The organism is Candidatus Paralachnospira sp. LCP21S3_A2 (assembly GCF_052118925.1).
Taxonomy (GTDB): domain Bacteria; phylum Bacillota; class Clostridia; order Lachnospirales; family Lachnospiraceae; genus Lientehia.
The window spans coordinates 1-57535 of sequence record NZ_JBQKGG010000012.1; the positions used below are offsets into that span (position 1 = coordinate 1).

General features: G+C 51.6%; 56 protein-coding genes and 1 riboswitch (1 of these 57 cut by a window edge). Of the genes, 7 read left to right on the top strand and 49 right to left on the bottom strand.

Going from position 1 to position 57535, the window contains the following annotated elements; all coding sequences use genetic code 11:
* The 11 genes from ACTQ3K_RS09200 to ACTQ3K_RS09250 all read right to left on the bottom strand — a co-directional run.
* The coding region (locus ACTQ3K_RS09200) for a BMC domain-containing protein (RefSeq protein WP_302695205.1) at positions 1–96 on the bottom strand (96 nt) is incomplete at its 3' end.
* Positions 97–184: 88 nt separating this feature from the next.
* Complete coding sequence (locus ACTQ3K_RS09205; protein ID WP_441567278.1) at positions 185–1663, bottom strand: acetaldehyde dehydrogenase (acetylating); 1479 nt, start codon at positions 1661–1663, stop codon at positions 185–187.
* A gap of 118 nt (positions 1664–1781) precedes the next feature.
* The gene (gene eutL / locus ACTQ3K_RS09210; protein WP_441567280.1) at positions 1782–2432 is read right to left on the bottom strand and encodes an ethanolamine utilization microcompartment protein EutL; all 651 of its coding nucleotides are present in this window, start codon (positions 2430–2432) and stop codon (positions 1782–1784) included.
* 27 nt (positions 2433–2459) lie between these two features.
* Positions 2460–3392 (bottom strand): ethanolamine ammonia-lyase subunit EutC, encoded by a 933-nt coding sequence (gene eutC / locus ACTQ3K_RS09215; protein WP_441567282.1) that lies wholly within the window; start codon positions 3390–3392, stop codon positions 2460–2462.
* Positions 3393–3405: 13 nt separating this feature from the next.
* Entirely contained in the window at positions 3406–4773 is a 1368-nt protein-coding gene (locus ACTQ3K_RS09220) for an ethanolamine ammonia-lyase subunit EutB (protein ID WP_441567283.1), read from the bottom strand.
* Between the two features lie 110 nt (positions 4774–4883).
* Entirely contained in the window at positions 4884–6314 is a 1431-nt protein-coding gene (eutA, locus tag ACTQ3K_RS09225) for an ethanolamine ammonia-lyase reactivating factor EutA (RefSeq protein WP_441567285.1), read from the bottom strand.
* Positions 6315–6348: 34 nt separating this feature from the next.
* Positions 6349–6804 carry a EutP/PduV family microcompartment system protein gene (locus ACTQ3K_RS09230; RefSeq protein ID WP_441567287.1) on the bottom strand — a complete coding sequence of 152 codons (456 nt, stop codon included), beginning with the start codon at positions 6802–6804 and terminating at the stop codon, positions 6349–6351.
* Positions 6805–6818: 14 nt separating this feature from the next.
* On the bottom strand, positions 6819–7166 hold the full coding sequence (gene eutS / locus ACTQ3K_RS09235; protein ID WP_441567289.1) for an ethanolamine utilization microcompartment protein EutS: 348 nt from the start codon (positions 7164–7166) through the stop codon (positions 6819–6821).
* 22 nt (positions 7167–7188) lie between these two features.
* The gene (locus ACTQ3K_RS09240; protein ID WP_441567291.1) at positions 7189–8331 is read right to left on the bottom strand and encodes a 1-propanol dehydrogenase PduQ; all 1143 of its coding nucleotides are present in this window, start codon (positions 8329–8331) and stop codon (positions 7189–7191) included.
* A 275-nt stretch (positions 8332–8606) separates the two neighbouring features.
* Positions 8607–10454, bottom strand: coding sequence for a glycosyl hydrolase family 18 protein (locus tag ACTQ3K_RS09245; RefSeq protein WP_441567293.1), 1848 nt, complete (start codon positions 10452–10454; stop codon positions 8607–8609).
* A 187-nt stretch (positions 10455–10641) separates the two neighbouring features.
* Positions 10642–10908, bottom strand: a complete 267-nt coding sequence (locus tag ACTQ3K_RS09250) for a hypothetical protein (RefSeq protein WP_441567295.1) — start codon at positions 10906–10908, stop codon at positions 10642–10644.
* A 380-nt stretch (positions 10909–11288) separates the two neighbouring features.
* Here ACTQ3K_RS09250 and ACTQ3K_RS09255 point away from each other — a divergent pair, with 380 nt between their 5' ends.
* Positions 11289–11975 carry an adaptor protein MecA gene (locus tag ACTQ3K_RS09255; protein WP_441567297.1) on the top strand — a complete coding sequence of 229 codons (687 nt, stop codon included), beginning with the start codon at positions 11289–11291 and terminating at the stop codon, positions 11973–11975.
* Between the two features lie 238 nt (positions 11976–12213).
* Here the strand turns inward: ACTQ3K_RS09255 and ACTQ3K_RS09260 are convergent, their stop codons facing one another.
* The 4 genes from ACTQ3K_RS09260 to ACTQ3K_RS09275 all read right to left on the bottom strand — a co-directional run bounded on the left by ACTQ3K_RS09260 (position 12214) and on the right by ACTQ3K_RS09275 (position 16509).
* Complete coding sequence (locus tag ACTQ3K_RS09260; protein ID WP_441567299.1) at positions 12214–13266, bottom strand: PD-(D/E)XK nuclease family transposase; 1053 nt, start codon at positions 13264–13266, stop codon at positions 12214–12216.
* Positions 13267–13464: 198 nt separating this feature from the next.
* Positions 13465–15042 (bottom strand): hypothetical protein, encoded by a 1578-nt coding sequence (locus ACTQ3K_RS09265; RefSeq protein ID WP_441567301.1) that lies wholly within the window; start codon positions 15040–15042, stop codon positions 13465–13467.
* A 188-nt stretch (positions 15043–15230) separates the two neighbouring features.
* The gene (trpS, locus tag ACTQ3K_RS09270; RefSeq protein ID WP_441567303.1) at positions 15231–16298 is read right to left on the bottom strand and encodes a tryptophan--tRNA ligase; all 1068 of its coding nucleotides are present in this window, start codon (positions 16296–16298) and stop codon (positions 15231–15233) included.
* A gap of 1 nt (position 16299) precedes the next feature.
* Positions 16300–16509, bottom strand: coding sequence for a DUF1858 domain-containing protein (locus ACTQ3K_RS09275; RefSeq protein WP_441567304.1), 210 nt, complete (start codon positions 16507–16509; stop codon positions 16300–16302).
* A gap of 314 nt (positions 16510–16823) precedes the next feature.
* Between ACTQ3K_RS09275 and ACTQ3K_RS09280 the strand changes: the two genes are divergently transcribed.
* Together ACTQ3K_RS09280 and ACTQ3K_RS09285 are read left to right on the top strand one after the other, a co-directional pair.
* Positions 16824–16994 (top strand): DUF362 domain-containing protein, encoded by a 171-nt coding sequence (locus ACTQ3K_RS09280; RefSeq protein ID WP_441567306.1) that lies wholly within the window; start codon positions 16824–16826, stop codon positions 16992–16994.
* Positions 16995–17146: 152 nt separating this feature from the next.
* Entirely contained in the window at positions 17147–18133 is a 987-nt protein-coding gene (locus ACTQ3K_RS09285; protein WP_441567308.1) for a 2-hydroxyacid dehydrogenase, read from the top strand.
* A gap of 203 nt (positions 18134–18336) precedes the next feature.
* Here ACTQ3K_RS09285 and ACTQ3K_RS09290 read toward each other — a convergent pair whose 3' ends face one another.
* The 15 genes from ACTQ3K_RS09290 to ACTQ3K_RS09360 form a co-directional block, all read right to left on the bottom strand.
* Positions 18337–19050 (bottom strand): helix-turn-helix domain-containing protein, encoded by a 714-nt coding sequence (locus ACTQ3K_RS09290; protein ID WP_441567310.1) that lies wholly within the window; start codon positions 19048–19050, stop codon positions 18337–18339.
* A gap of 59 nt (positions 19051–19109) precedes the next feature.
* Positions 19110–19754 carry a flavin reductase family protein gene (locus ACTQ3K_RS09295; protein ID WP_441567312.1) on the bottom strand — a complete coding sequence of 215 codons (645 nt, stop codon included), beginning with the start codon at positions 19752–19754 and terminating at the stop codon, positions 19110–19112.
* Between the two features lie 3 nt (positions 19755–19757).
* On the bottom strand, positions 19758–21089 hold the full coding sequence (gene dnaB / locus ACTQ3K_RS09300) for a replicative DNA helicase (RefSeq protein WP_441567314.1): 1332 nt from the start codon (positions 21087–21089) through the stop codon (positions 19758–19760).
* Between the two features lie 10 nt (positions 21090–21099).
* Entirely contained in the window at positions 21100–21549 is a 450-nt protein-coding gene (gene rplI, locus ACTQ3K_RS09305) for a 50S ribosomal protein L9 (RefSeq protein ID WP_441567315.1), read from the bottom strand.
* A 1-nt stretch (position 21550) separates the two neighbouring features.
* Positions 21551–23587: a DHH family phosphoesterase gene (locus ACTQ3K_RS09310; RefSeq protein ID WP_441567317.1), complete on the bottom strand. Its 2037-nt coding sequence runs from the start codon at positions 23585–23587 to the stop codon at positions 21551–21553.
* A 376-nt stretch (positions 23588–23963) separates the two neighbouring features.
* Complete coding sequence (nrdG, locus tag ACTQ3K_RS09315) at positions 23964–24473, bottom strand: anaerobic ribonucleoside-triphosphate reductase activating protein (protein ID WP_441567319.1); 510 nt, start codon at positions 24471–24473, stop codon at positions 23964–23966.
* 101 nt (positions 24474–24574) lie between these two features.
* Positions 24575–26764, bottom strand: a complete 2190-nt coding sequence (nrdD, locus tag ACTQ3K_RS09320) for an anaerobic ribonucleoside-triphosphate reductase (RefSeq protein WP_441567321.1) — start codon at positions 26762–26764, stop codon at positions 24575–24577.
* A 335-nt stretch (positions 26765–27099) separates the two neighbouring features.
* The gene (locus tag ACTQ3K_RS09325; protein WP_441567323.1) at positions 27100–28275 is read right to left on the bottom strand and encodes an NAD(P)-dependent malic enzyme; all 1176 of its coding nucleotides are present in this window, start codon (positions 28273–28275) and stop codon (positions 27100–27102) included.
* A gap of 176 nt (positions 28276–28451) precedes the next feature.
* Positions 28452–29063 carry a hypothetical protein gene (locus ACTQ3K_RS09330; RefSeq protein WP_441567325.1) on the bottom strand — a complete coding sequence of 204 codons (612 nt, stop codon included), beginning with the start codon at positions 29061–29063 and terminating at the stop codon, positions 28452–28454.
* A 118-nt stretch (positions 29064–29181) separates the two neighbouring features.
* Positions 29182–29778 carry a hypothetical protein gene (locus tag ACTQ3K_RS09335; protein WP_441567327.1) on the bottom strand — a complete coding sequence of 199 codons (597 nt, stop codon included), beginning with the start codon at positions 29776–29778 and terminating at the stop codon, positions 29182–29184.
* A 192-nt stretch (positions 29779–29970) separates the two neighbouring features.
* A complete protein-coding gene (gdhA, locus tag ACTQ3K_RS09340; protein ID WP_441567329.1) occupies positions 29971–31335 on the bottom strand; it encodes an NADP-specific glutamate dehydrogenase in 1365 nt (454 codons plus the stop codon).
* A 337-nt stretch (positions 31336–31672) separates the two neighbouring features.
* Entirely contained in the window at positions 31673–32962 is a 1290-nt protein-coding gene (locus ACTQ3K_RS09345) for a dicarboxylate/amino acid:cation symporter (RefSeq protein WP_441567331.1), read from the bottom strand.
* Positions 32955–33815, bottom strand: a complete 861-nt coding sequence (gene rfbD, locus ACTQ3K_RS09350; protein WP_441567333.1) for a dTDP-4-dehydrorhamnose reductase — start codon at positions 33813–33815, stop codon at positions 32955–32957. The genes ACTQ3K_RS09345 and rfbD overlap by 8 nt, the downstream gene beginning before the upstream one ends.
* A complete protein-coding gene (locus tag ACTQ3K_RS09355; protein WP_441567335.1) occupies positions 33812–34462 on the bottom strand; it encodes a GTP pyrophosphokinase in 651 nt (216 codons plus the stop codon). The genes rfbD and ACTQ3K_RS09355 overlap by 4 nt, the downstream gene beginning before the upstream one ends.
* A gap of 26 nt (positions 34463–34488) precedes the next feature.
* A complete protein-coding gene (locus tag ACTQ3K_RS09360) occupies positions 34489–35457 on the bottom strand; it encodes a S1 RNA-binding domain-containing protein (RefSeq protein ID WP_441567337.1) in 969 nt (322 codons plus the stop codon).
* Positions 35458–35650: 193 nt separating this feature from the next.
* On the opposite strand from ACTQ3K_RS09360, the gene ACTQ3K_RS09365 reads away from it, so the two are divergent.
* Genes ACTQ3K_RS09365 through ACTQ3K_RS09380 form a run of 4 tightly spaced genes read left to right on the top strand, consistent with a single transcriptional unit; the run spans position 35651 to position 40824 of the window.
* Positions 35651–36946 (top strand): efflux RND transporter periplasmic adaptor subunit, encoded by a 1296-nt coding sequence (locus ACTQ3K_RS09365; protein ID WP_441567339.1) that lies wholly within the window; start codon positions 35651–35653, stop codon positions 36944–36946.
* Positions 36943–37623, top strand: a complete 681-nt coding sequence (locus ACTQ3K_RS09370) for an ABC transporter ATP-binding protein (protein ID WP_441567341.1) — start codon at positions 36943–36945, stop codon at positions 37621–37623. Before ACTQ3K_RS09365 ends, ACTQ3K_RS09370 begins: the two co-directional genes overlap by 4 nt.
* Complete coding sequence (locus tag ACTQ3K_RS09375) at positions 37620–39557, top strand: HlyD family efflux transporter periplasmic adaptor subunit (RefSeq protein WP_441567343.1); 1938 nt, start codon at positions 37620–37622, stop codon at positions 39555–39557. Before ACTQ3K_RS09370 ends, ACTQ3K_RS09375 begins: the two co-directional genes overlap by 4 nt.
* Before the next feature lie 10 nt (positions 39558–39567).
* Complete coding sequence (locus ACTQ3K_RS09380; protein ID WP_441567345.1) at positions 39568–40824, top strand: ABC transporter permease; 1257 nt, start codon at positions 39568–39570, stop codon at positions 40822–40824.
* Positions 40825–40928: 104 nt separating this feature from the next.
* Here ACTQ3K_RS09380 and ACTQ3K_RS09385 read toward each other — a convergent pair whose 3' ends face one another.
* The 19 genes from ACTQ3K_RS09385 to ACTQ3K_RS09475 form a co-directional block, all read right to left on the bottom strand.
* On the bottom strand, positions 40929–41435 hold the full coding sequence (locus ACTQ3K_RS09385) for a transcription repressor NadR (protein WP_441567347.1): 507 nt from the start codon (positions 41433–41435) through the stop codon (positions 40929–40931).
* Between the two features lie 3 nt (positions 41436–41438).
* A complete protein-coding gene (locus ACTQ3K_RS09390; RefSeq protein WP_441567348.1) occupies positions 41439–43508 on the bottom strand; it encodes a glycoside hydrolase family 13 protein in 2070 nt (689 codons plus the stop codon).
* A gap of 321 nt (positions 43509–43829) precedes the next feature.
* Entirely contained in the window at positions 43830–45683 is a 1854-nt protein-coding gene (gene ftsH, locus ACTQ3K_RS09395) for an ATP-dependent zinc metalloprotease FtsH (RefSeq protein WP_441567350.1), read from the bottom strand.
* Positions 45684–45695: 12 nt separating this feature from the next.
* Positions 45696–46226 carry a hypoxanthine phosphoribosyltransferase gene (hpt, locus tag ACTQ3K_RS09400; protein ID WP_441567352.1) on the bottom strand — a complete coding sequence of 177 codons (531 nt, stop codon included), beginning with the start codon at positions 46224–46226 and terminating at the stop codon, positions 45696–45698.
* An 18-nt stretch (positions 46227–46244) separates the two neighbouring features.
* Entirely contained in the window at positions 46245–47741 is a 1497-nt protein-coding gene (gene tilS, locus ACTQ3K_RS09405; protein ID WP_441567354.1) for a tRNA lysidine(34) synthetase TilS, read from the bottom strand.
* Positions 47742–47891: 150 nt separating this feature from the next.
* Positions 47892–49568 carry a SpoIIE family protein phosphatase gene (locus tag ACTQ3K_RS09410; RefSeq protein WP_441567356.1) on the bottom strand — a complete coding sequence of 559 codons (1677 nt, stop codon included), beginning with the start codon at positions 49566–49568 and terminating at the stop codon, positions 47892–47894.
* 154 nt (positions 49569–49722) lie between these two features.
* Positions 49723–50313, bottom strand: a complete 591-nt coding sequence (locus ACTQ3K_RS09415) for a thiamine phosphate synthase (protein WP_441567358.1) — start codon at positions 50311–50313, stop codon at positions 49723–49725.
* Positions 50294–51553, bottom strand: a complete 1260-nt coding sequence (gene thiH / locus ACTQ3K_RS09420) for a 2-iminoacetate synthase ThiH (protein WP_441567360.1) — start codon at positions 51551–51553, stop codon at positions 50294–50296. The genes ACTQ3K_RS09415 and thiH overlap by 20 nt, the downstream gene beginning before the upstream one ends.
* 96 nt (positions 51554–51649) lie before the next feature.
* Positions 51650–52414, bottom strand: coding sequence for a thiazole synthase (locus ACTQ3K_RS09425; protein ID WP_441567362.1), 765 nt, complete (start codon positions 52412–52414; stop codon positions 51650–51652).
* A 29-nt stretch (positions 52415–52443) separates the two neighbouring features.
* The gene (gene thiF, locus ACTQ3K_RS09430) at positions 52444–53130 is read right to left on the bottom strand and encodes a sulfur carrier protein ThiS adenylyltransferase ThiF (RefSeq protein WP_441567364.1); all 687 of its coding nucleotides are present in this window, start codon (positions 53128–53130) and stop codon (positions 52444–52446) included.
* A 3-nt stretch (positions 53131–53133) separates the two neighbouring features.
* Positions 53134–53328, bottom strand: a complete 195-nt coding sequence (gene thiS, locus ACTQ3K_RS09435; RefSeq protein ID WP_441567366.1) for a sulfur carrier protein ThiS — start codon at positions 53326–53328, stop codon at positions 53134–53136.
* 281 nt (positions 53329–53609) lie between these two features.
* A riboswitch (TPP riboswitch) is annotated at positions 53610–53718 on the bottom strand.
* Between the two features lie 34 nt (positions 53719–53752).
* A complete protein-coding gene (locus ACTQ3K_RS09440) occupies positions 53753–54067 on the bottom strand; it encodes a septum formation initiator family protein (RefSeq protein WP_441567368.1) in 315 nt (104 codons plus the stop codon).
* A complete protein-coding gene (gene yabQ / locus ACTQ3K_RS09445) occupies positions 54036–54503 on the bottom strand; it encodes a spore cortex biosynthesis protein YabQ (protein ID WP_441567369.1) in 468 nt (155 codons plus the stop codon). Before yabQ ends, ACTQ3K_RS09440 begins: the two co-directional genes overlap by 32 nt.
* 12 nt (positions 54504–54515) lie before the next feature.
* On the bottom strand, positions 54516–54806 hold the full coding sequence (gene yabP / locus ACTQ3K_RS09450) for a sporulation protein YabP (RefSeq protein ID WP_441567371.1): 291 nt from the start codon (positions 54804–54806) through the stop codon (positions 54516–54518).
* 135 nt (positions 54807–54941) lie between these two features.
* A complete protein-coding gene (locus tag ACTQ3K_RS09455; RefSeq protein WP_441567373.1) occupies positions 54942–55181 on the bottom strand; it encodes an RNA-binding S4 domain-containing protein in 240 nt (79 codons plus the stop codon).
* A gap of 85 nt (positions 55182–55266) precedes the next feature.
* The gene (locus ACTQ3K_RS09460; RefSeq protein ID WP_441567375.1) at positions 55267–55542 is read right to left on the bottom strand and encodes an HU family DNA-binding protein; all 276 of its coding nucleotides are present in this window, start codon (positions 55540–55542) and stop codon (positions 55267–55269) included.
* Between the two features lie 118 nt (positions 55543–55660).
* Positions 55661–56071 (bottom strand): MazG family protein, encoded by a 411-nt coding sequence (locus ACTQ3K_RS09465; protein ID WP_441567377.1) that lies wholly within the window; start codon positions 56069–56071, stop codon positions 55661–55663.
* A gap of 39 nt (positions 56072–56110) precedes the next feature.
* Positions 56111–56659, bottom strand: coding sequence for a stage V sporulation protein T (spoVT, locus tag ACTQ3K_RS09470; protein ID WP_441567379.1), 549 nt, complete (start codon positions 56657–56659; stop codon positions 56111–56113).
* A gap of 549 nt (positions 56660–57208) precedes the next feature.
* Positions 57209–57535, bottom strand: partial view of an IS200/IS605 family accessory protein TnpB-related protein gene (locus ACTQ3K_RS09475; protein ID WP_441567381.1) — the end only. 999 nt of this gene lie beyond the right edge of the window; only the last 327 of its 1326 coding nucleotides appear in the window; its start codon lies beyond the right edge, outside the window — the gene reads right to left on this strand; its stop codon occupies positions 57209–57211.

A 57535-nucleotide genomic window follows, 5' to 3' on the forward strand; every position in this document is an offset into this window, starting at 1 on the left:
CGTTACGTTTGCTGCCTTTACCATTGCATCTGCTGCCTCGATGGAAGCAACAAGTCCTTTTGTTTCGATCATTCCAAGTGCCTGCTGTGCTGCCATATCTGTTTCCTCCTTACTTTGATTTCTGATTTTTATTTCTGGATTTGTTCCTCATATTTTTCAGAGAACCGCCCGTTCCGTCCGGAAATTATGCACTCTGAATTCGCTTGATGATCTCCTTCACCACTGCATCCACATCCATATCGCCGAGCTTTGTGCCTGCCTTGCAGATTCCCTCGGAGCAGTCCGGAAGCTTCTTCTTAATATCTGCCAGCTCACACTGTCCCTCTGCCACATAACGAAGGTTCATCAGCTGCTTCGGTCCCACATTCTCAGATGTGGCACTTCCGCCGACTGCACCGCATCCCAGAGTCAGCGCCGGCTGCATTCCAGTGGTTGCACCGATGCCACCCAGTGCACTGGGGGTATTTACCATAATTCTGGAGGCTGGGATCCTTCTTGCGAAATAATCAACCATCTTCTCATCCCTGGTATGCAAGGAGAAGGTATGGCCTGCGCCCTCATAATGCAGGATTTCCTGACTCAGCTTACAGATTTCCACATAAGAAGGTGCGGTGTAGAATGCCAGAATCGGTGCCAGCTTCTCGTTGGAGTACGGATGTCCTCTTCCTACTCCGGTCTCCCTGGCCACCAGAACCTTTGTACCTGCCGGAATCTCAATGCCTGCCAGATCTGCGATTGCCTGTGCGGAACGTCCGACGATCATAGGGTTCATGGTTCCATTTGCACGGAGGATAAAGTTTCCAAGCTTCTTTACCTGCTCCGGTGTCAGGAAATAGGCTCCCTGGCGCTCCATCTCTTTGCGGACGGTCTCCTCCATATCATCATCGCAGACGACCGACTGCTCAGAAGCACAGATCGTACCGTTGTCAAAGGTCTTGGAATCCATGATCCTCTTTACAGCCAGCGGCACATCTGCGGTCCTTTCAATATAGGCAGGACCGTTTCCGGGTCCTACGCCGATTGCCGGTGTGCCGGAAGAATAAGCAGCACGTACCATGGCAGAACCGCCGGTTGCCAGGATCAGCGCCACATCCGGATGCTTCATCAGGTTGTCTGTTGCCTGAATGGTCGGAATCGTAATGCAGGATACCAGATCCTCGTTTCCTCCCGCCTCTGCAATTGCCTGACGAATCACCTTAACCGCCTCCAGAATGCAGTTTCTTGCATTGGGGTGAGGGGAGAAGATGATCGCATTTCCTGCCTTGACCGAAATCTCGGACTTATAAAATGCGGTCGAGGTGGGATTTGTGGACGGGATCAGGCCTGCGATCACGCCTACAGGAACGGCAATGATCCGAAGCCTGCGCTCCTCGTCACGCTCCAGCTCTCCCACGGTCTTCATATCCTTGATATACTGGTATACGCCATCACTGGCAAAAATATTTTTAATCGTTTTATCTTCTGCTGTTCCGAATCCGGTTTCCTCATGAGCCATTGCTCCGAGTCTTGCTGCGTTTCTTACGCCGGCCTCTGCGATCGCTTTTACAATGCGGTCAACCTCTTCCTGGCTCTTCTCGCTCAGCTCGGACTGCGCAGCCTTTGCTTTTGCTACCAGCTCCCGAACCTCCTGTACAGACAACAGATCCTTGTCATATAACTGCATAAGTCTACCTCTCCTGTTTCCTGTTCCTGTATCTCATGCTTCCACAGCTGTCACACAGCCATAAGTTTCTATCATTCCTGACGCTTTCATGTACTGCCCCTCTTTCTCGGTCTGCACATTATTCCTTCGGATTGTCTGCCACAAATTCCACCGCTGCTGCAAATGCATCACAGGCTGCCTTGCAGGCGGACTGGCTTCCGGTCAGCAGTGCGCCGCCGAAGTTGGTCTCGGAAGGCGGTGCATACAAAACGCACATTTTTACATCTGCTGCCTTAAGGGCCGCATCTACGCCGTACATTGCCTCCAGGGGCGGCGCGATCAGATACGCCAGTGCTTCACCCTCCCGGATTCCTGCACCCTCGGAAAGATAGGAGCCGGTACGGGAAATGCAGTGTGCATAGTAGATAATGGTATCGTCTTCATTTGCAGAAACAAAGTGTGCCTGATTCTCGATCACGTCTACACATGCCTCCAGGCCGCTCTTTACCTCTGCGGGATTGGGGCCGGCCAGCATACCGATGATCTCACCGGCAAGCCTGGTGTTTGCATTGTCTGCGCCGCCGTAAAAGCTCTTTGCATATACAACCTTTACGTCTGTCTTCTTTGTTGCTTCATCTAATGCGGTATACGTTACATCATCGCTGTTTGCGGTGATCAGCGCCAGGGATTTCATTCCGGGCTCCAGCTTTAATTCCTTTGCCATATCGGGACTTACATTGGGGATAATCTTTGTGGCAAGGACCTCCGCTTTGATCGGGTCTCGTTTCATGGTGCTTCCTCCTGTTCTCTTTGATTTTTACAGTTTCAGGTCTGTACCGCTGGCCTTCTTCTCCAGGATTTTCTTGATGATCCCGGCGATATGGGCACCGGCCTCTGCCGGAATCGTACCGGCCTTATGAATATTGGATACAACCGTTCTTCTGGCTTCCGGCATGCCGATGGCTGCCTTGTAGGCAATATAGGCAGACATCGACTCCGCGGTAATCAGGCCGGGACGCTCACCGATGAGCACACAGGTCACATCTGCACCGACAATCTCGGAGATCTCGTCCATGACGCCTACACGGCCGTACTTTACAAAGAACGGTGTTCCGACATCGATTCCATAGCTCTTTAAGCCCTGTTCGATTGCAGGAAGCACATCACCGACATTTGCCGCTACCGCTGCGGAGCTTAATCCGTCTGAGACATAGAGCTGTACAGTGGGATGCATTTTGCATGTTTCCTTTATCATCCTGACGCCTTCTTCATTCAGCCTTCTGCCAAGATCCGGTCTCGTGAGATACGTATCCTTGCTGTCGCATCTGGTCTGTACGGTAAACAGTCCCATATCATCAATAAGCTTCTGATCTACATCAGAGAATACAGCGTCCTGTGCAGCGGAATGTGCGGCACGGAACTGCAGCACAGGATCTGTCTTGTATCTTGCGCCCGCCTTACCGATTCCGAGACGGCAGGGTGCATACTGCTTCAGATCATAAAATGCTTCTTTGTTTACCGGGTCCTTTACCAGATACTGCTGCTTGAGATCCACCGTACCTACATCGGGAATGCAGCCGTCCTCGATGGTCGGAGGAACCAGATGGGGCATTTCCTCTGCCGCCGCATTGGAGCCGGGGATATCGGTGAACGGATCCTTGTGTTCTGCCTTTTCGGTCTGTCCGCCGTCCAGGTTCATCTCGGATAATACCTGGGCGATAATATTTCTTAAATCATTTTCGTTTACCAAGATTCCATACCTCCTACTTTAAGAATACAGATGCGTCGCCGGCCAGCAAAGTCAGCTTTCCGTCTCTGGAAAGTCCCCATTTCTCCAGCCACTGGTCAAATTCCTTAATGGGACGGAGTCCGAATACTTCACGGAGTGCCGCTGCTTCATGGAAGCCGGTGCACTGGTACATTAACATACAGTCATCGCCCTGAGGTACGCCCATGATATAGTTGCAGCCTGCGGCTACCAGCAGGGTTGCCAGGTTCTCGATATCATTCTGGTCTGTCTTCATATGGTTGGTATAGCATGCGTCGCAGCCCATAGGGATTCCGGTCAGCTTGCCCATGAAATGATCCTCCAGTCCGGCTCTTGTTACCTGCTTGGAATCATACAGGTATTCCGGTCCGATGAAGCCTACAACCGTATTAACCAGGAACGGGTGATACCGCTTTGCGAAGCCGTAGCATCTTGCCTCCATGGTCACCTGATCCCAGCCATGATGCGCGTCGGAGGAGAGCTCAGAGCCCTGTCCGGTCTCAAAGTACATCACATTAGGACCTGTACTGGTCGCTTCCTTGAGCATCATGTCATGCCCCTCCTGGATCATGGATGCGTTCAGACCGAACGCCTCATTTCCTTTCTGAGAGCCTGCGATGGACTGGAACATCAGATCGATCGGCACATGATTCTTTCGGATTGCTTCCATCTGTGTCGTCACATGTGCCAGTACACAGATCTGTGTCGGAATTTCATATTTATTCTTGATCTCATCAAAGCGTTTCAGGATCGTGGAAACGCTTTCCACGGAATCATCTACGGGATTCAGGCCGATAACTGCATCGCCGCAGCCAAGGCTCAGGCCTTCCAGTACGGAAGCCGTAATACCCTTGGGATCATCGATGGTATTGTTCGGCTGAAGTCTGGAGGAGAAGGTTCCGGGAAGACCAATCGTGGTATTGCAGTGTGCCGTAACTGTGATCTTCTTTGCTCCGTACACCAGATCCAGATTGCTCATAAGCTTGCACACAGCGGCAACCATCTCACTAGTCAGGCCTCTGGACACGCGCCGGATCATAGCACCTGTGGTCTGAGTATCCAGGATCCACTCACGGAATTCACCAACCGTCCAGCCCTTGATCTCATTGTAAATGGCCTCATTCACATCGTCCTGAATAATTCTGGTAACTTCATCTTCCTCGTAAGGCACAGCCGGATTATTTCGCAGATCCTGAAGTGTGATATGAGAAAGAACCGCCTTTGCCGCTACACGCTCTTCCGCGGACTCTGCTGCGATCCCTGCCAGCTTATCGCCGGATTTTTCTTCGTTCGCTTTCGCCATAACCTCACAAAGAGACTTAAACTGATACACTTTTCCAAATAGTTTTGTTTTAAGAATCAATTGTTTCCATCTCCTTTTCTGTTTTTTGTTTCACCAATTCTTTTTTCGGAGTCAATCAATCTGCATGTAAATTCTGTTCTTAGGATTTCGTTTCTGTAAGGAGTTATTCCTTATGAGTTAAAAATCAGTGTTTTGATAACCACAGGAACGACCCGTCCCTCTGCCACCGGTTCCCCGATGTCAATATAGTCGCCGTCAGATGCGTGGATCCCATCAATACAGATTACTTCCTTTTTCCGTTCCAGCATCACATTCAGCGCATTTCCGAGAACCTTTGCAATGTCATTCTCAATCACCAGGATCAGAGGATGCACACTGTTTAAGATCCCGCCTGCTCCCTCAAGGATCCAGGCTGCAAGCTCCTGGATCTGCCGGAATCCGGTATGATACGCTCCAGAAAATGCAATCGCTGCCGGCTCCTGCTTTCCGTCCTCCACATAAAAAGCGAGGCCACGCTTCAGTGTTTCCACAAAATGCCCGTGCTCCTGCTCATCCTCTGCCTGGATCCGTATCACCGGCATATTCTTAATAGGGAGCTTATCCCGCTGGTAGCTGATGGTACTTCCGCTTACACTTGTGGAATGAGTTCCTGCACCGACAACCGTTGCCCGGATAGTTTCCGCTGCCTCATACTGATGGATTCTTCCAAAGGACGAGTTCGCCTTCACTGCCTTTGCAAGCAGGACGCCCACATCCCCGAAACGGAACGGATCTGTTTCCGTCGGATGACGCATGCACTCTGCCACGCCTCCGGAAAATGTTACCGCTGTGACAGGCGGCTCCTTTGCCAGTGGCTTTCCGTCGTTGGTATACAGCTTCTTATGAAAGCTGTCTGCCTCCTTTAAATGGATCGCCATGGCGAGCTGGTCTGCCATATATTCGCAGACCCGGTAAAGCAGCTTTTCATCTGCCCGGTCTCCAGCCTGGATCCGGATATCATGAGCTTCCGCCAGTTCTTTTATTGTCGGAAAAACATAGGTAATTACACCGTTCTCCACCTTGATCAGCCGTCCGCCAATATCCAGACAGCTTGTCCCGCGGACCGCTCCCTTCTGGAAAAATGCAAGGTTGCTGGTTCCGCCGCCGATGTCGATATTAACCACCACTTCCCGTTTTTCTTCCGAGATCCGGTCTGCACCTGCACCCCGGCCGGAAAGCACCGACTCCAGATCCGGCCCCGCCGTTGCAACCACGAAATCGCCGGCCATGTCGCTGAGTGTCTCCAGGACGCTGTTGGCATTCTGCTTTCTGGCCGTCTCCCCCGTAATGATCACCGCACCGGTCTTCAGATTCTCCGGCTTCATTCCCGCTTTCTCATATTCCTTCCGGATGATCTCGCGGACCTTTTCCGCATCAATCTCTGTCTGGGACTTCAGCGGGGTAAAATAGATACTGCTCCGATAGATCACTTCCTTATCCACGATGCTGATCCTGGGTACGGTATAGCTGCTCGCCAGATTCACGATCGTAAGACGGCTGAAGATCAGCTGAGTCGTTGAGGTTCCGATATCAATACCTACACTGAGAATCTGTTCTTTCATGATACCTTTTTCCTCCTTTTACTCTCCCCCGGTTTTACTGCTCACTTTTCAGGTAATCGAGAAATTCCCCGAACCCGGTTCCCTCATAACTGCTGGTAACAAAAACCCTCCTCGCGCCGGCTGCCTTCAAATATCTCCAGGCCTCCCTGATCTGCCCGGCATCTCCCAGGTCTGCTTTTGTCACAACCCCGATACAGGGCTTGGCAAAGCTGCTGGAATATCCCGGCGGAAACATGTTCATAGCCGTTCCGACCGGCTGGACCAGAATGATCAGGTCTGCGTCAACTGCCGTAACGATCAGCGCTCCCCGCATGTACGTCCGCTCCAAATACTCTCCCGGAGTATCGATCATGGTTCCGTTTACTACCTCTACAGTCTGAGTCTTGTTATAGTTCAGGTCTTCATGGCTGATATACTGGCAAAGCGTTGTCTTCCCTGCCATGGACGGCCCGATCAAAATCACGCGTTTCATTTTTTTTGTTTCTTCCACCCGGAAACCTCCTGTCAGGATCTGGTCACCGGTGCCGGTGCAAAGCCCATAGAATCACAGAGCACGCTCATCACATCATGAAGCGCAGCCTCCACAGCAGAAACATCACCGGTGATAATCAGGGAACCGTTGAACCGGTCCACAAATCCGATCGTAATATCCGCAGCCTTACTTGCCACATCGGCAGCAATGATGGCTCCCTCGCTTGGCGTTATCGTAAAAATGCCGATGGCACCCTTACCGTCTACCAGTCCCATCTTTCCGTACAGCGCTTCTACGGGATGGGGGATCACATGAGCCAGTGTAACCTGCCTGCCGGGCACAAATTCCTGTATGATCCGCTCTTTCTTATCTTCGTACATGATTCCTTTTTCCCCTTTCCAGTCAGATCAGCTTTCCGGTATAAGCACGCCGGAAAATTTCCCTGATCTCCTCCTCTGTACAGGATCTGGGATTTGTGCCTGTGCAGGCATCCATGAGCGCCGCCTCTGCCATCTCGTCCAGAGCTGCCTCAAACTGCTCCCTGCTGATTCCTGCAGCCTGGATTGTATCCGGAATATGAAGCTGTCTCACATACTGCCTTGCCGTCCGCACGGCACTGAATGCACTTTGACGGATACTGGGTCCCTCCAGACGGAGTACCCTGGCGATCCTTGCATATCTGGCAGCCACCGGCGTCAGGCTGTCATGACAGCCCGCATTAAATGCCATGACATAGGGAAGCAGGATTCCGTTTGCTCTCCCATGGGGAATGTGAAAATGGGCTCCCATGGTATGTGCCATTCCGTGAACCAGTCCCAGGCCGGCATTGCTGAATGCGATCCCTGCCAGACAGGACGCATGGTGCATCTTCTGTCTTGCCTCCAGATCGTCCGGATTCTTATAAGCTTTCAACAGGCTGCTCCGAACCAGCTTTAATGCTTTTTCTGCCGCAGCATCGGTAAAATCATCCGCTCCGGTCGACACAAACGCTTCAATCGCATGGGTAAATACATCGATCCCCGTGTCTGCTGTAACAGACGGCGGAACGGTTTTTACCAGCTCTGCGTCCAGAATTGCGGCGTCCGGAAGCACTTCATCTGAGATCAACGGATATTTCGCAGCTTTTTCCGGATCGCTGATCACCGAAAAACGGCTTACCTCAGAACCGGTCCCGCTTGTAGTCGGAATCGCCACAAGGGTGATTTTTTCAGCCAGCCCGCCCTTTACCGACAGCCAGTTCATGGCCTTTGCCGCATCAATGGGAGAGCCTCCACCCAATGCAAACAGGATCTGCGGCTTAAAGTCCAGAAGCTGTCCGATCCCCTTTGTTACCGTTGCGATATCGGGATCAGGCTTTACATCTGAAAAAATCTCGTATCTGATGCCATGTGCTTTCATGGGTTCTGTCAGATAGCTCACCTTCCCGCTTTCGTGCATAAAACGGTCTGTTACAATAAACGCCCGATCTACACCGGTCAGAAGCTTATCCAGTCCGCCTTTTCCCATATAAATGCGAGGTTTTAAAACAAACTCTTCCAATTCCATTATCCTCCTTTCTCTCTTCTTAAAAATTATTTCCTCCTTGAGCGTTTCTGATTCGTCCGTTGTCCATTCAGTCGCCGGAAATCCTTTCCATTTTTCAGACAATAAACTCTGAAAAGTATTTCTGTTCGCAGGATATACTTTCCGGTCAAACGGAGCGTTTTTGTTTCACAGGACGTACTTTCTTATGAAACAAAAAATGCCCAGGCCGCCTTGTGCTGCTCTGCACAAGACAAGCCCGGACATTTCAACGTCTCAGGTATGCTTCCGTATTTCTGCTAACGCCGCAGATATCTTCCGATCATCGGCCAGACATCGCTGGTCTCCAGCCCCAGCTTCCAGAATGCCGCTCCGGCAATTCCGTACTGTTGTACCTTCTGCATCTTTAATTCCAGGGATTTCAAATCCTCCACCCAGATCCGGTAGGTGGAACCATCCTCCTCATACTGAGCATAATACTGGCCCAGACTGTCATCCCACTCCGGTGTCACACCATGCTCGGAAATCAAGCTCTGAGCCTCACTCATGCTGATGGCCCTGGAATCTCTCGCATATTTTCCGTCATACACCGACTTTCCATCCTCATACAGCGTTTCGTCTGCTCCGGCGTTTTCCTCCGGTGTCTCCTTCCAGAGCCGCATATAAAACGGAAGTCCGTTAATGACCTTATCCGCAGGAACATACTGGAGTGCCGTTTTGATCCCATTCTCCGAAAAGCTCAGCGATGCATTTGTTCCGGAGCAGCAGCCCTTGTAATGCTCTGTGTAGCCCATGATTGCGATATAATCTGCCACCATGCCCTGCTCACGGAGATTATACCAGCTCCGTCCGCTGGAATAATTATCAATCGAAAATACCAGTCCTGCTTTCCGGCATGCAACAGAAAGCTCCCGGACAAACTGAAGATAATGGGAAGCACTGTCCTGCCTGATACTCTCGAAATCCAGATTGATCCCGTCAAATCCTGTTTCCGCCGCTGCCGTCAGAAGCTGGTCGATCATGCTTTTCCGCGCCGCCGTAGAGGAAAGCAGCGTCAGATCATCCACATCGGTATTAAAATCATCGATCAATACCCAGACCTGAATCCCCTGTTCATGGGCCTGTGCCACATAGGAAGCGTCCGCCAGAGAATCCAGGGTCCCCGCATGATCCGTCACCGAAAACCAGGTGGGAGAAAGCACATTGATCCCCTCGGTATCTTCCAGATACAGCGACAGCTTTTCATTGTCCGCCGCTGAAAACACCTGGTGCCACGCCATGCAGACCGGCTCGTCCAGATGGATCGTGGTGTACTCCGGCAGGCTCACCGATGATGTCAGTTCATATTCTTCTCTGTTTTTCAGCTGGCCGGTCTTCACATACCCGATAAACCCGTCCTCAGTCCGCACTCTTGTCCAGTCATCCACGGAATCTATAATCTGAAGGGTACTTCCTTTTTTTGTCTTTGTCAGGATCGGACTTTTGATCCCGGCCAGGATCCGCACAGCCGTTTTTCCGGCTGCCTGCGCCTGTTCATGGGTTCCCCAGTCGCTGTCCAGATACAGCCTTGCCGGAACTTCTTTCTCTTCATCTGCCGGAAAGCTGCTTGCCTTCACTCCGGCAAAGCTCTCCATAAAATCTACGGATATGTAGGCCGTTCCCTCTTCCACAAAGAAGATCTCATAGCCCACATCTGTTACCGCGCCGTTTCTTGTATACGCGGTCGATGACGGCTGAATCTCCACCGTCTCGTCCGCCAGTGAATAAAGAAGCAGTCCTTCGTCACTGAGATACCAGCGGCTGTCAGCCTCAGAGGCTGCGCCGTCCGGCACATAGATGCGGTCATTCCGGATCACTGCTGTTCCTTCGGCCTGTACCCCGTTATAAAACACTGCCGTTTCTTCGGCTCCCATACCATAAACGGTTCCATAATCCGCCCAGGTACGCCCCGGCCCGTATTTTCGCAGCAGCACATAGCCACAGACCGCAAGAAACGCCAGCACCGCAAGAAGAAAAGCAATTCCCGCCGGCGAACGGTGCTTTTGCTTTCTCCGTCCTCTTCTGTTTCTTATCGGTTCAGACGATCTGACCCCGGCTTTTCCGGTTTTTTGTCCCCGCCTGTCATACGTTCTTCGTAATTCTGCCATAACTGTAACCTCATCTGTTTTTCCCTGGTGCCGATTACAGTATAGCATACATTTTTTAAAATCCGCCTGTGATGGAAAAAAATCAGAAAATTTTAATATCTTCCGAGCCAGACTCTTTTATAGATGAGAGTGGGCTTCCGCCCAATGATTGTACATTTCCGGTTTTCGCCGGGTCTGTCCGATTTGTTTACTGCGGTGTTTTTGTTCTTGTTTCAGGTTCTTCCTCGATCTTATCATAGCGTATTTCCGAGAGGCGGCCGTCCGCAGTCCAGATATAATCGCCCATATACATGCCATGCTCCCGCACTGCACATGCACCGGCGATCTCTTCGGCGGACATTTCCCGCCCGCTGAGGCTCAGACCAATGCCCTGCTTTTCATACTGCTTCATCTGCATCACCAGTGCATCATAACGCTCCCGCTCCTCTTTTGACATCTTTTTCTTTTTTGCCATACCATCTTCTCCTGAATTTTCTGTTGATTTAAGTTGTTATATTTTTCCGGGAAAATCCGCCCGAACGGGCATTAGAATAAAACGATTAGAATAACACAATCAGAATAAAACAAAGGACTGCTTGCGAATATGTTACAATACCTTACAGAAAAGCGCAAGCGATTCGACAAAGTAAGACCCTGAACGACTGTTACAGACTTCCTTTGTCCTCACCAGCTCCAGGCTTCCTTTCTACAGACAGCATTTTCAATACAGAATTTTCCTCTTCCTCCCACTTTACATCTTCCGCCTGATTGTTTATACTATATCCAGCCATAAACAAAGCATGCCGCAATGATGGGTTTTCACCCCGGCGGCGTTTCAGGACAGGAAGTGAGCATTTGAAAATAGAGAAAATCAACGAAAATCAGATTCGCTGCACGCTGAGCAGCAGTGATCTCAGCGAGCGGCAGTTAAACCTTGGCGAGCTGGCATATGGAAGTGCCAAAGCGAAGGGGCTGTTTCAGGAAATGATGGAGCAGGCGTTCACCGATTTTGGTTTCGAGGTCGAGGATAATCCACTGATGGTTGAAGCGATCCCTCTTTCCGGCAACAGCATCATGCTGGTCATCACTAAAGTCGATGATCCCGAAGAGCTGGACACCCGTTTTTCCAGGTTCACCCCCACCGGCAGCGAGGATTTCTCCATGGAGGATACACTACAGCAGCTTCTGGAGGGAGCAGACCTTCCCCGCGGACCGGAACCGGCCGCAGCCGAAAAACCGGAGCAGCCCGAAACAGCCCGGATCTATCAGTTTCCGACTCTGGACGCGGTAACTCAGGCTGCCCAGGTACTGGACAGTTCTTTTGATGGTCACAATTCCCTCTACCGTGATCCTGCCGCAAAGGATTATTATCTCGTCATCAGCCGCCAGGGCTATGAAGAAAACGCCTTTGCGCGTGTTCTGAACACCATTCAGGAATTCGGCTCCCGCGTGAAAAGCTCCTACGCCACAGAATCCTATTTTGAAGAGCATTTCGAGCTTATCATTGACGGACTTGCGATCCAGGTACTGAGCGCTCTTTAACTCCAGACAGACCTCCAGCAGCCTTACCAATTGCCCGGGTGTATCTCTCACCGGTGCCAATGTTCTGTTCCCGCACCGCAATGGAGGCGGAATCCCGACCGAAGACAAAAATAGTGGCAAGGGCATTTTCAGCCCCTGCCATTTATCATTTCCTGCTTTGGTTTTTCGTTTCTGATACGTACTGCTCTGCCGTTTTCAGGCTTTGTTCCTGTTTTCCAGAAACCTTCGTTTCATAACATCAGGCTTCTTTGCAGATCTGTTCCATTTCCTCCGGACTCTTTTTCAATACCTCGGCGCCGGCCTCCACTGATATCGTTCCGTTCCGGATCAGCTGTACAATTACCTGTATCTGCCCCTGTTGAATTCCGGTCTGAATTCCCTGTTGAATCCCGGTCTGAATCCCCTGTTGAATTCCGGTCTGAATCCCCTGTTGAATTCCAGTCTGAATCCCCTGCTGAATTCCGGTCTGAATCCCGGCTTCCACGCCGCGCTCCCAGATTCCTTCTCCCAGATTACACATACTGCCTGCCTCCTTTCTCGCTTCTTCGGTGAGGATCACATCACACGCTTTCAGCCGTTCTTCCTTTTCTGAAAGACTCATACTCTCTGAAAACAGCGTGCTCAGCACCTGCACCAGACGATGATCGGTCTCACTTCCCGGTTTCAGCCCAACCACTACAACAGCAAGCTTGTCATAAGCCTGGCGGCTGACCTGATTCTCCCCAAGACGATTTTTCCGTACGATCTGATAATCCGCAATCCCGTTTTCGGGTGCATTCATACAGATCCAGATGGAATAAACCTTCTTGATCTTATCATAATCAGAGTGGTGAAACTCTGTGTGCTTCTGTCCTGAGATCATACGGGCGCAGTAGAAAATTCCTCTGGTTACAATTTCATAACCTGGATTCCATTTTTTCTGTGCTTCAATATTGATCATCAGCTTTATCTTTTGTATTTTTCCCGGCCTGTAAACAACAAACCGAATATCGTATGTAACTTTTCCTTCCCCGGCGATCACACTTTCGTTGGATAATCCCTGGATTTCTCTCGGATGTTCCAACTGTTCAGCTGCCTTTCCACCGGAATTTCCCGGCTCACAGGCAGGCTCTGTCCGCAGCATATGCTCTTCCGGGTCTACACTGATCGAGGAAATCTCCGGTACTCCCTCGATACATTCCTCGATTTCCTCTTCCGCCATTTCCTGAAATTCCTCTGTCGTATACTTTAAGATCAGAGCCAGCAGCGATTTCTGTGCCAGAAGCCGCTTTGCCGCTTCATCGTACTGCACACGGCTGTCTCCAATCATTGTTTTTTGCAGATTCAAGAAGTATTCTCACTTTCTATAACTGCAGGAAATGACACTTACAGTTTAACATAGGAACCCCCATTCGACAATGTCTCTTTTTGTTGGAAATTCTTCTTGGAAATTCTTCCGCACAAAAAACGCAGGAGGGCTTTCTTACCCTCCTGCGCCTTTCGTATCGCTTTACTTCTTTTTCTTTCGCATTACAACCATCACAACACACACCGCTGCTGCCGCGACAACCCCCAGCGTAACCCAGAGCCAGGTAAGGCTTGCTCCCTGCTGTGCGGCAACGGTCTGATCGGATGCGGCGGCCTCACCCGAGGTTTCGGTCTGATCGGATACGCCGTTCTGTCCATTTTCGGATTCGGCCGTTTCATCCACAAAAACTTCTCCCAGCTGGCTCCAGGGAAAAGTAAACAGCTGATAATCAAAGCTCATTACATTGTTGAATGTCACACCCTTGAATGTCACATTGGTATAGGCAGGCACTGCCAGCAGCAGAGATGTCCCAATATGGTCAATGCTGGTATAGCCGGTAGCCCCGCTGGTGATGCTTCCACCAACAAACACAATATTTTTGCCGTTGGCGCCATCATTCTTTTCACCATTTTCACCATAAGCATTAAGTTTGGTATGGTCAGGTGTCTGACCGGGAGTATCGTTACGCTCACCGTTGCCAAGAACACCATTCGTATCGTAAGAATAGTCACCGACCGTTACATACATGGTACCGCCCAGTGCGGTCTGTGCTGTAACATACTCTGCACGGGTCATCGTGCTCAGCTCATCCAGCGTATAAGGATTTGTCTCGGTACCTTTATCAGCTGTTGTGCCGGAAGTTATAGCCTCTACACTGGTCGTCAGCGTATCATTCTCCGCAACTGACTTTGTGCCCCGCTTGCTTTCATCTGTGCCCGTACTGGTATAATATCCGGGCTTCTGTGCCTGTACCTCAGCTGCAGTATTGGTCACTTTCAGGCTCACATCATTGGACGCCTGATTTTCACGGCCATCACCCAGCAGAATGTCTCCGTTACTTCCTACTGTACCGGTGAATGTACAGCCAGCAACCTCTGCGCTCGTTGTGCCGCTTCCACTGTTTACAAAACGGACAGGTGCAGCAAACTGCTTCCATGCTCCGGCATCGCCACAGCGGTCAAACTTACAGCTCTTGACAGATACCGTCAGAGCACCGCCAGTCTTATGGTTAAAGTTCACGGGAACCTGTGCTCCCGTAAAAGAACAGCTGTCAATGACAACCGTTCCACCTGTGTTAAAATAAACAGATGTTGCTTTTGTTGCGAAATCACATCCTGTCAGCGTAATATTATTTACGCCAGTGGTTCCGCTGATATACACACGCTGAACTGTGATTCCGTTAGAACTGTCGCAGTTAGTCAGATTCACATTCACTGTATGTTCTGTGTGCTGCTTACCCCAAACGCCCAGATTATCCAGCTCATAGCCTGTAATCGTGATATTTTTGTCCAGATAAACACCGTTTTCCTTATCCTGTTTACCGGTTTCACGGCTGAAAGCGAATGTATCAACCTCCAGGTCGCACTCACCGACGGAAATATAGGCGTGATTACCATAAATCGTAATATTATCCGCCACATGACCATGAGTCATCACGCCCACATTCGAACCGGGACGGCATACAATGGTAATGTCACCGGCGTTGGCCTTGTAAGCCTCCGTCAGGGCAGCCGTCAGGCTGGCAGCATAACCGTTCTTTTTACCGGCAGTCCAGTACACCGGGGTTGCCGCATTCCATGCTGATTCATCCTTCAGAGTCAGTGTATGGTTACTTCCATTCAGTGCTTTAAATGCAGCTTCCAGTGTCTCATAATTTGCCTGTATTATGTAATTTTTTTAGTGTTAAAGCAAAAACGGGCTGACACACTGCTTACTCAGTGTGTCAGCCCTCCGTATAAACGATTTCTTTACGGCTTTAACAGATTATCATTCTCAAAATAATCGATCTTCATGGAATGGCGTACATCGGCAAGGGTCTTTGCCGCGGTCTCCTGCGCTTTTGCACTTCCGGCACGAAGGATCTCATAAACCTCGGGAAGACGGCTCTCCCAGAGCTTTCTCCGTTCACGGATCGGTGCTAGCTCTGCCTGGATCACCTTGTTTAAGAACTTCTTCACCTTCACATCGCCGAGTCCGCCGCGCTTATAATGAGCCTTCAGCTCGTCCAGACCGCTGTACTCCGGTAAAAATTCTTCGAAATATTCCGGTCTGCAGAATGCATCCAGATAAATGAATACCGGATTTCCCTCCACCTCACCGGGATCCTCCACGCGCAGATGATTGGGATCGGTGAACATGGACATGACCTTCTTCCGGATTTCATCCGGTTCCTCGGAAAGATAGATGCAGTTTCCGAGAGACTTGCTCATCTTCGCCTTTCCGTCGATGCCGGGAAGACGCAGGCAGGAAGAATTCTTCGGCAGAATGATTTCCGGCTCCGTCAGGGTTTCCCCGTAAACAGAATTAAATTTATGAACGATCTCCTTGCACTGCTCCAGCATGGGAAGCTGATCCTCACCGACGGGAACTGCCGTTGCCCGGAAAGCCGTAATGTCAGCCGCCTGGCTGATGGGATAACAGAAGAATCCCACCGGGATGCTGGCCTCAAAATTTCTCATCTGGATCTCAGCCTTTACCGTAGGATTTCTCTGAACTCTGGAAACCGTTACCAGATTCATATAGTAGAATGTCAGCTCGGTAAGCTCCGGAACCATGGACTGAATAAACAGTGTGGATTTCTCCGGATCAAGACCGCAGGCCAGATAATCCAGCGCTACCTGCATGATATTCTGGCGGACCTTTTCCGGATGCTCCGCATTGTCGGTCAGCGCCTGGGCATCGGCGATCATAATATAGATCTCATCGAACTTCCCGGAATTCTGAAGCCGTACCCGCTCCTTTAAAGAGCCAACATAATGTCCGACGTGAAGCCGCCCCGTCGGGCGGTCTCCCGTTAATATAACCTGCTTGTCCATATTACTGTTCCTTTGTTGCCAGATATTCATTCACGGTGTTCACCAGAGTGTCTGCATCGATTCCGTGAACCATTGCAGCCTCTGCAAGAGACTCTGCCTGAGAAGCGGGGCAGCCGATGCAGTGCATACCTGCACCCATCAGAATGGGAACGATCCCCTGATCGATCTGAATTGCCTCACCAATTAAAGTATCCTTAGTCACCTTAGCCATGACATTATTCCTCCTGTCTATAAACTTCCGCTTTTTTTGCGGACTACTTTTCGTATTATACCCTATTTTCCGGTGTATGTAAAGCCTGCGCGGCAGGCACGATGCGTCCGGATCCTGCCCGGACTGCTTTCTGAAATGCTGTTTCTTTCCCGTTATCCGGCAGCTGAATTTCATTCTCATTAAGCCACAGATTGCACTTGATTTTGCACTTGAAATTATGGAACACCTGTATTACAATACGCTTAGCGGCACAGACCCGTTTACTCTGTGCGCATAAGATTCAATCTGTTGATAAGAAAAGGAGGATTTCAATTATGGCAAGAGTTATTTCTGATGAATGTGTAGCATGCGGTACCTGCGCTGATGAATGTCCCGTATCCGCAATCTCCGAAGGTGATGGCAAGTACGAAATCAACGCTGATGAGTGCGTAGACTGCGGCGCTTGCGAAGCTGCATGTCCCATGGACGCTATCTCCGCTGAATAATTTCGGCAAATCCGCGAGGAGAGCTGAAAGGGCTCTCCTCTTTTTCCAAAACAGTTTGTTATTATTTTAACGTTTCTGTGGGACAAATTCCCCTATATCGGAATATCCTGTCCCATTTCACCCATACTTTCATATATATAAGGAGGAATTTTATGAAAATCTTATTTTATGACACCAAGCCTTATGACAAAGACAGCTTTGAACAGTGCCTTCCCAATTTTTCCGATATCACCATTGATTATCTGAAAACAGATATCTCCCCCAAGACGGCTTCCCTGGCCAAAGGATATGAAGCAATCTGCGCCTTTGTAAGCTCCGATCTTGGCGCTGAGACCCTGGATGTGCTTCATGAATGCGGCGTAAAGCTGATCCTGCTGCGCTGCGCCGGCTTCAATAATGTAAATCTGGACATCGCCAGAAAGCACGACATGATCGTGATGCGTGTGCCCGGCTATTCCCCCGAAGCAGTTGCGGAGCATGCCATGGCTCTGGCCCTGGCTGTCAACCGTCATCTTCATAAGGCCTATATCAAGGTTCGTGAAAACAACTTCAGCTTAAACGGCCTTATGGGCTCCAACTTCCACGGAAAGACCGCCGGCATCATCGGCACCGGAAAGATCGGCGCTGCCATGGCACGGATCTGCCATGGCTTCGGCATGAACGTCATTGCCTATGATGTTTACCAGAATCCCAGCCTGGATTTTGTCACCTATGTCAGCCTGGATGAGCTTCTCGCTTCCAGTGACCTGATCTCCCTCCACTGCCCGCTGATGGACAGCACCTATCATCTGATCAATAAAGATACCATTGAAAAGATGAAAGACGGTGTGATCCTCATCAACACCTCCCGCGGCGGCCTGATCCGTACCGATGACCTGGTTCTCGGAATCCGCGCCCACAAGTTCTTCGGCGTCGGCCTGGATGTTTACGAGGAAGAAACCCCTAACGTTTTCGAGGATCGTTCCGATGAGATCCTGGAGCATTCCACCACGGCAAGACTGCTCTCCTTCCCCAATGTCATCATCACCTCCCATCAGGGCTTCTTCACCAAAGAGGCACTGGATGCCATCGCCGATACGACCCTGTCCAACGCAGCTTCGTTCATGAGCGGTGCGCCGATTGAGGGAAATATGGTTTAAGATACCTATGGTTTAGGATACAGACGAAACGGGCAGGTTCCATTCCAGACTTCTTCCACCCGGAAGTCAGTCGCCTGGAATGGGACACTGCCCGTTTCTGTGTTTTCAAAATATCCCACTTCGAACGATCTCTTTTATGGCATTGATTGCCGTATTATAAGGAATCTGTTCTTATCTCTTTCCTGATCTCATCATCTATGTGTTCACTTCTTGTGTCCCCACAGCTTCTTTCGTCTCCGCCCCGGTACTCTGGTGGCAGCCGCCTCCCGTTTCTGCTTCTGTACCCGCTGACAGGCCCGGATCGTTTCGTCCAGCTTCCGGTAGCGTTCCTCCTCCCGTTCTTCCCTGTCGCGCATGATGCAGTTCATCTCTTTCGCCACTTTATCTGAAATTTTATCGGAGATCTCGCCGCCGACCTGGCGGCTGAATTCCTCATGGTTGCGGCGCAGCGCCTCCGTCATGACCTCGGTCATGATATTCTGGAACTGCTCCAGCTTTTCCGGAGATGCCAAGGAGAAGGCTTCATCCGTATGTACCGAGCCGGATGCTTCCAATGGAAGCTGCCTGTCCTCGGTTTTCTGTCCGGGCAGGATCGTGAACGGAAGATCCTCTTTCACGGAATCTTCCACGGAGCCTTCCATGGAATCTTCCCCGGAGTCTTCCACGAAAAAGCCAGCCTCCTCTGCCGCCTCCTGCTCCTCTTCCTCGTGCAGGCTGGTTCTTATGGCCTTCAGCTGGTATCCAAGTTCCTTTAATTCTTTTATCCTCTGAAACAGCGCGAGCTGTTTTTCTGTATAGTAGCGATGTCCTAACTCGTTCCTGGGTATTTCAAGCTGTAACTCTTCCTCCCAATATCGTAACACATGAGCCTCCACATGAAGTCTTCTGGAAGCCTCCGAGATCAAATAATGGGCCAAACCTCGAAACTCCTTTCTGATACAGGTAATGGCAGGGAATTTTCTGCCTTTCCCTGCCATTATATACCATTTTGCGGTTTCTTTTCAATGCGTTTTCCCGGTCTTCCCGGAATTCTTTTCTGATTTTTCTTCGGTTTTGTCGTTTTCCTGCGAATGCTGTAGCCAAAGGTTCCGAGAGCCTCGGAAAGTCCGAAATATGTCCCGTGGGAATAAGCCAGAGGCCCGGCCTTCTCCAGCCGGAATTTCCCCGACTCATCCAGATAGGCAGGATCAACCTGAACCGCCTTTACCAGCGCCAGGAACATATGATGGGAGCCCAGCTCCTTCACCTCGGTCACCTTACATTCAATACTCACCGGGCTTTCCGCCACCATGGGGGCTTCCACCTCAGAGGCTGCCTCCGGTGTCAGGCCGGTTTCCTTCCATTTATCCACATCCCGGCCGCTTTTGACACCGCAGTAATCCACCGCCCGCGCCATGGCTTCTGTGGTCAGATTGATCACAAATGCCCCGGTCTCGCGGATCATACCATAGGAATACCGCTCCGGGCGGACAGAAACGTACGCCATGGGCGGATTGGCACAGATCGTCCCCGTCCATGCGGCCGTAAACAGATTTTTCTTTCCTTCCCGGTTCTGGCAGCTCACTAAAACAGCCGGAACAGGATAAAGCATATTTCCCGGTTTCCAGATTTCTTTCGCCATCGGTTATTTCTCCATACTCACAAACTTCGTATAATCCGGCAGCCATACCAGATTGACCGTTCCGGTAGGGCCGTTTCTCTGTTTTGCGATGATGATCTCCGCAATGTTTGGATTTTCCGTATCCTTATTATAATAATCATCACGATAAATAAACATGACCACATCGGCATCCTGCTCGATGGCGCCCGACTCTCGAAGGTCTGACAGCATGGGCCGCTTGTCGTTTCGACTTTCCACTGCACGGGAAAGCTGGGACAGGGCGATCACCGGCGCACCGATCTCTCTGGCAATTGCCTTTAAGGACCTTGAAATCTCCGAGATCTCCTGCTGCCGGCTCTCAGAGGAACGCTTTCCGCCGGACATGAGCTGTAAATAGTCGATGATGATCAGATCCAGGCCATACTCCAGCTTGAATTTCCGACACTTGGAACGAAGCTCCGAAACCGAAATTCCCGGCGTATCATCGATGATCAGACGGGAGCTTCCGATAATCCCGACGCTCTCTACCAGCTTGTCCCAGTCGGTGTCCGACAGATTTCCGGTCCGCAATGCCTGAGAATCCACCCTTGACTCCATGGCAAACAGACGGTTCACCAGCTGTTCCTTGGACATTTCCAGACTGAAGATCGCCACTGTATAATTTTTCCGCAATGCCGCATACTGGGCAATGTTTAACACAAATGCTGTTTTTCCCATGGACGGACGGGCCGCCACAAGGACAAGATCCGAGGGCTGGAGACCGGACAGCTTGTAATCCAGGTCGGTGAAGCCGGTTGGAATTCCCGTGATGGCACTTTTATTTCTGGAGGCCTGCTCGATCTTCTCCAGCGTTGCCAGGGCAATGTCCTTGATCGGCGTAAAATCTCCGCCGCTCCGATCCTTCAGAAGATCAAAAATCCGTTTCTCGGTATCCTCCAGGATCACCTCCAGCGGTTCATTGCCGCCGTAGCAGGCATCGGCGATCTCCTCGTTTGTTTTGATGAGACGCCGCAGCACTGCTTTCTCATAAACGATCCTGGCATACTGGCGCACATTGGACGAATACGGAACAGCTGTGATCAGATCCCGGATAAACTCCACGCTGCAGATCTCCGGCGGAACATTTTTCTCCCGCAGGCGATCCTGGAGCGTTACCAGATCCACCGGCTTTCCTTCGGAATACAGCTCCACCATGGTCTCAAACATAACGCCGTAGCGCCGGTCATAAAAATCATCGCCATGGACGGTTTCCATGGCGGTGACGATTGCATCCTTATCCATCAGCATGGAGCCGATCACAGACTGCTCCGCCTCGATGCTGTGGGGCTGGATCCGTTTGATTATCGCTTCATCCATGGAAGCCTCCTTATTTCTGCTCTGTCACATGAACCCGGAGCTTCGCAGTCACCTCTCTGTGGAGCTTCACCATGACCTCATGAACACCCAGGTTCTTAATGGGCTCCTGGATCTGAAGCTTCTTCTTGTCAAGCTCCAGGCCAAGCTGTTCTTTTACCGCTGCCGCAATCTCCTTGGAGGAAACAGAGCCGAATACCTTTCCGCCCTCACCGGATTTTACCGCCAGCTCAACCTTGGAGGCCTCGATCTTCTTTCCAAGCTCCTTTGCCGCCGCAAGCTGCTCCGCCGCTACCTTATCGGCATGAGCCTGCTGAAGCTTTAAATCATTCAGGTTCTTTGCATTGGCCTCGACACCCAGCTTCTTCGGCAGAATAAAGTTTCTTGCATACCCGTCATTTACCTTTACGATCTGGCCTTTTTTCCCAAGGGCTTTTACATCTTCCAATAATACGATTTCCATGTTATAACTCTCCTTCATCTAACATCTTCTTAATGGTTTCTTTTACCTTCTGTACCGCTTCTTCCATGGTACAGTCTGTGAGCTGAGCTCCCGCCACACTCATGTGACCGCCGCCGCCCAGCTTCTCCATGATCAGCTGCACATTAACCTCGTCAATGGAACGGGCACTGATATAAATCTTGCCCTGAAACTCTGTCAGTACGATGGACGCCTTGATGCCCACAATATCCAGAAGCTCATTAGCTGCCTGGGCGCCGATGATGGTCGGGCTCTCGATGTTCTCGCCCGGGCAAACTGCAATAGCAAAGGCATCCTCAAAGACCTCCGCCCGGTGGATCGTCTCCGCCTTCGCCTTATAATCCGGCATGCTGTCGCGGAACATCTTGCGGACTCTGGTAACATCTGCGCCGTTGCGCCGCAGAAATGCCGCCGCCTCAAAGGTACGGACACCGGTTTTATTCATAAAGTTGTTGGTATCGATCACGATTCCGGCGTACATGGCATCGGCCTCTGCCTGTCGGATCTTCACATTGTCACCGATATACTGAAGCACCTCCGCAACCATCTCGCAGGCAGAGGAAGCATACGGCTCTACATAGGAAAGCACCGCATTGGTGATACACTCTCTTGTCTGCCGGTGATGATCCAGAACGACCACCGTCGGAATCATATCCAGCAGCCGGGAACACTCCGTAAAGCTGGGGCGGTTCACATCCACCACCACCAGCAGCGAATTGGCATCTGCCATCTCAATGGCTTTATCTCCGCGGATAAACATATCCTCTGCATAATCCGGATTGTTCAGGAACCGCTCCTGAATAGGACGCACCGATGAAGTCACATCATCCAGCACAATATGAGCCTTTTTGCTGAGCTCACTGCAGGCCCGGTAAATCCCGATCCCGGCGCCGAGAGAATCCACATCGCCGATCTTGTGTCCCATGATGAATACCTGCTCTCTGGTCTCGATCAGCTCCCGCAGCGCATGTGCCTTTACACGGGCCTTCACGCGGGTATTCTTCTCCTGAGACTGGGATTTTCCGCCATAATAGGTGATCGTCTCGCCATCCTTGAGAACTGCCTGATCACCGCCGCGGCCAAGCGCCATATCGATAGCCGTTCTGGCATATTCATAATTCTGGATATAGCTTCCTCCGCCCATGCCAAGACCGATGGACAGCGTCACCGCCATGTCGTTTCCGATATTGACTGTCTTTACATCCTCCAGAAGCGAAAATCTGGCCGCCTTTAAATTGTCCATGTACTGATTCTTTATGACAATGAAATATTTATCCTTCTCGATCTTCTTTACGATACCGCCCATGCTGTTGACATACTTGTTGATCTTCCGGTCGATCAGTGCGATCAGCAGAGAACGGCGCACATCCTCGATGCTCTCAAGGGCTTCTTCGTAATTATCCAGATAAATAAGCCCCGCCACCAGCTTCTGATTTTCGATCTCCTGCTGGAACCGGATCTTTTCCGTCTCATCAAACAGATATGCCGCGATCAGCCCGACACTGAAGCCCTCTTCCTCCTCCAGCTCCGATTCATCGGACATATAGATATTTTTCAGATGAAGCCGATAGTAGCGGTTTTCATAAGAAACATCATAAATCCTTTCCTCCTCAAAGGGGGACAGCTCCTTATCCTGCAGCTCCGGGAACAGATCACTCAGCTTCCGTTTCCAGTTTTTATCCTTCCGTACCACGCCGGAAAACGCATGGTTGACCCACAGGATCCGTCCCTGTTCGTCCAGAAGCGCATAGGGAACATCCAGATCCGACAGAAGCTGTTTCTGGATCTGCGCATGGTTGACGGCAAACACCAGAAGCTCCCGCATGATCAGCGGACGCTTTATCAGAAAAAACCAGCCGGCAATCATCAGATAGACCACTGTTAAACCGGTGCAGATCAGCCCTGCCTGCACACTGAAGCTATAGGCCACTCCCGTCATAAGAAGCACGATTGCTCCCAGATAAAACGGCCAGCCCATAAATCCCTGAAGCCAGCCCTTCAGCTTTATATCATTTTTCATCAGACTCTCCTTTGGCACAGGCTCCGGACAAAGCAAGCCCCTTAAGCTGTAGTTATATTTTTCACCTGCCATGGCTCGTTTTCGGCAGCTCCCTCGCAGTGCCCGCTCGAAAATCTTCGATCTCGAAAATCTTCGATTTTCTCTTCGATTCCCTCGTTTTCGGCAGCTCCCCCGCAGTGCCCGCTCGAAAATCTTCGATTTTCTCGCTGTGGGCTGTCGCCCTATAAAACCCACGGGTATCTTTCCGCCATGAACAAGTTCCTGCGGAAGATACCCGTGGGTTTTGCACTGCTCATAGCTTATCATAGTATACCATTAAACCGCTTTTATGACAAGCTATGGGCAGTGTTACTCTCAAGTATACGTTGGTACTTTTTTATCGTGATCCTGTCGGTGCCTGCTGTTCCTTCAGCTTCAGTATCCTCTGGTTCCGGCTTCCCCGGAACCGGAGCGTAATGTCTTTTTCTTCTTCGATGAATTTTCCGTCCACCAGCACATCAATATAGGAAAGCATCTCGTCGGTGACATCGGTATGGACCCGGCCGCCTTCTGCCATCTCCACATCATAACGATAGCCGCTGTAACACCAGATATCCTTTTCCGGATATGTCTCACGGACTTTTTTCAGGATCTTCACGCAGGTTTTCTGGTTCTCCGGTTCAAAGGGCTCGCCGCCAAGGAGTGTAAAGCCCTGAATGTAATCCGGAGCCAGGCAGGAGAGAAGTGTTTCCATGGTCTCCTCCGTAAACGGCTGTCCATATTGAAAGTTCCAGGTTTCCGAATTAAAGCAGCCCTTGCAGCAGTTGCGGCAGCCGGAGACAAAGAGCGTCACCCGCACGCCCGGGCCGTCTGCAATATCATATTCTTTTATGTTTCCGTAATTCATGATCCAACCTCCCCGCCGGAAATTCTCCGGATATCAATGGCGCCGCCCGCACCGGACTTTCCCGGCCGGTTCACGGCGCCACATATTCCGTTTATATAATTTTACAGATGAAGCACACGATCCTTGATTTCCTGGGTACGTCCCTGATTCCAGAACTGGGTTCCGATATAACCGCAGGTCCGCCGTGCCACAAACATCTTATCCTGATCACGGTTTCCGCAGTTGGGGCATTCCCAGATGAGCTTGCCGTCCTCCTGCTCCTTGATCTGGATCTCTCCATCGTAGCCGCAGCACTCACAATAATCACTCTTGGTGTTCAGCTCCGCGTACATGATATTCTCATAAATGAACTTCATTACCGACAGCACCGCCGGAATATTGGTCTGCATGTTGGGCACCTCAATGTAGCTGATAGCGCCGCCCGGAGACAGCTTCTGGAATTCCGACTCGAATTTTAACTTGCTGAACGCATCGATCTTCTCCGTTACATGAACATGATAGCTGTTGGTGATATAGTTTTTATCCGTCACTCCAGGAATGATGCCAAACCGCTTCTGTAAGCACTTGGCAAACTTGTAGGTCGTGGATTCCATGGGCGTTCCGTAAACGGAATAGCTGATGTTCTCCGCTGCCTTCCACTCCGCACACTTATCGTTGAGCTTCTGCATAACCGCCAGAGCGAAGGGCTTTGCCTCAGGATCCGTATGGGACTTGCCGATCATTCTCATACACATCTCATAAAGTCCTACATAACCAAGAGAAATGGTCGAATAGCCGCCATATAACAGCTTGTCGATGGTCTCTCCCTTTTTCAGTCTTGCCAGTGCACCGTACTGCCACAGGATCGGAGCTACATCGGAAATGGTTCCCAGAAGTCTCTCATGTCTGCACCGCAGTGCCCGGTGGCAAAGCTCCAGACGCTCCTCCAGGATCTCCCAGAATTTCTCCATGTCGCCTTCGGCGGTGCAGGCCACATCCACCAGATTGATGGTCACAACGCCCTGATTGAACCGTCCGTAGAATTTATGGCTTCCGTCTGCATTCTTCTGGCTGTCCTCCACAGTCAGGAAGGAGCGGCAGCCCATGCAGGGGTATACACAGCCCCTCTTTAATTCCCGCATCACCTTGGCTGAAATATAATCGGGCACCATACGCTTCGCCGTACATTTCGCCGCCAGCTCGGTCAGATGCCAGTACTTGGAATCCTCCGTGATATTATCCTCATCCAGCACATAGATCAGCTTCGGGAACGCCGGTGTGATCCATACACCCTTTTCGTTCTTAACGCCCTGCATTCTCTGGATCAGGACCTCTTCAATGATCATGGCAAGATCATCTCTTGTCCGTCCCTCGGGAACCTCGTCCAGATACATGAACACAGTCACAAAGGGAGCCTGACCGTTACAGGTCATCAGAGTGATCAGCTGGTACTGGATCGTCTGGATCCCGCTCTTGACCTCATCGCGGAGTCTCCGTTCCGTCACCTTGTCGATGATATCCATATCCAGCGGTTCCCCGCATTCCTTCCGCTCCGCGATGACATTTTTCTTTAATTTCTGGCGGCTCACATCCACGAAGGGCGCCAGATGCGCCAGCGAAAAGGACTGTCCGCCGTACTGGTTGCTGGCAACCTGCGCCACGATCTGGGTCGTCACATTGCAGGCAGTAAAAAAGCTGTGGGGCTTCTCGATCATCGTCTCGCTGATGACCGTTCCGTTCTGGAGCATATCCTCCAGATTGATGAGATCGCAGTTGTGCTCCCGCTGTGCATAATAATCTGTATCATGAAAATGAATGATTCCGGCCTCATGAGCCTGGACGATCTCCTCCGGAAGCAGTACACGGCGGGACAGATCCTTGCTCACCTCACCGGCCATATAATCACGCTGAGTCGAGTTGATCACCGGATTTTTATTGGAATTTTCCTGAGTCACTTCCTCGTTAATGTTGTCCAGAAGCGACAGGATTCCGTTGTCGGTGGTATTGGATTTTCTGGTCAGCTCCCGCTTATAACGATAGCGGACATATTTCTGTGCCACCTCATAACCGCGCATTTCCATGATCCCGGTTTCTACCATGTCCTGAATATCCTCTACATTCACCGCATGCATCGATTCCGCGATCCGGTCAGCCACATTGTCAGCCACTGCCAGGATCTGGTACTCGTTCATCTGATGAAGCTTATCCACCTCACCATTCGCTGCCGTAATCGCATTTACAATTTTGGAAATATCAAAGGCAACTTCCTCCCCGTTCCGCTTAATTACCCGGTTTTTTACATGCGTTCCCATAACCATTCTCCTCCCTATTTTTCGCTATCCGTATGCCGTCTGTGTCCTTCAGGCTTCTCTACACAATATATTGATATCTTTTTCTATATCTAGCACAATATATAGTTGCAGTGACTATGATAACACAACACTTAGGTTTTGAAAAGGGGCTTTTTCCTTTTTTCATGTTTTTTAAAAAAACAAGAAGTCAACTATTCCACGATCTCTATAACAGCAGGCTCAGCTTCTTTTCCATCCCCGACAGTGTTTCATGTACATCAAAAGGAGGCCCGGGGTTCTCCGCGCCTCCTTAACCATTTCATTTATCAGCACCCCGCACGGCGTGCTTTTTACTCTTACAGTCTTGCTACGCCGGTATCTCTCGCTGCCTGAGCAACTGCCTTGGCAACCGCAGGTCCCACTCTCTTGTCGAATGCCTTGGGGATAATATACTCGGGAGACAGCTCCTCATCGGTGATCAGACTGCTGAGAGCCTCTGCTGCCGCAATCTTCATGGCATCATTGATATCGCTTGCGCGTACATCAAAGGTTCCACGGAATACACCGGGGAATGCAAGTACGTTATTGATCTGGTTGGGGAAATCGCTCCGTCCGGTTGCGATAACCTTTGCACCGCCTGCCTTTGCATCCTCAGGGAAGATCTCGGGAGTCGGGTTTGCACATGCAAAGATCACAGCATCCTTTGCCATGGTCTTTACCATATCGATTGTCAGCACTCCGGGGGCGGAAACGCCGATAAATACATCTGCGCCCTTGATCACATCTGCCAGGGAGCCTGCTTTCTTTTCTTTATTGGTCACAAGTGCCATTTCTTCTTTGATAGGATTCATTCCCTCTTTCCGGCCTTCATAGATCGCACCCTTGCGGTCGCAGAGGATCACATTCTTGTAGCCGGCGGACAGCAGCAGCTTTGTGATGGAGATCGCAGCGGCACCTGCACCGTTTACAACGATCTGAACATCTTCCTTCTTCTTTCCGACTACACGCATAGCGTTGTTTAAGCCTGCCAGAGTGATGATGGCAGTACCATGCTGGTCATCATGGAAGATCGGGATATCACATTTTTCCTTTAACTTCTTCTCGATCTCAAAGCATCTGGGAGCGGAGATGTCCTCCAGGTTTACACCGCCGAAGGAACCGGAGATCATGTAGATCGTGTTTACGATCTCATCCACATCCTTGCTCTTAATACACATAGGGAATGCATCCACATCACCGAATTCCTTGAACAGAACGCATTTTCCTTCCATAACCGGCATACCGGCCTCAGGACCGATATCGCCAAGTCCGAGAACTGCGGTACCATCAGTAACTACAAGACACATATTATGACGGCGTGTCAGCTCATAGCTCTTATTTACATCCTTCTGGATCTCCAGGCAGGGCTGTGCAACACCGGGAGTATACGCCAGGGATAAATCATCCTTTGTTTTAACAGGAACTCTTGATACTACTTCAATCTTGCCTTTCCATTCTCCGTGGAGGCGCAGGGATTCTTTTGCGTAATCCATAGTAATCTGATCTCCTTCTTCTTTATATAAATTCATCATTCATCTGTCCGTCCGTGTTTGTCAATTTATTCACAACCAGGGGACGATTTTGATTATAACATATTACTTTTTCAGAATCAACTACTTAACGGAGTTTTTATATTTGGTAACCAGTTGAGAAAGTGAAAGATGGATGCCTAAAATTCTACCGTACCGCTGAGATAAACCTCAAATTTCCCTATACTTTTCGTTATCCCCACTCTTCCCGGTACGGATACAGAACCTCTGTTATAATTTTTTACCCATGGACGTGACCATGGATATGAGCCATATTCTGTTTGTTTCGGAAGATCCGGCCGTTCTACCAACAACAGCCACTGGTCGGTCCACTTCGGAATAAGATCATCCCGCGCCTCGCATTTAAACTCTATTTTTACGTTTTCTTCTTTTGCCAGACGTTCAAGTTCATCACGATAAATCCGGTACTTTTCATAATTATCAGAGGTGCAGTCCGTCACATACATCTCTTCCGACATGGAGAGAATCCCCTGTCTTACTTTTTCCCTCTGCCACACAAATTTAAAATACTTTTTCCCACAAAATTTAGCTCCTGAGCAGATGGCACACGCTCTTCTTTTTCCCACTTCGCCTTTTCGGAATATTCCTATGGAAATATTCTTTTTGAAACCTTCCTTCAATGTATTAAAATCTGCCCTGGCATCCTCCAGAACCTCCTGTTTCATTTCTTCCCGCGACTTTGCTTTTGCAGTCTCCGGCACCACTGCCCGAAGTTCATCCTGAAATGACATATCTTCTGCTCCTCCCCGTTTTTATTTTTTGTACGTTATCGTTTCTGCTTTATCTTTTCCGTTTTCCCATTTCTGTTCTTTTTCATTATACTACATTTCAGCCCTCCTACAAAACCACTTATTCCAGGATCTGCCACCGTTCATACCGGCATGGTTCTCCGTTCTGTACGTTCCGGAATGCCTCATCATTTTTCTGTTTTCGCCTCCATACATCCTCCCAGGAAATAGAAATTCCCGCTTCCCGGCACAGGCAATAATAGACAAGCGTATTCGGTACATAATAGGGGTTTTCCCACACTTCCCGGTCGGATCTTCCGCTTATCCGAAGTAGTGCCGCCGCGACCGCCGGACTGCGGGAACCGCCTTTGGAACAGCAGACATACAGATCTGTCACAGTCTCCGGCAGCTCTTCCAGAAATCGCAGGATCGCCCGTGCGTGTGCCCCGCCAAACGCCCCTGCATACTGCGGATCTTCCACATCCGGAAACGGCAGGATCAGAATATGGTTCTGGCCGCATCGTCTCAGCGAAGGCGTGACCCGGCCGGTACAGCTTATGAGGGCATTCCGCTCCGGCGGCAGGTCAAAAGCCTCCGCCGAAACCGCCGTAACTGCCAGGATATGAATGGAATATTGGGGAATCCGGATTCTTTTTCCATGTTCCGCTTCATGTCTGTCTATAAATGTTTTCCCGTTTCCTGCTTTATATCCCGCCATGTCAGACACACATTTCTTCTATAATAATAGATCAACAACAAATTTTCGGATTCATCTGTCACTTCAGCTCCATCTTACACGCTCTCATCGGACAAAAACAGACCAGGCTCACAAAACCACTTACAAAATGTGAAAGGAGCCGGTGTCTCCACCGGCTCCCTTCTGAGGTAATATGTAGATGTTAGATAGATTTTAGAATACTCCCTGCTCATACATCGCCTGAGCAACCTTCTTGAAGCCTGCGATATTCGCTCCGGCAACAAGGTCATAACCAAGACCGTACTCTTCTGCGGCTTCTGCGGAAACCTTATGGATGTTCTGCATCATCTTATGAAGCTGTGCATCAACTTCCTCTGCAGTCCATACAAGACGCTCGGAGTTCTGAGACATCTCAAGACCGGAAACGCCTACGCCGCCGGCATTAACTGCCTTGGAAGGAGCAACGATCATATGCTCCTGTCCGCGAAGATAATTCAGAGCGTCGTTGGTGGTAGGCATATTTGCCACCTCGATGTAATACTTTACGCCGGAAGCTGCGATCTTTTCTGCAGATTCCATACGGACATCGTTCTGAGTAGCCGCGGGCATATATACGTCAACATCCTTAACGCCCCAGCACTTCTCACCGGGAACAAATTCAACACCGAACTTGTCTGCGTAAGGCTTGCAGTGCATAGGATCCTTTGCACGCATTTCAAGGATGTAGTTGAGCTTTTCTTCTGTAACAACACCTTCCGGATCATGAATATATCCGTCAGGACCTGCGAAATATGTAACCTTTGCACCAAGCATAGCAGCCTTCTTCATGATGCCCCAGCCTACATTGCCGTAGCCGGAAATAGCAATTCTCTTGCCCTCGATGGTATCATTCTCGTGCTTGAGAACCTCCTGAAGATAATATACTGCACCAAAGCCGGTTGCTTCCGGACGGATCAGGGAACCGCCGTAGCTGAGGCCTTTACCGGTGAGAACGCCGTTCTCCCAAACGCCCTTCAGGCGGCGGTACTGGCCATACAGATAACCGATCTCACGGCCGCCGACACCCATATCACCTGCGGGAATGTCGATATCGGGTCCGATATAACGGTACAGAGCTGTCATATAGCTCTGGCAGAATCTCTCAACCTCTGCTGCAGACTTGCCGGCAGGATCAAAGTCGGAACCGCCCTTTGCACCGCCCATAGGAAGACCGGTTAAGCTGTTCTTAAAGGTCTGCTCAAAGCCGAGGAACTTGATTACGCCCTCATAAACATTTTTCTGGAAACGAAGACCGCCCTTGTACGGTCCGATCGCACCGTTGAACTGGCAGCGCCAGCCACGGTTTGTATGATATTCGCCATTGTCATCCATCCAGCATACACGAAATGTAAACATACGCTCCGGCTCTACCATTCTCTTAAGCAGATCTGCCTTCACATACTCCGGATGTGCATCCATGATCGGAGAGATCGATGAAAAAACCTCCTCAACAGTCTGAACGAATTCAGGCTCATTCTTATGTGTCGCTTTTACATAATCAATTACACTTGCTACGTAAGGATTTAAATTGTTACCCATAACCTTATTCCTCCTCATGCTCTTTTCTAAGTGGCAGCTGGTATTCTCTACACCCCCATGTAGTGTCTCCATCTGCCCTCATTATTTCTCAAAAAGAGATATCTGTCAACACCCCAGTTTTATTTTAGAATTTTCGAAAGTTTCGGCGGTTTATGCAGAGGTTTTTATCATTTTATTCCGGTTTTTCATAAAAAAATTAAGGGCTCCCTGCCCCGGAGCCCTTAATTCAGCCGATCTTATTCGTGCATAATGTACAGTTTAATTGGATTTTTCTTTTTTCTTTATGCAATTCGTTGTGCAATTCGCAGTTTTTACAGGTGTCTCACTTTTGTCTCGGCTACAACTCCGGATTCTTTCCGGCATTCATGTCGTTAAAGACCTCCTTGTCGAAGCCGCCGGCCTGATGTGCCACGATGGTCGTGCAGACCGCGTCTCCGGTGATGTTGACTGCAGTACGGCTCATATCCAGGATCCGGTCGATTCCCATAATAATACCAATGGCCTCCACCGGAAGTCCCACCGATGCAAATACCATAGTCAGGGTCACCAGACCGACCCCGGGAACTCCTGCCGTTCCGATCGATGCCAGGGTTGCCGTAGCAATGACCATGGCATATTCCTTAAGACCCAGAGGAATTCCGAAGGCCTGCGCCGCAAATACAACCGCCACGCCCTGCATGATGGCGGTTCCGTCCATATTGATGGTCGCGCCAAGAGGAATCGTGAAGGAGGAAATCTTCTTGGTGACTCCTATTTTCTTGGACAGAGTATCAATGGACATGGGAATAGTGGCATTGGAGGTCGCCGTGGAAAAGGCGAAGCCCATGACCGGTGCAAATTTCTTTAAAAACTTTAACGGATTGGCTCCTGTAAAGATCTTTAACATAAGCATGTAGACCACGCCGCACTGGATCACCAGCGCCAGCATCACCCCGGCCATATATTTGATCAGGTTTGCAAACGCACCAAATCCAATGTTGGTAAACGTCTTTGCCACCAGACAGAACACACCCACCGGAGCCACCTTCATGACCATCATGGTCATTTCCATCATCACATCATTGAACTGGGCGAAGAAGTTGGAAACCACCTCGGCCCGCTCTCCGAGCTTTGCCAGGATAATGCCGATGATCAGGGCAAAGACAATGATCTGAAGCATATTTCCTTCCGCAAGTCCCTGGATCGGATTCTTCGGAATGATGTTCAGCAGGGTATCCACCAGAGACACCGACTGTACCTCTGCCACCTCGGCAGTCTGGAGACTGGACACATCCAGGCCGATGCCCGGATTGATGAGATTTCCCACGGCCAGCGCCACCGAGATCGCCAGAGCCGTTGTCACCAGGTAAAAGGCCAGGGTCTTGATTCCGACCTTTCCAAGGCTCTTCGTATCGCCAATGGCGGAGCTTCCGCACACCAGGGAACAGAATACCAGCGGTACCACCAGCATCTGCATGAGACGCAGGAAGCCGGTTCCGCAGACTTCAAAGATTCCGGCGACAAATACCTGATCCCGCACATAGCCCGCCGGAGCAAAATAGTGGAGCAGTACTCCGGTCAGGGAGCCCAGAAGCAGAGCAATAAATATGTACGTTGTCAGGCCGATTTTCTTTTTCTTTTTATTCATTGATCTTTTTCCCTTCCATGAACCTTGCAAGGGATTCCTTCCAGGTCGGCATCTGGTGGATTCCCGACATCCGCATCATGAAATTATCCAGAAGCGTATAGCGGGGACGGTTCACAATGGACGGATTGTCTCCGGCCGCCAGCGGCTCGATCCGCACATCCTTTCCCGACAGCCGCACAATCTCCCTGGCAAACTCATACCGGCTGCACATCCCCTCACAGGAAGCATGATAAATTCCATACTCGGAGGAATGGATCAGCTTGACAATAAACTCTGCCAGATCATCGGCGCTGGTAGGCGTGCTCACCTGATCCACCGGCACAAAGATCGTGTCTTCGGTCAGAAGCCCGTCCAGAATATAACTTACAAAGTTGTTTTTCGTGTTTCCGTAGATCCAGGAGCTGCGGACAACCATGTGTTTCGGTGCCAGCTCCCGTACAAACTGCTCCCCGGCAAGCTTGGACTTTCCGTAAACAGTCCGGGGATTTACCCGGTCAAACTCCGTCAGAGGATGCTTTGCCGTTCCGTCGAATACATCGTCGGTGGAAATATGGATCAGCTTTGCATTGACCTTTCTTGCTGCGATAGCCAGGTTTCTTGCTCCCAGGGCATTAACCTTAAAGGCAGCCTCAGCCTGACGTTCACATATGGCCAGATCGGTCATGGCCGCACAGTTGATCACCACATCCGGGTGGTTGATATTTACAAATGATGTAACCTCCTCCAGATCGGTCACATCCACGTCCAGATCTGAGGTCAGCACCTCGATCTTTACATCTTCATGGAGGATCCGGTAGATGGCGGAGCCAAGCTGACCTTTTGCTCCGGCGATCCATACGCTCAGACTGCTCATGATTGTCTCTCCTCTCCTGCCCGCTGCAGCGATTCATTCAGTGCCAGCATACGGCGGTCCAGATCGGCCGCCATATCGGCACACTCCTTTAATTCATCACACATATGCGCCGGTGCGGCGCCCTCAAATTTATAGTTGATCTTATGCTCCAGACTCGCCCAGAAATCCATGGCGATGGTGCGGATCTGGATCTCCACCTTCATCTCCACCTGCCCGCTGGACAGATAGATCGGTACAGAGATCACCATATGATAGCTCCGATACCCGTTAGGCTTCGGGTTCTGGATATAATCCTTCACCATGAGCACCTTCACATCGTTCTGTCTGGAAATGGCATCCGCCAGATAGTAAATATCCGAGGTGAACGAGCAGATAATCCGGACTCCGGCAATGTCATGAAGCTCCCGGTACATATTTTCAATCGTAGATTCAAAGCCCAGCTTCTTTAATTTTTTTACAATGCTCTCCGGCGTCTTAATCCTGGCTTTTACATGTTCGATCGGATTATAGTGGTTGATCTGCTGAAATTCCTCACTGAGGATATTGATCCTGGTCTGAACCTCCTGAAGCGCAGACTTGTAAAGGAACATGAGCGTCGTCCACTGGTCGAGCTGATCATATTCCTTCGGTAACTGAGGTATTGCCATAATCGTACTTCCTTCCCAGATGTCCCTTAATCAAGCTTGAAGCCCTTTAACAATGCCCCAAGGCTGGTGGCCGCCTGCCCCTCTTCTGTATACTCGATGTGCTCTGCGGTATCCTCCGGCTCTGCCACATCGAGAAGTGCCTTCATGCTGAGGCTCAGCTTTCCGTCCTTCACAGCCGTGATCTTTACTGTCACCCTCTGTCCGACGCTTAACACAGCTGCCGGTGTTTTCAGGCGTTTGTCACTGATCTGTGACACATGGAGCAGACCGGTGGCGCCATTGTCCAGCTTCACAAAGGCTCCGTAGTTCTGGATCGTTTCCACTACACCCTCAGAGACGGCCCCGACCTCGCAGGCTGCGATCTTCTTCTGGCGCTCTTCCATCTCCTTTGCGTAAGCCAGCTCTCTGGCGGAAAGCACCAGACGTTTTCCTTCTTTTTCACAGGTGATCACCTGAACGTCAAGCTCTTTCCCCAGCCAGTCCTCCAGATCCTCCACATATGTGGTGGACAGCTTGGACGCAGGAATAAACGCACGGATTCCTTCTACATAGGCGACTGCGCCGCCCTTTACGATCCCGTCGATCTTTACATGGATCGGTGTTCTGTCCCGGAAGCACTGCTCCAGCTTTTCCCAGGCCATCTGATCATTGGCTTCTTTTCTGGAGAGCAGAACATGACCCTGGCCATCATCCGTCTTTACCACGGTGGCAGTAATTTCATCGCCGTTCTGTACCGCTTCCTTTAAGACCACACCGGGATCATTCGTGAAATCCTCTTTTTTGATGATTCCCTCGGTATAGGACTGCAGATCCACTGTGATCTCATCCTCATCCACGCCGATGACTGTTCCGGTCAAAGCATCGCCCTCCCGTACCTGCTTAAACGATGCTTCCAGCTCTTCCTTATAATCGTCCATGGTTTCTGCCGGTGCCTCCGGCTCCTGGTTTTCTGCCTTTTCTGCTGCCAGTTCTATTTCTTTCTGCTGTTCTTCCATCGGTATCTCCCTCCGTTCCTTTTTTCTGAGCAAAGTACGCTCATCATAACTCTATTATATATAAGAAATGGCTTCCTTTGCAACCCTTTTGATTCCGCTTTTTTTAAGATATCTTAAGAATTTTCGTTGTTTCGTTTATCTGTCCTTTCTGTTAGAATGGAAGTAATCATTGGAAAACAACGGAGGATTGTCTATGAAAAAGAAACATCTTATCATCGGCGGTGCGGCCGTTCTGGCCGTGCTCGCAGCCGGACTGATCGTATGGCGCACCACGACCAGGAAGGGCGGTTCATCCGCTGAAGGAAACGCCCTGTACGCAGATTCCGTCGCCACGCTGACCGGAACCGGTCTCGGAACCCAGAACCGCTTTGCCGGTGTTGTGGAATCCCAGAGTACCTTAAATATCCAGCTGGAATCCGATCAGACTGTAAAAGAGATCTATGTTTCCAAGGGCGATACCGTAAAGGTGGGAACTCCCCTGTTCCAGTACGATACGGAAGATCTCTCCATGAAGGTGGAACAGGCCAACCTGGAGCTGGAAAGCATTTCCAACAGCATGGATACCCAGAAGGCCAATATTGCCCAGCTGGAGAAGGAAAAAAAGAGTGCCCCCGCCAGTGAACAGCTTTCCTACACCACACAGATCCAGCAGGCCACTCTGGAGCTGAAGCAGAAGGAATATGACTATAAGGTAAAGCAGCTGGAGATTGAAAAGCTTCAGAAATCCCTGGATTCCGCCCTGGTTCATTCCACCATCGACGGTGTGGTCCAGGAGATCAATGAGGCGCCCGGCTATGATAACTACACCGGCGAACAGAAGCCCTTTATGAGCATTCTGGCCGTTGGAAAGTACAGGGTCAAGGGCTCCATCAGCGAACAGAACATGGGAAATCTTTCCGTGGGACAGCGTGTGATCGTCCATTCCCGTGTGGACGAGACCATCACCTGGAAGGGAACCGTTGATACCATCGATACCGAAAAGCCCATTTCGGACAATAACAGTTATACTTCCAGCTCCGACGGCGGAAACCAGGCCTCAAAATATCCCTTCTATGTGGTGTTGGATTCCAGCGACGGCCTCATGCTCGGGCAGCATGTATATGTAGAGCCGGACTACGGATTCTCCACGGAGCAGAAGGAGGGGATGTGGCTCATGAGCTCCTACATCCAGGACATCGACAGCAGCCCTTACGTCTGGGCAGCCGATTCCGATGACAGGCTGGAAAAGCGTTCCGTGACTCTGGGCGAATATGATAAAGAAAATGACACTTACGAAATCCTGGACGGACTGAAGGGCACCGATTATATCGTATGGCCCAGCGAAGACTGTAAACCCGGCGTACCTGTCATGAAAAACGACGGTAAGATCCTCCCGTATTCCGATCCCGGTGACAATCAGATGGAGGGCATCGGCGGCGGCGACAATCAGATGGAAGCCATCGGCGGCGGCGACTCGGCTGTCCCCTCGGAGGAGGTGTCTGACCAATGATGTTGGAACTGGATCACATTTATAAGGATTATCTCCAGGGAAGGCTGACCGTCCCGGTCTTAAAGGATGTCACTCTCCACGTGGACCGCGGCGAATACGTGGCGATCATGGGGCCCTCCGGCTCCGGGAAGACAACGTTAATGAACATCATCGGCTGTCTGGATACGCCGACCTCCGGAGAGTACACCTTAAACGGAACCAGCCTGCTCCACCATAAGGACAAGGAGCTGTCCGCTGTCCGCAACCGCTCCATCGGCTTCGTATTCCAGAGCTTTAATCTGCTGCCGAGGCAGAGCGCCGTGGACAATGTGGCACTGCCCCTGCTCTATGCCGGTGTTTCCAGGAAGGAACGGCGGGAGCGCGCTGTTTCCGCGCTGGAAAAGGTCGGTCTGGCGGATCGCATGAATTTTAAGCCCACCCAGCTTTCCGGCGGTCAGAAGCAGCGCGTTGCCATTGCCCGTGCCATGGTCACAAAGCCGGATATTCTCCTGGCGGACGAACCCACCGGTGCACTGGATTCCGCCTCCGGTCATCAGGTCATGGAGCTGTTCCGTCAGCTCAACGAAGAAGGCATGACTGTCATCATGATCACTCATGATCCGGAGATTGCCGCCCACGCAAAACGGGTGCTTTTGATCCGCGACGGTATTTTAAGCGTCAGAGAGGAGGCCGTATGAAAAAGAAAAAACTGATCATCGGATCCGTATCCGGCGTTCTGGCCGTGGCTCTTGTATTCGGAGGAATTTCCTATGCCATGAAGCGGAGTGCAGCTCCGGTCAAGGTAGCTCCCGTATCTGCCATGAACAACGGCTACTGGAACGACAACAGCGATATTTCTCCTTATGGAAATGTCACCACCAATTTAAACCAGAATATTGCTTATGACAGCAGCCTGACCGTCACCCAGATCTATGTGAAGGAGGGGGACACCGTAAAAGTCGGAGATCCGCTGATCGCCTACGATACAACTCTGGTCTCCATGGAGCTGGAAATGAAACAGATGGAAATTGACGGACTTGGGTTAAGTATCCAGAATGTTCAGGCCGAATTAGACCAGCTTCGGAAAACAAAGCCTGTAGCTTCCGCGGCTCCGAGCGCTCTGGCCGGACTTCATCTGACCGCTTCCGGAGCCGGAAATAACGGCGTCCGCCTGCTGCGGACCGCCTCTGCCGGAACCGTGGCTCCCCGGACTTCCTCCGGCTCCGAACCGGCGGCAGCAGAAACCATCGACCCGTCAAAGGTCTATACAACGATTACCGCGGAATCGGTTCCTTATATGGGAACCGGAACCGAAACAGACCCTTACCGGTTTTATGTATGCCCTGCCGAAAACGAAAAAACCGTTTCTGTGGCAAAGGATTACCTGAAAAAAGCGGTGGAAGAAAAAAGCTGTGCCGTCTTTGATACGGTGGATGATCTTCAGGCCCCCACAAAGATCGTAAGCTCCTGGGAGATGGACTGGAATGAGATTGCAGAGCTGATCGGTCAGAGCCGGCCCTCCCTTGGAGCTCCGCTGACCGAGGCGCAGAACACCGCCATTGCAAACGGCCTGCTCCATACTGCTTCCATGCCGTTAGACGCAAATGCAGTAGAAAATCATTATGCCGGAAGCGGAACGGCAGCAGACCCCTACCTTTATTTATGTGAACCGGGAATCAGTGCCGACACGGATTTTCTGCGTTGGATCATGGAAAGCCAGGCCGTATGCCGGTTTGAAGTGGTAAAAGACGAGCTTATGCTTTATACCTGGACTCTGGACGGAAGTGCTGAGGAGCCAGAGAATCCGGATTCTCCCGAAGATCCGGATGGTCCTGAAGAGCCGGAGCCCGGCCTTCCCGACGGTCCCGGAATCGATATCCCCTCCGGCCCTACAAAAGAGGAGCTGGCAAAGCAGATCCGGGAAAAGGAAGAGTCCTTAAAGGATCTGGATCTCCAGAAGCGTACCTCTGAGCTGGCTCTGAAACAGCTGAAGCAGAAAATGGACGACGGACTGATCAAGAGCACCGTAAACGGCACAGTAAAATCTGTGACTGACGAAGAAACGGCCAAGCTGGAAAACAAGCCTCTCATTTCCGTGGTCGGCGAAGAGGGCTACTACATCACCGGCTATGTGGCAGAGACCGCTCTCGGCCTGGTACAGAAGGATATGACCCTGACGGTAACCTCCTGGAACAATGGCATGAGCTATGAAGCCACCATTACCAGTGTTTCAGGAACTCCCTCCAGCTCCAATTCCTACGGCGGCAGCAATCCCAACATGTCCTATTATCCGTTTACAGCAGTCATCAAGGGTGATGCGGAGCTGAACAACGGAGACGGCGTGGATCTGTCTCTGGACGGAGCTTCCTCCGGTGATACCACTCAGAGCGGGGACATCTATCTGTCCAGTGCCTTTGTGCGGGCGGATGGAAACCGTTCCTACGTCTACAAAAAAGGGGAAAACGGAAAGCTTGCAAAGCAGTATGTGGAAACCGGAAAGATCATGTACGGATCGGTGGAAATCAAATCCGGTCTTGATATGGAGGACGAAATCGCGTTTCCTTACGGAAAAAATGTAAAAGACGGGGCAAAAACGGAGACCGTTGACAGCCTCTACGACTACAAATATTAGGAGGTGCCCCATGCTAGAAAATATCAGACTTTCCTTTCAGGGGATCTGGGCCCATAAGCTCCGTTCCATTCTGACCATGCTGGGCATTATCATCGGAATCGGCTCCATCATCGCCATCGTTTCCACCATTAAGGGAACCAACGAGCAGATCAAGCAGAACCTGGTCGGCTCCGGAAACAACGCCGTGAAGATCCAGCTTTACCAGGGTGACTGGCCGCTGGACCTCACCTATCAGTCCGTTCCCGACGGGATTCCCGTGATCTCCGATGAAATGCTGGCGGAGATCACCGCACTCTCCCAGGTGGCAGACGCCTCCCTGTACCATACGCGGAACGAATACAACGCCGTCTATAACGGAAACCTGACCCTGGAGGGCGGAAATATTCTCGGAATCGATGCTCATTATCTGAATGTATACGGCTATCAGATCACCCGCGGCCGCGGCTTTACCGATAAAGATTTCACCGACAACCGAAAGGTCGCTCTTCTGGATAAAACGGCAGCCTCCAACTTATTCCAGGGGGATGACGCCATCGGAAAAACCATCGAGATCAAGGGAGAGCCCTTTACGGTCGTCGGACTGGTAGCCCAGAAGACAGGCTTCGAACCGGTCATCAATTCCATGGAGGATTATAACCGCTATGTATCGAACAACTCCAGCGGCATGGTCTGCGTTCCTGATCCGATCTGGCCGGTTCTGTATCAGTTTGATGAGCCCCAGAATCTGGTTGTCCGCGCCGTGTCCACCGACGACATGACCGAAGCAGGCGAAAAGGCTGCAGACATCCTTAATGCTTACCTGACGGTTTCCGATGATACCATCCGCTATAAGGCAGAAAATCTTCTGGAGCAGGCAGCCAAGCTTCAGCAGCTCTCGGCGGCAACCAACCGCCAGCTGATCTGGATTGCCAGCATCTCCCTGCTGGTGGGCGGTATCGGCGTTATGAACATCATGCTGGTGTCTGTCACCGAGCGTACCCGGGAGATTGGCCTGAAAAAGGCTCTTGGTGCACGAAAAACAAAGATCCTGGGCCAGTTCTTAACAGAAGCTGCCGTTCTAACCGGACTGGGCGGCATTCTGGGGATCGGCGGCGGCATCGGCCTCGCCTACATCATCTCCCACTTAACCTCATCTCCGGTCGCCATCAGCGTCCCGGCGATTCTGGTGGCTGTGATCTTCTCCACCCTTATCGGTCTGATCTTCGGGATCATTCCCTCGGTGAAGGCAGCAAACTTAAACCCCATCGACGCACTGCGCCACGAGTAACCTTTGTTTCACAGGACGTATTTCCCTGTGAAATAAAAGAGGAGCTTTCCTGGAAACTGGTGCCCTGACCCTCTGTCAAGGCTGCCAGCTCCGAAAAGCTCCTTTTATTTCATCAGAAATCCCTGCCTTTTTAATTCCTGTTCGATCTCATCCAGAATCTCTTCCGACTCCGCCTCCACGGTATGATAATGCTCCCCGCTGGTGATCGTGGACAACGGACTGGAATTGCCGTTTTCAATGCTGTTCACAAAGGAACGAACCTGGTGCCTTGTATGGATTCCCAGAGGCGCGCGCAGCTCCCCGTAAGGCTCATGCTCCACAAACACATCAACGACCGTACCGCCGAAATCCACAACGCTGTTGATTTCCGCCTCGATCTCCTCCGGTTTATGCTTGACATAAAACACACGGCTTACTTTTTTCGCCGTTTTGCAGAGGTATCCCCGGTTTGTTGCCAGGATCTCCATGTCTGCGGCACGGAGAAGCGCAATGTCCTGTACGATCACCTGACGGCTCACGCCAAGGAGCCCTGCCAGCTTCTCGCCGGAAATCGGTCCGTCACTCTCTTCCATGAGCGTTATGAGCTTCTGACGCCTTTCTTTTCCGTCCATCGTTCAATCCTCCTCATCCTTATCCAGAGAAACCTCTTCCACAAATAAAACAGAGCTTTCCGGAGGCAGTACTATATGAAGCAGCCCCTCCTCCACTGAAACAGGAAGCTGCCCGCTGTTATAGCTGTCGTCTGCAGTCTGCATGATGCGCCGCATGGTTCCGTTCATCGAAACGCCGATCTCCCAGACCGGAAGATCTGCCTCGCGTTCCTCCTCGCTTATATTTACAGCTGTGACAAGCCGGTTATCACCCTGGAACCGGCCGTATGCGATGATCCCGTCATCGGCCAGCAGCGGCTTCAGTGAGCCGATCCGCAGTGCCTGGTTCCGTTTATGGATTCTGGTCATATATTTATGGAACTCGATCAGCTCCAGATCCTCATGTCCCCACGGATACGTTCTCCGACAATCCGGATCCGTCCACCCGCAGACACCTGCCTCATCGCCATAATAGATCGTTGGTGCCCCGGGCCAGGTCATCTGAACCAGCACCGCTATGCGCAGCACTGATTTTTTTATGCCCTCTTCCGCCGCCCTGGCTCCCAGACTTCCCGTCCGTCCCACCGTGCGGTTGGTCCGCGTTAAAAAGCGGGAATGATCATGATTCGACAGCTCGTTCATGGCAACCTGAAGGGACGGCGTCTGGAAGCGGCTCATCTCCCGCAGCATAGTAGAAAAGAATCGGTTTCCATCCCCATAAAGGGAATCCTTCCGTTCATCACTGTGCTTTTCCATACCCGTCAGGAACCAGGTCAGCGGCTCCATGAACGCATCATAGTTCATGACCGTATCCCACTGATCTCCCTGCAGCCAGGCTCCGGGATCACCGTAATGCTCCGCCAGGATCAGCGCATCCGGCTTCGCCTCTTTTACATTCTTCCGGAAATCCCGCCAGAACTGATGATTGAAGGCTTCACTGCGTCCGAGATCTGCCGCCACATCCAGACGCCAGCCGTCGGCATTGAACGGCGGTGACACCCACTTGCGTCCGATCCTCATAATATATTCATAAAGCTCCTCCGACTCCTCATAATTCAGCTTCGGAAGAGTATCAAAGCCCCACCAGCCGTCATAATGGCTGTTATAAGGCCACTGGCCTCCATGGAACTTAAAGAACTTATGATACGGGCTGTCCTCTGCCACATAAGCCCCCTTTTCATAGCCCTCCTGTCCCTCGTAGATCTGCTCCCGGTCCAGCCACTTATGAAAGGATCCACAATGATTGAACACACCGTCCAGGATCACCCGCATTCCCCGTTTATGAGCCTCCTCCACCACGCGGCAGAACAGCTCATTGGAGGCTTCCAGGTTCTCTTTATCCGTCACACGGGCAATATAGCCGCGGGCCGCCCGGTTGCTCTGGCCGACGCCGACGGGACAGACCTCATCGCGGACAATGGTTCCGAAATGAGGATCGATGTAATCATAATCCTGACTGTCATATTTATGGTTGGAGGGAGACACAAACAGCGGATTAAAATAAAGGACCTCCACCCCCAGATGCTTCAGATAGTCCAGCTTACTGAGTACTCCGGCCAGATCGCCGCCGTAGAAGTTATTAACATCCAGTGCCGACGGATACTGACTCCAGTCATCTACATGACTGACCGGCTGGCCGTTGACATACAGATATTCTCCGTCTCTCACATCGTTTTCCAGATCTCCGTTACAGAACCGGTCCGTGAAGATCTGGTACATAATGGCACCCTTCGCCCAGTCCGGCGTATGAAATCCCGGCGTGATCCGGAAGGCACAGTCCCAGTCCGCGGTCTCCGATGCTCCGATCCTGCTGTACCACAAAAGCTCCGTCCCCTTTTCCAGACGGAAGCAGTAAAAAACAGGCTCCTCCGAAAGGGAAAGCGCGGTCTCATAAACATCAAAGATCTCTCCCCTGTGAAGCTCCAGTTCGTATTCTTCCTCTTCGCCCCTCAGCACCAGATACACCCGGCAGCCTTCTCCGGCTGCGGTACGAAAACGGATCGTCACCGTTTCGCCTTTTTCCGGTTCAACCGGACTGCGGTAGTCGGCAGTCTCGTCACTGAACAGGGCACTTTTTCTTATTTTCTCACACATACTATTCCTGCTTTCTTTACCTACCCCATTTTATACCAAAATGAAAGCGGTGTAAAGACAGCAAAACGGACAGCTTTCGCTGTCCGTTTTAGGAGAAGGTATTTCTTTCTTATGGGGTGTAGCAAAACTATATAAAAATGTATTGGGGGGGGTTTTTACGGTTTTTATTATAGCATCCTGCAATTTTAAAGTGTGAACAAACTTTTCCGCTTTTCACGTTTTTTTTTAGTAAATCTAACGGCTCTTTTTCCGATTCTGTTTAAACCATCATAAAAAATTGCCAATTACGGGTGGTTTTCCACAAAATCCCCTCCGGATTTCTTAGTTTTCCACCGTATTTTTGTCCGAGTCCACAAATAATGCCTCGAATTCAGCCCGGCCGATCTTCTCTTTCTCCATGAGAAGCGCCGCACTCTTATGAAGCACATCCTCATGCTCCTTCAGAAGTGCTCTTGCCCGGTCGTAGCAATGATCAATGATCCGCTTTACCTCTTCATCGATGGTGGTCGCAACGCCCTCACCGTAGCTCCTGGTGTGCGCCAGATCCCGGCCGATGAACACGGCATCATCATCACCGCCGTAGCAGATCATTCCGATCCGCTCAGACATACCATACTTGGTCACCATGTCACGGGCGATTTCCGTTGCCTGCTTGATATCCTGGGAAGCGCCGGTGGTAATATCATCAAAGATCAGCTCCTCGGCGATTCGTCCGCCAAGGCTTACAATGATCTCCTGATACATCCGTCCTCTGGTATTGAACATCTCATCCTTCTCCGGCAGAGGCATGGTATAACCTGCCGCACCGACACCGGTAGGGATAATCGATACTGTATGGACAGGCCCCACATCGGGAAGCAGATGGAACAGGATCGCATGGCCGCTCTCATGGTAAGCGGTGATCCGCTTGTCTTTCTCCGTGATCACCTTGCTGTGCTTCTCCGCACCGATTCCGACCTTTACAAAGGACCGGTCAATATCCTTCTGGCACAGATACCCGCGGCCTTCCTTTGCCGCCAGGATCGCTGCCTCGTTCATCAGGTTTTCCAGATCGGCTCCGGTAAAGCCTGCCGTGGTCTGCGCCACCTTCTTCAGATCTACATCCTCGCCCAGGGGCTTTTCCTTTGCATGGACCTGAAGGATTTCTTCCCTGCCCTTCACATCGGGCCGTCCCACTGACACCTTCCGGTCAAACCGGCCGGGACGCAGGATCGCAGGATCCAGAATATCCACACGGTTTGTCGCCGCCATGACGATAATCCCCTCATTGGCTCCGAAGCCGTCCATCTCCACCAGGAGCTGGTTCAGGGTCTGCTCTCTCTCATCATGACCGCCGCCCATACCGGTTCCTCTCCGTCTTGCGACAGCATCGATCTCGTCGATGAATACAATACAGGGGGCATTTCTCTTGGCATCCTCAAACAGATCCCGGACACGGGACGCGCCAACGCCCACAAACATTTCCACAAAATCCGAACCGGAGATACTGAAGAACGGAACGCCCGCTTCTCCGGCAACCGCCTTGGCAAGCAGCGTTTTTCCGGTTCCGGGAGGGCCCACCAGGAGCACTCCCTTGGGGATCCGCGCACCCACCTTCATGTATTTTCCCGGATTTTTCAGGAAGTCAACGATCTCCGCCAGATCCTCTTTTTCTTCCTGCAGACCGGCGACCTTATCAAAGTCCACACCATTGCCGTCCCGCGTCACCCGCGCACGGCTTCTTCCGAAATTCATCATTTTCCGGCTGGAGGAGTTTTCGCCTCCGCCGGACATCGCCCGGTTCACCATGGAAAGGATCAGCATTGCGATAATGAACATACCTACCAGGATCGGAATGACAATGGTAAAGAACGTATCGTCATCCGGAACACTCTTCATGGTAACGGGGATCCCGTTATCCACCAAAAGTGCTTTCACCTCGCTGATGTCATCCACATACCAGGTCTGGGGGGTTGTTCCGTTATTAAAGCTCAGCTTCACCGCACCGGTGGGAACTTCCTTATTGGGGGTGATCACCGCCGAAACGATCTGTCCGCTCTCCACAGTCGTCTCCAGATCCTGCCAGGATCCTGTCTCCGGCTGGAAACCGCCCCGGTACAGCCAGATAAACACGGCTAACACCACCGCCAGCATGACAAAATAAAAGCCAATTCCACTGTTTTTCTGTTTCTGCAACTCCGGGCCTCCTTATTCTGCCGTCACCACTGCTCCGATATAGGGCAGATTCCGGTATTTCTGATCATAATCAAGGCCAAAGCCCACAACAAACTCATCAGGGATCGAGAAGCATGTATAATCCACAACAACTTCCTTCTTCACACGTCTGGAGGGCTTGTCAAGAAGTGTACAGATCTTGATGTCCGCCGGTCCGCGCTGCTTTAAAATCTCAACAAGATAGCTCAGCGTTCTTCCGGAATCGATGATATCCTCTACGATCAGCACATGCTTTCCTGCCAGGGGCTCATCAAGGTCTTTGATGATCTTCACAACACCACTGGACTGTGTTCCCGAGCCGTAGCTGGACACGGACATAAAATCCAGGGAAACGGGAACACTGATCCGCTTTGCCAGCTCGCAGGTAAAGAACACGCCACCCTTGAGCACACAAATCAGATGTACCTCCTTGCCTTCATAATCCTTACTGATCATCGCACCGATCTCTTTGATCTTTGCGTCTACCTCCTCCTCAGGAATCAAAACCTTGATCTTGTCATCCATAACTGAATCTCCTTTTTCTTATTCTTTTGTCACTGCCGCTTCCAGAACCCGGACAGTTGTTTCCGTGATCTTATACGCCTCACTGATCCGTCCTCCGGTGATCCACAGCACATGATCCTCCTCCGCCAGAAGCGGGATCTGATCCCGCAGGACCGCCGGGATCTTTTCATTGACCATATACGCCTTCACGGTCTGTTTTCTTCCATCGGAAAACGCCTGGAACCAGTCCCCCGGCCGCCGCTTCCGAAACGAAAGTCTATTTTTAATTTTATCATAATCAAACCATTTCGTATACCTGTTTTCCGGAATTTTTTGTCCCGGCTGCCGCATGGATACCCGGCAGGTCAGCCGCCAGCCCTCCGCACAGACTGTCACGGGAGCACCGTCCGGCTCAGGAAGAAACCATTCCGATTTTTCCGGATCTGCCTGATCATCTGCCCCTTTGTTTTCCTGATGCTCTGTCTCTCTGCCGCCTGTTTCCGCATAGTTCACACCGTTCGCAGCCTCTGTTTTCCGTTTTCCCGATACAGTCCTTCCAATTACGATCTGTTCATATTCCCTTCTCGCGGTAAGTCCGCCGGGAAGCATGACCTGCCGTCCGGTCTGTTTTTCCAGAAGCCCCAGTACGCTGTCCGTATGGCGCATGGTCAGATCCTTTAAGCTCCCTGTCAGCCGGGAAACCGCCGCCCGGATCACCAGTCCTGCCCGGACATGGCTCAGCCTTTCCAGTTCCTTTACAGGAAGAGACATCTGCTCTGCAGCATGCACTGCGCCGTGCTGCTCCAGCCAGGCCCTTGCCTGCTGCTGCTCCTCCTGCCCGATTTCTCCTAACAGCGCGGCTGCACGGACGATGTGCACCGCGGCCTCCCGGTTGATGATCTCCGCCTCCGGCATGATCCGCTTTCTTATCCGGTTCCTGCTGTATTCCACCGACTCGTTGGTGCTGTCCCGGCAAAACGGGATCTGCCGTGCCGCCAGCCACTCCTCGATCTCCTCCCTGCTGCTGGAAAGCAGCGGACGGATCAGCATCCTCCCCGGCCCGAATCCGGTTTTTGCCTCCATGCCGGAAAGTCCCTTCAGTCCGCTCCCGCGCAGCAGATGGAACAGCACGGTCTCCGCATTATCATTCAGGTTATGAGCAACGGCCGTGATCCGGCTTCCGGTCTCCTCCATGACCTTCTGAAAGCTTTCCCGCCGCACCATGCGCCCGGCCTCCTCTTCGGTCAGATGCTGTTCTTTTGCGATCATCGGCACATCACAGGAAAATCCATGGAAGGGAATCTTTAAGGACTCACAGTACTTCCGTACAAAGGCCTCATCCCGGTCTGCCTCCGCTCCGCGGATCCCGTGATTCACATGGACCGCCTCCAGACGGATCTCCAGCTCTCCGGACAGCTCCGTGAGCAGCGTAAGCAGACAGATGGAATCCGCCCCGCCGGAAACTCCGACAACCACCGTTTCCCCCGCCTGTAAAAGCTGCTCCTGCGCAATAAACCTCCGTACCTTTGAAAGCATGGCTGTGTTCCTTTCTGTGTATATAAAAGCCCCGGATCCGCAATCTCCGGGGCCTTTCCTGTTCTGCATGAACGATGCTTATCCTTCTTCTGCTATCATAGCATACGCAGCTTTTTAATGCAAGCTGCCACGATCATTTGATACCGGCCTTCACGCCCTCCAGATCCCCACTGCCAGCACAGTCATATCATCCCGGCACAGTCCGTCGGATTCCTTCGCCAGGCGCAGGATCTCATCTGCCGTATCCTGAAGATTTTCCCCGGATGTGCATGCCAGGATCTCCCTCATGGTCTCTTCCTTGTCTTCGCCCCGCAGGGCGTCCAGTACACCGTCAGTAACCATAATGATCTTATCGCCGTCGGAAAGGGAAATTTCCACGCTTTCCGGAGCCGCCTCCTTCAATACTCCAGCCGGCAGGGCTGCCGCCCGGATCGTGTCGATATGGCGTCCCTTTTTAATGAAGGTCGTCACGCCGCCAGCCTTCACAAACTCGCAGACTCCCGTGTAAAGATCCGCCACTGCCAGATCTACGGTAATGGGACGCTGTTCCCGCTCCTTTAAAAGCAGGACTGCATTCATGAGACGCAGCGCCTGTTCCAGGCCGAAGCCGCCGGACATGAGACGCTCCGCCAGCTCCATAACCACCTCACTGTCCCGAAAGGCCGCTCTGCCGGAGCCCATGCCGTCCGCCACACCGAACAGAAGCTGGCTGTCGGGAAGCTTGCAGAAGGTAAAATTATCCCCGGAAACAGCGGCGCCCTCTCTGGATGCCCGGGCGATCCCATGGAGCATCATATAGGCCGGTGCCTTGATCAGATGGATCGTACAGGTTTCCCTGGCAATGATCCGCCGGCTCTCCAGCGACGGCAGAAACGGCTCTCCGGTGATCCTGCTTACCATCTCCGCCAGCTCCCGCACCGTCATGCAGCGGTTTCCCATGGCACGTACCGTAAGGTATGCTTCCCTCCTGCCGTTTTCCTGCTCCAGGATCAGGATCCGTTCCGCCCGCACCCGCCTCATGCGCAGCTCCCGTCGGATCCGGTCACGAAATTCCGGCGACAGATCCTTTACCGAATCCAGCTCTCCGGAGAGCTGGCCCAAAATCCGTTCCACCTCCAGAAATCCCTCTGCCACAGCCTCCCGGCATTCCTCATACCGCCCGCGCCAGACTGTTTCTGTCCGTTCCCGTTCTTTTTCGTTTTCCTTCTTCTGTCCCGGCAGAACCGGAATTCCCTCTTCCACCACGCACTCATCTTCCGCCGCCGTGATCCCGGCACTGCTACACTGGCACAGCGTTTTTGCCAGCCGTTCCATCGCCTCCGACACGGCCCGCACCCGTCCTGCCGCCATCCGCTCCTTTCCCGGAAAATCAAAGAAAATAGGCTGGACCGGTTCCTTCCGGACCGGTTCCCGGTGGCAGAGACTTCCCGGTGTCATAAGAAACACGGCTGCCGCCGTCAAAAGGCAGATGCCTTCCCGTCCAACAGCCTCCGGCAGATACAGCATTCCGACGGCTGCCGCCCCCGCCAGATACCCCAGCGTACTGGCTCCCTTTCCAAGGCTTCGAAACAATCCCGAAAGAACGCCGGTGAGGCAGAACACTCCCATAAAAGAAATATCACCCAGCCAGATGGTTTCCATGATCCCGCAGCAGGTCCCGGCCACCGCACCGACACCTGCCCCAAACCGATACCCGGTATATAAAATGCTGAAATAAAAGCCTGTCCGCACAAGAGCCGCCGCCGTCCCGCCCTTTTCCAGCACTGCCGTCAAAAACAGTCCGAGCGCAATGGCCATCCCCGCCCGGAGCCATGTCTCTCTCTTCATTCCCATACCTCCCTGAGAGACTATTATAGCCGGTTGAAAACGGAAAGGCTGTCGAACGGTGGCGGCGGGACAGGAGAAATTTTCGCGTTTTTTCGCACTGCAGGGGCGCCGATCGAGAAACATACAAGCTCGCCTCCACCCGCACGGCGCTCTGCTACAGTTTCATAAATCCGGACATCATGCACCCGCCGGCGGCTCCTGCTTCCATGACCTCAGGAAGCCGCTCCGGAGTGATGCCGCCGATGGCGTAGACCGGCACGGGGCAGACCCGGCAGATTTCGCGGACGAAGCCGGTTCCGCTCCCTTTCAGGCCCTTTTTGCAGTCCGTCTCAAAAATGGTTCCGAGCACGATCTGAGATGCGCCGCATTCCACGGCAAACTGCATATCCTCCATGCTGTGGCAGGACACGCTGATCCGGTCAAACTCCTCCCGAAGCTGCCTGCGCTCCTCAGGCATCATGGCATCCAGCGCCGGAACGGAAAGATGAAGATTCCGGCAGTTCAGCTCTTTTGCAGACGGTATTCTGGAATGAAGGAAGCAAAGCACCTCCTCCTTCCGGCAAAGCGCCAGAACCTTCTTCGCCAGTGCCGTATATGCCGCGTCCGAAAGGTCCTTTTCCCGCAGGATCAGTCCATGGGGCTGCAGGCGGAGCACCCGTTCAATCTGTTCAAGGAAATCTCCCTTTACCAGCGCCCGGTTTGTGATAACGATGGTATGCTCATAACTACACATAAATATAATCATTCAGAACCGGCTGAAGCCCGCCCTGCTCCATATCCTGATACATTTTCTCAAAGGAACGGCCGTCGTTGATCTCGAACTGCTCATCACCCACATCGGCGTCCTCCTTACCCTCGTATTTCTCCTCATGATCCCCGATCCCGGTGGAAACACCGGCCGAAACCTTTGTGGCACAGATCTTCGTAATGCCGTTTCGGAACGCTTCACTCTCCCGGCTGGAAACAGTGATCCCGGCAAAGGGCAGGAAAATCCGGTAAGCGCAAAGCACCTGGCACAGCTCCTTTTCACCCACATCGCGTGGATTGATCTTGTCGTTGTTGACGATGGGACGAAGTCTCGGACAACTCAAGGAAAGCTCCGCATGGGGATATTTCCGGTTCAGGTAATACACATGAAGGGCTGTCGCAAGCGCATCCTTCCGGAAATCATCCAGTCCCAGAAGGGCAGAAAATCCGGCGCCGCGCATGCCGCCCATCAGTGCCCGCTCCTGGGCATCAAACCGATACGGCCATACCCGCTTATGCCCCATAAGATGAAGCGTTTCATACTTTTCCGTATTGTAGGTCTCCTGGAATACGGTCACATAATCCACACCGCATTCATGAAGATACCGGTATTCGTCCACATTGACCGGATAAATCTCGATTCCGATGTTCCGAAAATATTTGCGCGCGATCTTCACCGCCTCGCCGATGTATTTCACATCGGAATAAGCACGGCTCTCGCCGGTCAGGATCAGGATCTCCTCCATGCCGGTTTTTGCGATCACCTGCATTTCATGCTCCACCTCTTCCATGGTGAGCTTCTTGCGGCGGATTTTATTATAGCAGTTGAAGCCGCAGTATACGCAGTAATTCTGACAGTAATTGGCAATATAAAGAGGCGTGAAAATATAGACCGTATTACCGAAATGATTCTTCGTGATCTTCTCCGCCTTTCTTGCCATCTGCTCCAGATACGGAGCCGCCGCCGGTGACAGAAGGGCCTTGAAATCCTCGATGGAACAGCTCTCCGCCGAAAGCGCCCGCTCCACATCAAGGGCTGTGTACGCATCATAATCATACGCCTTCATGGCCTCCAGCACCTTATCCTTAATATCTGACCTGATGACCTGCATTCCATCCATGTACTTCATGTGATCCGTCCGGAAGGTCGGATCCTGCTCCAGACGGTGCTTCCGCTCCAGTGCTGCCGGCGGCAGTTCATCACTGTCAATAAAATAAACCTGATTCTCCTCGTTCATGTTCATTCTCCTGTTTCTGTCTGTACCTTGATTTTTTCATTTGACGGGAACGATTCCGCGCCCGGTTCGGTTCCGTTTTGCTCCGGATCGTTACTCTTAATGTAAAAATCCGGTCAGTGGATCCGATGCGCTTCCGCCTCTTGCCAGCACCCGGCCCATTCCGGTCAGATAAGCCTTCCGTCCTGCCTCGATCGCAAGTCTGAAGGCAGAAGCCATTTCGGGAACATTTCCCGCTGTGGCGATGGCCGTGTTTGCCATGATCGCGGCCGCACCCATTTCCATGGCTTCGCAGGCCTGGGACGGCTTGCCGATTCCGGCGTCCACAATGATGGGAAGATCGATCTCATCGATCAGTATCTGGATCATCGCCTTAGTTGCCAGTCCCTTGTTGCTTCCGATAGGTGCTGCCAGCGGCATGACCGCAGCCGCACCGGCGCTCTGGAGATCTCTTGCCACGTTGAGATCGGGATTCATGTACGGCAGAACCACAAAGCCCTCCTTCGCCAGGATTTCCGTTGCCTTCACGGTCTCCTGATTATCCGGGAACAGATACTTGGCATCGCGCATGATCTCCACCTTCACGAAATCCCCGCAGCCCATGGCGCGGCTGAGCCGTGCGATCCGGACTGCCTCCTCGGCATTGCGGGCGCCGGAGGTGTTGGGCAGCAGTGTAACGCCCTTGGGAATATAATCCAGGATATTTTCACTCTCCTGGGTATTGGCACGGCGCAGTGCCAGGGTGATGATCTCTGCCCCGCCCTGCTCCACGGCAGCCTTGATCAGATTCATATTGTATTTTCCGGAGCCTAAAATAAACCGGCTGTGAAACTCTTTTCCTCCAAGCATAAACTTATCTTCCATGATATCGTCTCCTTTTCTTTATCGTACTTTTATGCTTCCATCAGAAGCTGGATCACCTTATTAGCCTGATGGGCCGCACATGCTGCCACCCGCGGTGCCATAAGCCCTGTTCCGTTTCCCACATCCGTTTTCCGGTCGCCGCATACATACAGCCGCCTCATGACCTGTGCAGTCCGGATCTCGTTGACATCACCACAGCCTGCCATGCCATTTCCCGATACGACTGTGGTTTCCGGACACTGGGACAGAAGCTCCCGCACCAGCATAGCCTTCTGATCCGGCTTATCAAAAGCTTCACAGACAATGGCATATGTCCCGAACAGCTCCTTCACGTTTTCCGGTGTCACACGGACGCAGACCGACTCATACTCAATATACGGGTTGATCTGGTTCAGGATCTCCGGAAGTGCCTCCGCCTTTGGCTTCCCAAGCTGGGGGATCAAGTACATCTGTCGGTTCAGATTTGTCACATCGACTGTATCAAAATCCACCAGAAGAAGCTTTCCGATCCCGCTTCTGGCCAGCATGACCGCAATGTTGGAGCCGAGTCCGCCAAGACCGGCTACCGCCACACGGGCGCCCCGCAGCTTCTCCTGCATATCCCTGGGAAATCTGGCATCAAAGGCCTGATCCAGCTCCTCTCTGGAAATCCTCGCCCGCATAGTCTCGCGGATCGATGCCTGTGGCTGTGTCCCGTTCTCCTGTAATACTCCCATGCTTCAGCCTCCTCCCACAAACCGGAGGACTTCGATTGCATCATCGTCCTGTATCATAACCGCTCCCAGCTGATCCTGGGGCACGATCTCCAGATTCCGCTCCACCACGACCCGGCTGCTCTCATACCCGGCTTCCTCCAGGTATTCCAGCAGCGTCTTTCCTGCCGTCTGGACGGTCTCTCCGTTAATCACTGCCATACGTGTTCTCCTTCCTGCTGTTTTATCTGCTGTTTTAGCTTCACAGGAAGGTGCGTCCTGTGAAACTGAAAAAACGTCCGCGGATATCCGCAGACGTTTCCATATACTTCCATATTCCGCCGGGATATACCACAAGATCAGTATGCTCCGGCGCCTTTTTGTGTTGTGAAAAGTGGTGCCCCCAGTTCACAGAAAACAAGGTACCCTGTATATCCGGAAATTGATCGGAATTTCGAATTTCCATCATACAAAAAGGACTGCATGCCAAAGCGCATACAGTCCATCAATGACTTGTATTTCCCTACGTTGGCATTATCCAAATCAGGTTTCAGGTCAAGACTCTTTAAGTCTACTCTCAGCCCATCTCTCTGAGCTCCCCGTTTTCGTGTTTTATTTTAACGCATTTTCAGAAGGATTGCAAGCCCTATTCCTCACTGTTCGGCTTTAAATAGGTCTCTCCGGGCTTTACAAGTCCCAGCCTGCTTCTTGCCACATCCTCCACATACTTCTTTGTCTGAATATAAATCTCTTCTTCCTCCAGAGATTCTGATTCCTTCTGGGCTTCTTCGATCTGCTTCTGAAGCGCCGCCGCCCGGTCCGAATATCCGCTGTCGGTTTTTTTCAGCTTATTCGTTGTCAGGATGAGGCTTCCGCAAAGGAGCGCTGTTACAAACAGGATTCCGAAGAGCACAGCCTTGCTCTGCTTTTTATATCGTCTTTTTCTGTTTCTTCCTGCCATTACGCGTCCTTTCGTTCCCGACCTTTCTGCCCCGGTCCATGATGTTGTTTCTCTCTGCCTTTATTTTAAGGGTTTTCCCTGCGTTTTTCAAGAGATGAAGCCCCTTTTTTACCGGAAATATCAGGATTCTCAGAATCCGCCCCAGCAGCCATCTGAAAAACCGGACGAAAAGCGGACTCAGCGTGATATGATACAGCCATGCACCTGCTCCGGCACCGGCCAGAATATACCACCGTACCGTTCCGTTATTGCCGGAAAATAAAAGCCAGAACAGGGAACACGCCGTAAAACACCAGTACACCAGATCCTCAAGCGAGCGTACTCCCTGCCTGTGACGGATCACACCCCGCAGGATCCGAAGCACGTCATACAGGGCCGCCAGACCGATGCCCCAGAGCACCGACCGAAGCAGGAGGCTCCCCTCGTCTCTGATCATGCTGCTCACCACTTACCCGAACAGGCGGGAGAAGAACGACTCTCCCTGCCCTCTCCGCTCCCGGATCTGGGCATAGGAGAAGCTGTCCACCCGGCCGCCGATATCCACCTCGCCCTGCTCCACCGTCAGCCGGTTCACCTTCAGATCGTCACCCTTCACGGTCAGTGTTCCCTGGCTTGTCTCCAGAACGATCTCTTTTTCATCAAAGGAGACCACCTCCGTCACGCCGCTGATCATCGCCATAGCGCGCCGGTCCAGCATTACCTTGTGAGGCTTCATGGACTTCTGTTTCTGCTCTTCCATCTTACCGCTCCCTTCCGCATATTCCATAGCATTCTATGCGAAAAACACGAAGCCTATGACCGAAGAGCACGTTCTGACTGTCCGCTGCACAATGCCGGGCAGCTGTCCCGCCCCTGAGCCTGTGATTCCGCCGTTTTACAGATAACGAAACATTTCTCCGGCATCCTCTTTCTTTGTGCTTTCCTGTACCTTCAGCACCTCCGCCTTTACGGAACGGTTTCCGAACTGTACCTCGATCACATCACCGACCTTTACGTTTAAGGACGCCTTGGCCGGTTTGTCATTGACCAGGACTCTTCCGCCGTCACATGCCTCATTTGCCACTGTGCGCCGCTTGATGATCCGCGACACCTTTAAAAATTTATCCAGTCTCATGTTCTTTCTCCCGTATCATAAGAAAAACTGCCGCAGACTCTGCGGCAGCTCCATAATCCCATAACTCTCACAATCCATTCAGGATTTATGCGTTTACCAGATCCTTCAGTGCTTTTCCAGCCTTGAACTTGGGCATTTTGGAAGCAGCAATGGTCATGGTCTCACCGCTTCTGGGGTTTCTTCCCTCTCTTGCTGCTCTCTCGGAAACTTCAAAGGTACCGAAGCCTACGAGCTGAACCTTATCTCCTGCCTTTAACGCTTCTGCTACTGTATCAGTCAGAGCCTTTACTGCCTTTTCCGCATCTTTTTTGGATAATTCAGCCTTCTCAGCAACGGCTGCGATTAACTCAGTCTTGTTCATAATGTTTATTCCTCCTAAGGTCATGATACATCGTTTGTTCTTGCTCTATTATTTATAAACTGCCTGCGCCTGTTTGTCAAGAAAATTCCCTGTTTCCCGGGATTTTCCGCCGGTTTGCTTACAGACGGATCCCGTTTTTCCGTGCTTCCTTTTCCTGGCGCTTGATCTCATTCCAGAGCTCGAGGCTTTCCTCCGGAGTCTGACATGCCTCATCGCCGAACACATGCGGGTGGCGCCGGATCATTTTTCTGCACAGCACACCGATCACGTCCTCCACGGTGAACTCCCCGTTTTCCTCTGCAATCCGGCTGTGGAGCATGACCTGGAGAAGAATATCTCCCAGCTCCTCGCAGAGATTTTCTGTATCCTGATTGTCGATCGCCGCAATCACCTCATCGCATTCATCCGTCAGACATTTTTTCAGGGATTCATGGGTCTGCTTCCGGTCCCAGGGGCAGCCATGCTCCGACCGGAGCTTTGCAATGATCTCCCTCAGTTCCGAAAAGGTATACTTGTCCTTTAATTCCATCGTCTTATCCTCCTGCCCACAAGCATACCACAGCTTTCCTTAACTTTCCATCTGTTTTCCAAGAAATCCGGCTGCGATCACTGCCAGCTTCTGCTCCTCCGCACCGATCTTCACTGCCGGATCACGGTTCAGAAGCACCACCGCCCCGATGGCATCTCCCTCACAGAGGATCACAGCTGCTGCCTGTCCGGTGTATTCACCGTTATCCTCTGCCGTCACAGGGATCATCGCCCCGCCTGCCCGGTTTATCAGAATATTTTTCCGCGACAGGATCATCTGCTCCAGCGCCTTGCTGATCTCCTTCTGGAGCAGCTCCCGCTTCATGCCGCCCGCTGCCGCCAGTACCATATCCCGGTCCGTCACACAGACTGCCAGCCCCGTCGCCGCCGCCAGCACCTCCGCATACTGCTTCGCAAAGCTTCCAAGCTCCGCCATGGGCGAATACTTCTTCAAGATGATCTCACCCTCATGGTCTGTGTAAATTTCCAGCGGCGTTCCCTCACGGAGCCGCAGGGTTCTCCGGATCTCCTTCGGTATCACGACCCGTCCCAGATCATCGATCCGGCGGACAATCCCCGTTGCCTTCATAAAAAAATTCCTCCTGCTTCTTACATACTTTCCATAATTTGTGTTGTATGGGTAGTATGTGAAAAACAGGAAGAATTATGTGTTTAAAATCTCATTCCAAGTCCGTTCTGCATCTGCGCTGCAAAGCAGGAACGATTTCCATTTTCATTATGGACATTTAAGCCATACTGTCAAGCTGTTCCGCCGCTCTGCCTTCTTTTATTTTTCCCCGGAAAGACCGTGCCATACAGGACGCCCGATTGCCTGAAGGAATACGCTGGTAGCTTTCTGTACACAGCAGAAAATAATCGTACACATATAAATCCGGAAGGTCATTACCGCAAACTGATTATACAGAGCGCTCTCACTTCCGAAAATTCCAATGATCTGCATGGGGAACAGGTGAACCTCACATGACTAAAGTCACGTGCTTCTCAGCCGCTTTAAGCGGCAAGACTCTATATCGGCGGATACGCCTGTGACTTAGAAGCTGTACGGGTTACGCACATATCCCGGCCGTTTTCGGCCAGTTTCCACATCCCAGGTAGTCCGCTGCATATCTGCCTGTATCTATGCTGTATAACGGCTTCCCAGTTCCTGGCTGAGCAGCCGCAGGTCTGCATAAACACATGAAGTTCTACGCTTCACTGCAGGTACTTTTGCCTCCAGTGAAGACCTTTCCGTCTCCGGCAAGGGTTTTATAAGCTCCCGTATAAAATATCTCGCTCCGATATTATAGGCTGCTGACAAGTCGCAGTTGTATTGTTTTCCTGTTGTAAAGGTACACAGGCTGTGGTTCTCCGGGTTTCGTGCCACTATCCCGCTTCCGTCAAAAGCCTGCCTGCTGGTATTGCGGGCGTTGACTCTGGATACACGGATTCCGCTCCTGTGAGCCTG

What these genes read in the sequence shown, in the direction of transcription:
- ACTQ3K_RS09205 (WP_441567278.1), bottom strand. Translation starts at nt 1,663, where the DNA reads ATGCAGTTATATGACAAGGATCTGTTGTCTGTACAGGAGGTTCGGGAG.
- eutL (WP_441567280.1), bottom strand. Translation starts at nt 2,432, where the DNA reads ATGAAACGAGACCCGATCAAAGCGGAGGTCCTTGCCACAAAGATTATC.
- eutA (WP_441567285.1), bottom strand. Translation starts at nt 6,314, where the DNA reads ATGAAAGAACAGATTCTCAGTGTAGGTATTGATATCGGAACCTCAACG.
- eutS (WP_441567289.1), bottom strand. Translation starts at nt 7,166, where the DNA reads ATGTACGAAGATAAGAAAGAGCGGATCATACAGGAATTTGTGCCCGGC.
- ACTQ3K_RS09240 (WP_441567291.1), bottom strand. Translation starts at nt 8,331, where the DNA reads ATGGAATTGGAAGAGTTTGTTTTAAAACCTCGCATTTATATGGGAAAA.
- ACTQ3K_RS09245 (WP_441567293.1), bottom strand. Translation starts at nt 10,454, where the DNA reads ATGGCAGAATTACGAAGAACGTATGACAGGCGGGGACAAAAAACCGGA.
- ACTQ3K_RS09250 (WP_441567295.1), bottom strand. Translation starts at nt 10,908, where the DNA reads ATGGCAAAAAAGAAAAAGATGTCAAAAGAGGAGCGGGAGCGTTATGAT.
- trpS (WP_441567303.1), bottom strand. Translation starts at nt 16,298, where the DNA reads ATGGACAAGCAGGTTATATTAACGGGAGACCGCCCGACGGGGCGGCTT.
- ACTQ3K_RS09275 (WP_441567304.1), bottom strand. Translation starts at nt 16,509, where the DNA reads ATGGCTAAGGTGACTAAGGATACTTTAATTGGTGAGGCAATTCAGATC.
- ACTQ3K_RS09280 (WP_441567306.1), top strand. Translation starts at nt 16,824, where the DNA reads ATGGCAAGAGTTATTTCTGATGAATGTGTAGCATGCGGTACCTGCGCT.
- ACTQ3K_RS09285 (WP_441567308.1), top strand. Translation starts at nt 17,147, where the DNA reads ATGAAAATCTTATTTTATGACACCAAGCCTTATGACAAAGACAGCTTT.
- ACTQ3K_RS09295 (WP_441567312.1), bottom strand. Translation starts at nt 19,754, where the DNA reads ATGGCGAAAGAAATCTGGAAACCGGGAAATATGCTTTATCCTGTTCCG.
- dnaB (WP_441567314.1), bottom strand. Translation starts at nt 21,089, where the DNA reads ATGGATGAAGCGATAATCAAACGGATCCAGCCCCACAGCATCGAGGCG.
- rplI (WP_441567315.1), bottom strand. Translation starts at nt 21,549, where the DNA reads ATGGAAATCGTATTATTGGAAGATGTAAAAGCCCTTGGGAAAAAAGGC.
- ACTQ3K_RS09310 (WP_441567317.1), bottom strand. Translation starts at nt 23,587, where the DNA reads ATGAAAAATGATATAAAGCTGAAGGGCTGGCTTCAGGGATTTATGGGC.
- nrdG (WP_441567319.1), bottom strand. Translation starts at nt 24,473, where the DNA reads ATGAATTACGGAAACATAAAAGAATATGATATTGCAGACGGCCCGGGC.
- nrdD (WP_441567321.1), bottom strand. Translation starts at nt 26,764, where the DNA reads ATGGGAACGCATGTAAAAAACCGGGTAATTAAGCGGAACGGGGAGGAA.
- ACTQ3K_RS09325 (WP_441567323.1), bottom strand. Translation starts at nt 28,275, where the DNA reads ATGGATTACGCAAAAGAATCCCTGCGCCTCCACGGAGAATGGAAAGGC.
- ACTQ3K_RS09330 (WP_441567325.1), bottom strand. Translation starts at nt 29,063, where the DNA reads ATGTCATTTCAGGATGAACTTCGGGCAGTGGTGCCGGAGACTGCAAAA.
- ACTQ3K_RS09335 (WP_441567327.1), bottom strand. Translation starts at nt 29,778, where the DNA reads ATGGCGGGATATAAAGCAGGAAACGGGAAAACATTTATAGACAGACAT.
- gdhA (WP_441567329.1), bottom strand. Translation starts at nt 31,335, where the DNA reads ATGGGTAACAATTTAAATCCTTACGTAGCAAGTGTAATTGATTATGTA.
- ACTQ3K_RS09345 (WP_441567331.1), bottom strand. Translation starts at nt 32,962, where the DNA reads ATGAATAAAAAGAAAAAGAAAATCGGCCTGACAACGTACATATTTATT.
- rfbD (WP_441567333.1), bottom strand. Translation starts at nt 33,815, where the DNA reads ATGAGCAGTCTGAGCGTATGGATCGCCGGAGCAAAAGGTCAGCTTGGC.
- ACTQ3K_RS09355 (WP_441567335.1), bottom strand. Translation starts at nt 34,462, where the DNA reads ATGGCAATACCTCAGTTACCGAAGGAATATGATCAGCTCGACCAGTGG.
- ACTQ3K_RS09360 (WP_441567337.1), bottom strand. Translation starts at nt 35,457, where the DNA reads ATGGAAGAACAGCAGAAAGAAATAGAACTGGCAGCAGAAAAGGCAGAA.
- ACTQ3K_RS09365 (WP_441567339.1), top strand. Translation starts at nt 35,651, where the DNA reads ATGAAAAAGAAACATCTTATCATCGGCGGTGCGGCCGTTCTGGCCGTG.
- ACTQ3K_RS09370 (WP_441567341.1), top strand. Translation starts at nt 36,943, where the DNA reads ATGATGTTGGAACTGGATCACATTTATAAGGATTATCTCCAGGGAAGG.
- ACTQ3K_RS09375 (WP_441567343.1), top strand. Translation starts at nt 37,620, where the DNA reads ATGAAAAAGAAAAAACTGATCATCGGATCCGTATCCGGCGTTCTGGCC.
- ACTQ3K_RS09380 (WP_441567345.1), top strand. Translation starts at nt 39,568, where the DNA reads ATGCTAGAAAATATCAGACTTTCCTTTCAGGGGATCTGGGCCCATAAG.
- ACTQ3K_RS09385 (WP_441567347.1), bottom strand. Translation starts at nt 41,435, where the DNA reads ATGGACGGAAAAGAAAGGCGTCAGAAGCTCATAACGCTCATGGAAGAG.
- ACTQ3K_RS09390 (WP_441567348.1), bottom strand. Translation starts at nt 43,508, where the DNA reads ATGTGTGAGAAAATAAGAAAAAGTGCCCTGTTCAGTGACGAGACTGCC.
- hpt (WP_441567352.1), bottom strand. Translation starts at nt 46,226, where the DNA reads ATGGATGACAAGATCAAGGTTTTGATTCCTGAGGAGGAGGTAGACGCA.
- tilS (WP_441567354.1), bottom strand. Translation starts at nt 47,741, where the DNA reads ATGCTTTCAAAGGTACGGAGGTTTATTGCGCAGGAGCAGCTTTTACAG.
- ACTQ3K_RS09410 (WP_441567356.1), bottom strand. Translation starts at nt 49,568, where the DNA reads ATGAAGAGAGAGACATGGCTCCGGGCGGGGATGGCCATTGCGCTCGGA.
- ACTQ3K_RS09415 (WP_441567358.1), bottom strand. Translation starts at nt 50,313, where the DNA reads ATGATTATATTTATGTGTAGTTATGAGCATACCATCGTTATCACAAAC.
- thiH (WP_441567360.1), bottom strand. Translation starts at nt 51,553, where the DNA reads ATGAACGAGGAGAATCAGGTTTATTTTATTGACAGTGATGAACTGCCG.
- ACTQ3K_RS09425 (WP_441567362.1), bottom strand. Translation starts at nt 52,414, where the DNA reads ATGGAAGATAAGTTTATGCTTGGAGGAAAAGAGTTTCACAGCCGGTTT.
- thiF (WP_441567364.1), bottom strand. Translation starts at nt 53,130, where the DNA reads ATGGGAGTATTACAGGAGAACGGGACACAGCCACAGGCATCGATCCGC.
- thiS (WP_441567366.1), bottom strand. Translation starts at nt 53,328, where the DNA reads ATGGCAGTGATTAACGGAGAGACCGTCCAGACGGCAGGAAAGACGCTG.
- ACTQ3K_RS09440 (WP_441567368.1), bottom strand. Translation starts at nt 54,067, where the DNA reads ATGGCAGGAAGAAACAGAAAAAGACGATATAAAAAGCAGAGCAAGGCT.
- yabQ (WP_441567369.1), bottom strand. Translation starts at nt 54,503, where the DNA reads ATGATCAGAGACGAGGGGAGCCTCCTGCTTCGGTCGGTGCTCTGGGGC.
- yabP (WP_441567371.1), bottom strand. Translation starts at nt 54,806, where the DNA reads ATGGAAGAGCAGAAACAGAAGTCCATGAAGCCTCACAAGGTAATGCTG.
- ACTQ3K_RS09455 (WP_441567373.1), bottom strand. Translation starts at nt 55,181, where the DNA reads ATGAGACTGGATAAATTTTTAAAGGTGTCGCGGATCATCAAGCGGCGC.
- ACTQ3K_RS09460 (WP_441567375.1), bottom strand. Translation starts at nt 55,542, where the DNA reads ATGAACAAGACTGAGTTAATCGCAGCCGTTGCTGAGAAGGCTGAATTA.
- ACTQ3K_RS09465 (WP_441567377.1), bottom strand. Translation starts at nt 56,071, where the DNA reads ATGGAATTAAAGGACAAGTATACCTTTTCGGAACTGAGGGAGATCATT.
- spoVT (WP_441567379.1), bottom strand. Translation starts at nt 56,659, where the DNA reads ATGAAGGCAACGGGGATTGTCCGCCGGATCGATGATCTGGGACGGGTC.